Source organism: Flavobacterium sp. RSSB_23 (assembly GCF_051547145.1).
Lineage (GTDB): Bacteria > Bacteroidota > Bacteroidia > Flavobacteriales > Flavobacteriaceae > Flavobacterium.
Genome location: NZ_JBPTTO010000001.1, coordinates 749608 through 796859 on the forward strand (window position 1 = coordinate 749608; position 47252 = coordinate 796859).

General features: G+C 34.5%; 36 protein-coding genes (1 of these 36 running past the window's edge). 19 read left to right on the forward strand and 17 right to left on the reverse strand.

Annotated elements, in window-relative coordinates:
* Nucleotides 1-400, forward strand: partial view of a magnesium chelatase gene (locus tag ACSVH9_RS03410; RefSeq protein ID WP_438062484.1) — the 3' portion only. It extends 1058 nt beyond the left edge of the window; 400 of the gene's 1458 nt are visible here — the last part of the coding sequence; the start codon falls outside the window, past its left edge; its stop codon occupies nucleotides 398-400.
* Between the two features lie 36 nt (nucleotides 401-436).
* Here the strand turns inward: ACSVH9_RS03410 and ACSVH9_RS03415 are convergent, their stop codons facing one another.
* Nucleotides 437-2860 carry a hypothetical protein gene (locus ACSVH9_RS03415; RefSeq protein ID WP_438062485.1) on the reverse strand — a complete coding sequence of 808 codons (2424 nt, stop codon included), beginning with the start codon at nucleotides 2858-2860 and terminating at the stop codon, nucleotides 437-439.
* Nucleotides 2861-3009: 149 nt separating this feature from the next.
* On the opposite strand from ACSVH9_RS03415, the gene ACSVH9_RS03420 reads away from it, so the two are divergent.
* On the forward strand, nucleotides 3010-3864 hold the full coding sequence (locus ACSVH9_RS03420) for an EamA family transporter (RefSeq protein ID WP_438062486.1): 855 nt from the start codon (nucleotides 3010-3012) through the stop codon (nucleotides 3862-3864).
* A 352-nt stretch (nucleotides 3865-4216) separates the two neighbouring features.
* Here the strand turns inward: ACSVH9_RS03420 and ACSVH9_RS03425 are convergent, their stop codons facing one another.
* The 6 genes from ACSVH9_RS03425 to mnmE form a co-directional block, all read right to left on the reverse strand.
* On the reverse strand, nucleotides 4217-6103 hold the full coding sequence (locus ACSVH9_RS03425; RefSeq protein WP_438062487.1) for an SIR2 family NAD-dependent protein deacylase: 1887 nt from the start codon (nucleotides 6101-6103) through the stop codon (nucleotides 4217-4219).
* A gap of 297 nt (nucleotides 6104-6400) precedes the next feature.
* A complete protein-coding gene (locus ACSVH9_RS03430) occupies nucleotides 6401-6952 on the reverse strand; it encodes a cupin domain-containing protein (protein ID WP_438062488.1) in 552 nt (183 codons plus the stop codon).
* Between the two features lie 71 nt (nucleotides 6953-7023).
* A complete protein-coding gene (locus ACSVH9_RS03435) occupies nucleotides 7024-7857 on the reverse strand; it encodes a helix-turn-helix domain-containing protein (protein WP_438062489.1) in 834 nt (277 codons plus the stop codon).
* A gap of 334 nt (nucleotides 7858-8191) precedes the next feature.
* The gene (locus ACSVH9_RS03440; protein ID WP_438062490.1) at nucleotides 8192-8950 is read right to left on the reverse strand and encodes a S1/P1 nuclease; all 759 of its coding nucleotides are present in this window, start codon (nucleotides 8948-8950) and stop codon (nucleotides 8192-8194) included.
* 80 nt (nucleotides 8951-9030) lie between these two features.
* Nucleotides 9031-9390: a hypothetical protein gene (locus ACSVH9_RS03445; protein ID WP_438062491.1), complete on the reverse strand. Its 360-nt coding sequence runs from the start codon at nucleotides 9388-9390 to the stop codon at nucleotides 9031-9033.
* Nucleotides 9391-10791 carry a tRNA uridine-5-carboxymethylaminomethyl(34) synthesis GTPase MnmE gene (gene mnmE, locus ACSVH9_RS03450; RefSeq protein ID WP_438062492.1) on the reverse strand — a complete coding sequence of 467 codons (1401 nt, stop codon included), beginning with the start codon at nucleotides 10789-10791 and terminating at the stop codon, nucleotides 9391-9393.
* Between the two features lie 289 nt (nucleotides 10792-11080).
* Between mnmE and ACSVH9_RS03455 the strand changes: the two genes are divergently transcribed.
* Entirely contained in the window at nucleotides 11081-11926 is an 846-nt protein-coding gene (locus tag ACSVH9_RS03455; protein ID WP_438062493.1) for a universal stress protein, read from the forward strand.
* Between the two features lie 80 nt (nucleotides 11927-12006).
* On the opposite strand, the gene ACSVH9_RS03460 is transcribed toward ACSVH9_RS03455, so the two are convergent.
* Nucleotides 12007-12795, reverse strand: coding sequence for an anti-sigma factor (locus ACSVH9_RS03460; RefSeq protein ID WP_438062494.1), 789 nt, complete (start codon nucleotides 12793-12795; stop codon nucleotides 12007-12009).
* Nucleotides 12795-13325, reverse strand: coding sequence for an RNA polymerase sigma factor (locus ACSVH9_RS03465; protein ID WP_159691243.1), 531 nt, complete (start codon nucleotides 13323-13325; stop codon nucleotides 12795-12797). The genes ACSVH9_RS03460 and ACSVH9_RS03465 overlap by 1 nt, the downstream gene beginning before the upstream one ends.
* A 273-nt stretch (nucleotides 13326-13598) precedes the next feature.
* Between ACSVH9_RS03465 and ACSVH9_RS03470 the strand changes: the two genes are divergently transcribed.
* A complete protein-coding gene (locus tag ACSVH9_RS03470; RefSeq protein ID WP_159691240.1) occupies nucleotides 13599-14186 on the forward strand; it encodes a glutathione peroxidase in 588 nt (195 codons plus the stop codon).
* Between the two features lie 291 nt (nucleotides 14187-14477).
* Here the strand turns inward: ACSVH9_RS03470 and ACSVH9_RS03475 are convergent, their stop codons facing one another.
* Nucleotides 14478-15425: a tRNA dihydrouridine synthase gene (locus ACSVH9_RS03475; protein WP_438062495.1), complete on the reverse strand. Its 948-nt coding sequence runs from the start codon at nucleotides 15423-15425 to the stop codon at nucleotides 14478-14480.
* Between the two features lie 207 nt (nucleotides 15426-15632).
* Nucleotides 15633-16130 carry an N-acetyltransferase family protein gene (locus ACSVH9_RS03480; RefSeq protein ID WP_438062496.1) on the reverse strand — a complete coding sequence of 166 codons (498 nt, stop codon included), beginning with the start codon at nucleotides 16128-16130 and terminating at the stop codon, nucleotides 15633-15635.
* Nucleotides 16131-16268: 138 nt separating this feature from the next.
* On the opposite strand from ACSVH9_RS03480, the gene menD reads away from it, so the two are divergent.
* Both menD and ACSVH9_RS03490 read left to right on the forward strand, forming a co-directional pair.
* Entirely contained in the window at nucleotides 16269-17927 is a 1659-nt protein-coding gene (menD, locus tag ACSVH9_RS03485; protein WP_438062497.1) for a 2-succinyl-5-enolpyruvyl-6-hydroxy-3-cyclohexene-1-carboxylic-acid synthase, read from the forward strand.
* A gap of 402 nt (nucleotides 17928-18329) precedes the next feature.
* Nucleotides 18330-18758 (forward strand): hypothetical protein, encoded by a 429-nt coding sequence (locus ACSVH9_RS03490; RefSeq protein WP_438062498.1) that lies wholly within the window; start codon nucleotides 18330-18332, stop codon nucleotides 18756-18758.
* A gap of 815 nt (nucleotides 18759-19573) precedes the next feature.
* Here the strand turns inward: ACSVH9_RS03490 and ACSVH9_RS03495 are convergent.
* On the reverse strand, nucleotides 19574-20926 hold the full coding sequence (locus tag ACSVH9_RS03495) for a M28 family metallopeptidase (protein WP_438062499.1): 1353 nt from the start codon (nucleotides 20924-20926) through the stop codon (nucleotides 19574-19576).
* A gap of 175 nt (nucleotides 20927-21101) precedes the next feature.
* On the opposite strand from ACSVH9_RS03495, the gene ACSVH9_RS03500 reads away from it, so the two are divergent.
* The 10 genes from ACSVH9_RS03500 to ACSVH9_RS03545 all read left to right on the forward strand — a co-directional run bounded on the left by ACSVH9_RS03500 (nucleotide 21102) and on the right by ACSVH9_RS03545 (nucleotide 32960).
* Nucleotides 21102-21956 (forward strand): CvfB family protein, encoded by an 855-nt coding sequence (locus ACSVH9_RS03500; RefSeq protein WP_159684370.1) that lies wholly within the window; start codon nucleotides 21102-21104, stop codon nucleotides 21954-21956.
* Between the two features lie 724 nt (nucleotides 21957-22680).
* Entirely contained in the window at nucleotides 22681-23511 is an 831-nt protein-coding gene (locus ACSVH9_RS03505) for a 1,4-dihydroxy-2-naphthoyl-CoA synthase (protein WP_024982521.1), read from the forward strand.
* 126 nt (nucleotides 23512-23637) lie between these two features.
* Nucleotides 23638-24600 (forward strand): 1,4-dihydroxy-2-naphthoate octaprenyltransferase, encoded by a 963-nt coding sequence (gene menA, locus ACSVH9_RS03510; RefSeq protein ID WP_438062500.1) that lies wholly within the window; start codon nucleotides 23638-23640, stop codon nucleotides 24598-24600.
* Nucleotides 24601-24639: 39 nt separating this feature from the next.
* Nucleotides 24640-25317, forward strand: a complete 678-nt coding sequence (locus ACSVH9_RS03515; protein ID WP_438062501.1) for a metal-dependent hydrolase — start codon at nucleotides 24640-24642, stop codon at nucleotides 25315-25317.
* Nucleotides 25318-25458: 141 nt separating this feature from the next.
* Nucleotides 25459-26658, forward strand: coding sequence for a tetratricopeptide repeat protein (locus tag ACSVH9_RS03520; protein ID WP_438062502.1), 1200 nt, complete (start codon nucleotides 25459-25461; stop codon nucleotides 26656-26658).
* Between the two features lie 167 nt (nucleotides 26659-26825).
* Nucleotides 26826-27074, forward strand: coding sequence for a DUF6364 family protein (locus tag ACSVH9_RS03525; protein ID WP_438062503.1), 249 nt, complete (start codon nucleotides 26826-26828; stop codon nucleotides 27072-27074).
* Nucleotides 27071-27484: a type II toxin-antitoxin system VapC family toxin gene (locus ACSVH9_RS03530; protein WP_298300420.1), complete on the forward strand. Its 414-nt coding sequence runs from the start codon at nucleotides 27071-27073 to the stop codon at nucleotides 27482-27484. Before ACSVH9_RS03525 ends, ACSVH9_RS03530 begins: the two co-directional genes overlap by 4 nt.
* 188 nt (nucleotides 27485-27672) lie before the next feature.
* The gene (locus ACSVH9_RS03535) at nucleotides 27673-28719 is read left to right on the forward strand and encodes an o-succinylbenzoate synthase (protein WP_438062504.1); all 1047 of its coding nucleotides are present in this window, start codon (nucleotides 27673-27675) and stop codon (nucleotides 28717-28719) included.
* Nucleotides 28720-28733: 14 nt separating this feature from the next.
* Nucleotides 28734-29201 (forward strand): CYTH domain-containing protein, encoded by a 468-nt coding sequence (locus ACSVH9_RS03540; protein WP_438062505.1) that lies wholly within the window; start codon nucleotides 28734-28736, stop codon nucleotides 29199-29201.
* Between the two features lie 294 nt (nucleotides 29202-29495).
* On the forward strand, nucleotides 29496-32960 hold the full coding sequence (locus ACSVH9_RS03545; RefSeq protein WP_438062506.1) for a starch-binding protein: 3465 nt from the start codon (nucleotides 29496-29498) through the stop codon (nucleotides 32958-32960).
* Nucleotides 32961-33023: 63 nt separating this feature from the next.
* Here ACSVH9_RS03545 and ACSVH9_RS03550 read toward each other — a convergent pair whose 3' ends face one another.
* From ACSVH9_RS03550 to ACSVH9_RS03570, 5 genes are all read right to left on the reverse strand, one after another.
* Nucleotides 33024-34181, reverse strand: coding sequence for an L-lactate MFS transporter (locus ACSVH9_RS03550; RefSeq protein ID WP_438062507.1), 1158 nt, complete (start codon nucleotides 34179-34181; stop codon nucleotides 33024-33026).
* A 29-nt stretch (nucleotides 34182-34210) separates the two neighbouring features.
* Entirely contained in the window at nucleotides 34211-34993 is a 783-nt protein-coding gene (gene pflA, locus ACSVH9_RS03555) for a pyruvate formate-lyase-activating protein (protein WP_438062508.1), read from the reverse strand.
* Nucleotides 34994-35086: 93 nt separating this feature from the next.
* Nucleotides 35087-37321, reverse strand: coding sequence for a formate C-acetyltransferase (gene pflB / locus ACSVH9_RS03560; protein WP_438062509.1), 2235 nt, complete (start codon nucleotides 37319-37321; stop codon nucleotides 35087-35089).
* Between the two features lie 349 nt (nucleotides 37322-37670).
* Nucleotides 37671-39050: a 30S ribosomal protein S6--L-glutamate ligase gene (rimK, locus tag ACSVH9_RS03565; RefSeq protein ID WP_438062510.1), complete on the reverse strand. Its 1380-nt coding sequence runs from the start codon at nucleotides 39048-39050 to the stop codon at nucleotides 37671-37673.
* 128 nt (nucleotides 39051-39178) lie between these two features.
* A complete protein-coding gene (locus ACSVH9_RS03570; protein ID WP_159684405.1) occupies nucleotides 39179-41728 on the reverse strand; it encodes an ATP-dependent Clp protease ATP-binding subunit in 2550 nt (849 codons plus the stop codon).
* 258 nt (nucleotides 41729-41986) lie between these two features.
* Between ACSVH9_RS03570 and gyrA the strand changes: the two genes are divergently transcribed.
* From gyrA to ACSVH9_RS03585, 3 genes are all read left to right on the forward strand, one after another.
* Nucleotides 41987-44608, forward strand: coding sequence for a DNA gyrase subunit A (gene gyrA / locus ACSVH9_RS03575; protein WP_438062511.1), 2622 nt, complete (start codon nucleotides 41987-41989; stop codon nucleotides 44606-44608).
* 26 nt (nucleotides 44609-44634) lie between these two features.
* Nucleotides 44635-45906 carry a tetratricopeptide repeat protein gene (locus ACSVH9_RS03580; protein ID WP_438062512.1) on the forward strand — a complete coding sequence of 424 codons (1272 nt, stop codon included), beginning with the start codon at nucleotides 44635-44637 and terminating at the stop codon, nucleotides 45904-45906.
* A 265-nt stretch (nucleotides 45907-46171) separates the two neighbouring features.
* Nucleotides 46172-47236, forward strand: coding sequence for a tetratricopeptide repeat protein (locus ACSVH9_RS03585; RefSeq protein WP_438062513.1), 1065 nt, complete (start codon nucleotides 46172-46174; stop codon nucleotides 47234-47236).
* Nucleotides 47237-47252 lie beyond the last annotated feature (16 nt).

Sequence of the window (47252 nt, forward strand, 5' to 3'; positions counted from 1 at the left end):
TTACGAAGGCGAGCAAGAAGGGGCAGCTGTGGTAGCCCAACATTTAATCAATGATGCGATTCGTACATTTTTCCCGGGCTATTTCCCAAAGATTGAAAAATTGGAAAAACAAGGAGAAAAAACAGCCTATACCGATACTTTAGAATGGTTTTTTGCCGAAAGTGGTTTCGAATTATTGGATGATGCCACGAATTCAGAATATCAAAGTATTTTGGATAGTGTGACACCATTAGAAATCATTATCAAAAAATACCAACCTCAATTACCGAAGGAGGATTATTATTTTATGAAAGAATTCTTGTTGTGGGGCTTGGCTTCGTATAAAAAGTTGAGCAAAGATCGTTTTTCTGAAGGGTATCAGTTCAAGGATCCGTTTGGGAGTTACATCAGTAAATTATAATTTGGAAAGGGTTTAGTGTATAAGCTAAACCCTTTTTTATTGCAGTTTTTCGTTTTTGTAGCGCAGTTTGATTTTAAACGGGGCATTGCCTTCTTCAATGGCTTGAAGGTGCAGGGTGATGCCTTTCTTTCTGTTTTCTTGGACTACTTTTTTATTGGTTATCTCTTTATCCTTTGCAGGGTCTCGCAAATGAACATCGAGTTGCATATTAGAATTTCCATAAAAACCATAACTTCCTGCTAAATCAAAATTGAATACAGATGTGTTTATTGGTGTAGGAGCAATGTTGGCAAAACCATTTTTAAAAACAATGTTGATTGCAAGAGGATTAATAGTTACGCGATTAAAATTCCGAAACGGGAAGGTATATTTTCCAATTCTTTGCAAAGGTTCAAATTGGTTCAAAGCACCATTATTCAGGTTAAGTTTTAAATTTCCAGTTAGAGAACGCTTAACGATAGTAATGTTATTATCAAAGTAGCCATCCAAAACACCGGAAACAGAAATTAAACCCGAAACGGATTTTGGAGTGAGAGCTTTGGAACCAAAATTATCAAAAGCGCTCAGTAAGGCTGCACTGTTTACTTTACTTGCGTTAAGTTTTGCGTTGAAGTGGTTGTTTTTGTTTTGATACGAAACCATTCCGTTTACCATTAATGAACCGCCACCAAATTGTAGCGAAGCCTCTTTTAAGATGGTGCGGTCGGGAACTACATTAATTTGCGCTGTCGCATTTCGTGCTTTAAATTTTTTATAAACAATGTTTTCAGCTCTTAAATGAACTGTTGCGTTGGATTGATGTAAAATATTGATAAAGTCAGGAGTAATAGTAGTTGATTTTTTTAGACTCGTCGTTTTTTTACTTCCTAAACTGAAGTCTTGCAAATCAATTGTTCGAGCTTGAATGTCCCAATTTACCATAATTTTTTCTGGTGTATCATAGTAAAAATTTAAAAAATTAGCGGACTGACCTTTCATCAGTAAGGCACTATTTTGGGTGTTCAATACGATTTTATTGACTTTCAATTCTTTTGAAGTAAACGATAAATCAACACTGCTATTTTTGAATTTCTTCTTTGAACTTATATGCGTTCCACTCGCGTTTTGAATCACGACTGACCCAATTAGAAAAGGTTTTTGCATTTCTAAATTCACCACATCAGCTTTGAACGTAAGACGCAAATCTGCTTTTCCATTCCCAAAGGACAGTGTTTTGCCAATCACCGTTTGATTGAGTTGTGCCAAAACAAAACGGCTTACAAATGCACCCGAGGCGATGGGTTTTTTCAAATCCAAAATCATCATATTTTTGGTGGTAAACGGAATCGTATGGACTTTCCCTCGAAAATCATTGAGTAAGATTGCCGAATTTTCATCGCTTATGCCTTTGTTCTTTTGGTATTCGTTGGTAAAAATGCCTTTAAAAGTACAATCGGTTACTTGATGGTCGAAGTAGCTCAGTTCATTATTTTTGATATTAGCTTCCACTCGAATGTTGGGGTCGCCTTCTTTGTTCAAGTCGCCAACAATAGTGCATTGCACGCCAAAAGGGTCTTTAAAATCAAAAGGTTTGAGTTTGCTGCTAATGTTGTCGGACAACAATTTATAAGCCGCTTGCCAGCGAATTTCTGGATTGCTAATAGCAATAAAAAAGGAACTGTTGGTTTTACTAATCCCAAAATGCGACTGAATTTGAAAAACATCTTCTCCAATAGACAAAGCTGCGGTGTTAATGGCGATAGAGCCTTTACTTTCTGAATATTTTGCTTGTAAAGCTCCTTGAATGATTTTGTTTTTAGTAAAACTTCCGTGTTGTGTATTAAATGTCAAACTTTTCACTAAGGTGTTTAACGAAATATTAGCTTCCCAACCTTCTGAAGTTGTATGTTTTTCTATCCGAAGTTTTTCGATAACAAAATCAAATTTTTTATGCTTGAATTGGTTGTCAGAAACAAAGGAAACATTGTTGAATTTTAGGTGATTCAAATCCAATGACAGCGAACTTGAACTTGTAGTATCGGTTTTTGATGCACTAGAAAAAACGGAGGTATTGCTATAGCCTTTTGCGTCTAAATACAGTTGTACTTGGGCATCATTGATGGAGAGATGGTCTAATTTTATTTTCTTTAGAAATATCGCCCAAGGCTGAATTTCGGCATAAATGGAAGGGGCTTGCAACAACGTTCTTTTATGTTGTGCCCACAAACTGTCTTTGATACTTACTTCTTTTACAGCAATGGTTATGTTGGGAAATCCACGAAAAAAGAGTACTTCAAGGTCGCCAATTTTTACTTCGCCTTTGCAATTTTCATTGGCAATCCGACGCACCTCTTTTAGCAGTTCGTTATGATGAGCGCTTACATACCAACCCAAAGCACCATAGCCAATAAAAAGAAGCATCGTCAAGAATAGGATAATTTTACCCACTTTTTTGCCTATTGGCCACCATTTTTCTGTCATAGTAAAATGTTTTGGAATTGAAAAGGCTTCATTTTGAATCAAATATAATCAACTGAAGCCACTTACGGAAGTAAAACGCAAACTATGCCTTTCTTTACAGAAAGAAAACCACAATAGAATTTGTATTTTTGGTGGATAATCCAATTGTTATGCTCTTTTTAATTCTAAGTATCGTTTGCAGTGTTACCGTAGGCGTTCTTTTCAAGTGGTTCAGAAATCACGCCGCTTTCAACAGTAAAGCCATTATTGCGACCAATTATGCGATTGCCTTTTTGCTTTGTTATTTTTGTTTTCCACCACAATTCGATACGCTACTTGAACAAGCGCCTTGGCCGTTGTATCTAGCTCTCGGACTGCTGTTGCCGAGTGTTTTTTTACTGCTTTCCCAGTCCATTCGGTATATGGGTATTGTCAAGACTGATGCCGCACAGCGCTTGTCGTTGTTTATTCCGTTGCTTGCTTCTTGGTTGCTTTTTGGGGAGCAATTTAGTACCCTCAAAGTTTTGGCTTTTGGCCTAGGATTTCCAGCCTTGCTGCTTATTTTGTCTAAACCCACCGCCAATAGCAACTCCAATTGGGGCTATCCTGCTATGGTGTTGCTAGGTTTTGGAGTCATCGATATTTTGTTCAAACAAATCGCCTTGCAAACTCAACTGCCTTTTACCACCTCGCTTTTGGTCATATTTGCGTTGGCTTTGGTAATTATGAGTGGAGTAGTGGGCTACGAAATTTTTATCCAACGCCAAAAAATCTCGGGTATCAATGCCCTTTGGGGAATAGCAGTAGGCGTTTTCAATTTTGGAAACATCTATTTTTACCTCAAGGCGCACCAAGCCTTTTCCGAAAATCCGTCCACTGTTTTTGCAGGAATGAATATGGGTGTTATCGTTTTGGGGAGTCTCATTGGAGTGTTAATTTTTAAAGAAAAACTATCCCAAAAGAACTATTTGGGTATTTTCTTGGCCTTACTAGCTATTATTCTCCTCACGTATGCCCAATTATAAGCGTAATTTTTCTAGGAGCACCAAATCTTTGCGCACCACACGAGTCGTCCCGCTTTCCGCTACAATCTTTTTTTAGACCTAACAGGTTTCTAAAACCTGTCAGGTCTAAAAAAAGGATTTCCACTGCACCCGAGCGATAGCGAACTGGCGAAGCAATCGGGGCTAGGCGAGACGTTTTTGTTTTCATCAGAAGTAAATTGAAGCATTGTTTTAAGAGTTTTTTTGTTTTAATGTCACTCAACTTATTTTTTTTGGATTGTTGAGTACTGTTTTAGAACGTATTACATTGTCAGTTTACTTCGTTTGGTTGCAAATTCGTAATCTGGTAGACTAGTTCAGATGAATAAAAGATTTACGACTTTGTTGGCAGATTCGAAATAAGGTTAGTACTATCAGAATATTGATAATGTATAAGTTTGCTTTTACTTTTTAATTTTATTTCTAAAGATTTATTCAATTTTATATCTTCCCAATTTTCCACAAAAACATCATATATAATTGTATGTAAATAGCCTATATCAAATTTGTTCTCATAAAGTTCTATTACTGTTTTTTCATTTTCCGATATCATTAAAACTTTCTCTTTGTCACCTGTTTTAATAAAATTATCCAACTCATCTTTGTCTTCAATCTTAAATGAGTGACCATTAAAAGGCTCGGTGAATACTGTTTTATCAATGAAATAAATTATTTTTTTAATTGATTCTTCGTGTTTTTTATCTAGTCTGATTTTTCTAAATCTGATATCAAAAAATTTTTCTATTTTTTTCAGATTTTCAAAGTATTCTAATAATGTTTTTGCGCCTAATGCATCTTCATCAAAAGATATTTTTGGAGAATAATTAAATAAGAGTTTATGGTTTTCATAAATTTTAAATTTTTGATTAGAAACTATTTTGGATAAGATTCGGTAAAACTTTAATCCAGAGATGGTTGATTTTATTTCATCACTTGGGAAAATTTCTATATGATATTTTGTGTTATTTTTAATTTTTATAATGATTGTAAAATCTTCAACTTCTATTTTTAAATGATATTCGTTTTCATATGGTGAAATAACATATAATTTGAAGGGATAATTATCAATTTCATAGTCATCTTCAAAGACTATGTGAATTTTGAAATCGTATACTGGTAATCTTTTAACCATAAAATTTTTGATGTCATCTTGAGTGACAAAACGAAAATCTTTAAAAAACAGATTGAATGCAATTAAGGAATTCTTGTCAATATTGACATCTTCAAAGTTTTTGCCTTTTAATGAATCAATTATTTTTTCTGTTTCTTCATTTTTTGTCAATTCAAATTGTACCACTAAATGGTCATCAAGATTTTTATCTGACGATGTAATACTTTCTATTCCAATTTTTTCGTCTTTTTTGCTTAGTGTGACACTGATTTTATTTTCATTTGCAAAATTTAACGCTGTGTCAGCTATTCCTATTCCTTTTGATAGATTTGGAAAATAGTTCAACTTTAAATCTTCATAAATTTCATTAATTAAAATTTCTCCTTTCGACTCAATATATTCAATGCCTATTCTTTGAAAGTATTTTAGTTTAGCAGGATTTATAGATGGAGACACAAAAAAAATCTCTTTTCTTTTATCACCTAATTCATCAATAATTTTATCAAGTAGAACGTTGATATTAGAATCTTCCAATCCGTATCCAATAAACAATATATGATTAGAAGCTAGTCTGTCCTTTACTGCATTCCAAAAAACACTATGTTCTTTTGATTTAGAAAAATAATTATTGTAATCAGAAGTTGTCAAGATTATATTTTCTGTGTCTGATAAATCAGAATGTATTTTAAACAGTAATTGTTTTTTAGTGTCAGCTATTGAGTAATCAGTACTTTTTCGAATAACTTCAATATTATTATTAGTTGATTCTATTAATCTATCGTAATTAGTAGTTATGATATTTTTGAAATGAGGAATTTTAGCAAGTATTTGGTGGGTGTCTTTTGATATGGGCTCCTTTTGAAATTGTTTTTTTAGAGTAGAAAATAAGTAATTCTTATTTCCGCCTTTAACATTATAGATTTCTTCAGCTAATTTAGGTAAGTCGTAATTTAGCGCTATATCTTTTTTTAATTCTTCTGTGAGACCACTATGCAAAATTTCTGCAAGTTTTGCGCCCGATGGATAACCTGCATAAACTGACATTCCTGCACCTACAATTAACACAACTTCTTCATTTCTGATAAGTTCAAAAATTCTTTCTTTTGCCATAATATATTTAACATTTTAATTGTTTCAACTTACCCTCGCTCGGCGAAGTCTCCCTACTTCGACTTTTTCTTGAATGTTCTTGTAATACGTAAATCTAATAAAAGTCTTCTGTTTTTTTCGTAAATGTCTTATAAATTCAAATGGTTAAGTGATAAATTGTAATATTCCATTTGAAATATAAATAGAAAAACTACAAAATAACCGTTTGGGTTACTTTGTAGTTTCTTATAGCTTATGAAAAGCAAAAAGTAAAATTAGTTTATGTTTATAAAACCTTATAATTTGCTTATTTTCCAATCAATAAACCAATGGTGGCCCCACAATCTTCATGTCATGCTCCTCAAAGATTTTAGCGGCTATTTCTGGTTTTGGAGGCGTTGTGAGGTTGCCAATTGTTCTAAAGAAATCTTCCATTTTTCCTGAAGGTTGAAAAAGAAAAAACATTTTCCCTGTGGCCGATACTTGGGCAAAAGTATGAGGAACATTTCTCGGCAAGAAAATAGTGTCTCCTGTTTGTAGTTTATAGCGTTCCGAACCTACTTGAAAGAGATAATCACCACTTACAATAAAGAAAATCTCATCTTGATTAGGATGAATATGCAAGGGAGGTCCTCCTTTTTCATTTCCAATGTACTCAAATACACTAAGCGCACCATCGGTATCTTTGGAGGCAATTTTGATATTATTGGAACTACTGCCGTTGATGAGGGTTTTTTCCTCAAACCTACTTTGGTTGGCTTTTACAACAAAGCCTTTTGTGGTTCTTGTGGAAGGAGTAGGCAACTCGTGTCCTAAAGCCAATAATGGAAGGGTAGCGGCTGATGCGGTAATAAAATTTCTTCTTTTCATAGTCTTTTGTTGTTGGTTACAGTACAAATTTGCTATGAAATTTCAGCAACAAATGGTAAAAAAACGACATTTTAATAGGTATCCGCTTCACCAAATTTCCGCTCAGGAGAATTCAAATCCAATAAATGAAATGCAGCAGGGGTGAGGTGGGTCAATTCTCTGTAATCTTTGGCTAAATGTTGGTAATCATAGTATCCACATTGTATCGCAATGGTAAGCCAATCATAGTGTGGATATTTGTTTTTCATTCGGAAAGTGCTTTCAAATCGAAGGATTTTGCTAAAATATTTTGGAGAAACTCCCATACGTTCTACAAACTTTCGCTCAAATTGACGCGGACTCAAACAAGCAGCTTGCGCTTGTGAATCGATACTGAAATTTTGAGTAGCGCTCAATAAGGTATTACAAACCCTATCCAACCGATGCGCCTCTTTTTTTTGATGTTGGACTTGACGCCATAAAAAAGATTCGATAACAGTTTTCATCTGAATGTAATCTTTTGCTTGATGCAATTGTTCGTTGATGTTCTTTATTTCTTTTGGAAAGATGGTCTCTGCATCAATATACGAATTGGTTAACTCATAAGAAGGAATGCCTGTGATTCTGAATAAAGCTCCCGGACGAAAAACGATTTGGAACACCAAAAAGTCATTCCCCACGTAACGATTGGTAATTTCACTTTGTTGCCCCATAAGGACGCTTTTTAAATTACTGATTTTTGTAGCGCTCTTGGTATAAGAAACAGTTTCGGTGTCATTGGGATAAAAGCTCAAACAGTGTTCGGCTCTTGGCGGATAAGCCTTAAAAGGAAGCGTTGCCCGAGAATCAAATACAAAATGTACAATTCGATAAACCCGAATGAATTCTTGCAAGGCAACGGAAGGTTGTAATTCAAATAAGGGCATACATTACTTTTTTAGAAAAGTAAAGGTACAAAATCATTGCTTTGAATTGCTAAGTTATTGTAGATGAGGTTTTTTAGTGAGTATTTTGAATGTTGTTTAAATTAAAAAACCTTCAGAATGGTAAGTTCTGAAGGCTTTATTATTGTTATTGGGTTTCGACTGTTTTTTACTTATGAAAACCAAACGTTCTAGTCTAGCCCCGATGGGAGCGGCATCCTTGCTGTGCGGGGTTCGCACAGCAAGATATAGCGTACAGCGGGACGACTCGTGTGGTGCGTAAAAAACGAGCTGCTCCTAAAAAACAGCAAGCATGTTGTATGAAAGCGAAAATGAATTAACCAAAAATAGAGGTAAGTACTGAGGCTAGTCTAAGCCCAGCATGTAACAATTGTTTTTTGATGATTGGGGCTTGGGTGTCTACATAGGTTTCGGGAATGATATTGCTTTTGTAATCGTAAATGGTAGGCAAGTAGCTTCGAGATTCTTTGGCCCATTTTACGGTATTGATTTTGCCCAAGCGTTTGATTTGGTGTTTAGAATAAGTGTTGAGTGCCAAGCAATCGCTTAGTGAAATGTTTCTGGCGTTGATGATGCCGCTATCGAAAAAAGAATGCAGGTTGGTGCCTTTTCCGTTGTAGTTTATTTGTTGGGTATTACCGCCTTTGTCTGTACCAAAACCCACGTGCAGCGGTTGGTGCAAATCGCCCACTAAGTGAAAAATAATGCAGATTTTCATTTTTACGTCTTCGTCGGAGAGGTTTTTGTAGTTTTTTAGTTCCTGAATGGTTTGTGTCAATCGGAAAATGATATTGTCTCCTTCGTGGTTCACTACTTTTGCGCCTTTATCAAAGTTTACATAATGATACGGTTTTAGATAGTCGTAGGAGTGGTCGTCGCGAAGTTCGTCCATCCAGTTGGCGGCATCCTGAATAGAGCGCCCATTAAGGTATTTTGTCACTATGGCTTGTACGGAAGGGTCTAAATAGGTAAAGGCAATTTCGGCCACTAAGGCGTGTCCTTTTTTGCCCCAAGCAAAGCTCGATTGCGTGATGAATAAAGCGGCTAAAACTAGGAATGTAATTTGTTTTTTCATTTTTTAATATAATTTGGAAGACAAAAGTAAGGTATTGCATCAAGTTTTGGCAAGATTCCAATGGTTACAAACGCTAAGATTTAGTTAAGAAATTCGGAACTTTTGATTCGTAAAGCGTATTCTGTTCCCAAATAGCGTGGGTCGCCGTGTTTTTCGGACCAAAAACCGTCCAGAACATCTTTGGTAATGCATTGATATACTGCAACGCCTTTGTAGGTGATTTTGTCTTCTCCCTTGTACTTGAAGTTGATGACTAAAATATTGTTTTTGAAAAATCCAGAACCGGTTTGAACTTGCTCATCGTTAATCAACCAATGGGCTTGGATTCGACTGTGTTCGTCAAGCGAAAGAGTTAAAACACCTTTATAAGTAATGGCATTGTTTGCTTCCTGATTGCTTCCTGAAATGGAGTAGGTTCCGATGATATCTTGTGGGGTCATTTATTTGCCGATACAAAAATTAGCAAATATATTCCCCAATAATTCGTCATTCGTAACTTGACCTGTAATCAATCCGAATTGGTACAAGGCTTCACGAATATCCAAAGCCATAAGGTCACTCGACAGATTCGTTTCTAGCCCAAATTTTACTTTTTGTATTTCTTCTAGGGCTTTAAGTAACGAATCATAATGTCTTGTATTTGTGACTATTGTTTCGTTATTACGAAGTGCTCCAGTGTTGACGAAGGAAAGCAATTGATTCTTTAAATCCTCGATGCCTTCTTTGTTCTTGGCTGAAATTTTTAAAAGTTTAAGGTTTAAAGTTTCAAGTTGGTTGTTGATACTTAAGATTTCATTTTCAGCTAACAAATCAATTTTATTTATAACAACTAGAATTGGTTTTAAAGGGTATTTGTTTTTTACTTTTTCAATTTCGGTGATATAGTCAAAACCTGAAACTTTGAACTTTAAACCATCAAACAAAAAGATTACGACCTGCGCTTGCTCAATTTTTTCAAACGTCTTTTGGATACCAATGCTTTCTACATAATCTTTGGTCTCGCGAATACCGGCTGTGTCAATAAATCGGAAACCTATACCGCCAATTACCAATTCATCTTCGATAGTATCACGAGTGGTACCAGCAATTTCCGAAACGATAGCGCGTTCTTCGTTGAGTAAAGCATTCAATAAGGTCGATTTTCCAACATTGGGTTCACCCACAATGGCTACTGGAATTCCGTTTTTGATTACATTTCCAACTGCAAAAGAATCAATCAAACGTTTCAATACAAATTCGATTCGGTTGACCAATTCGTGAAATTGAGTTCTGTCTGCAAATTCAACATCTTCTTCGGCAAAATCCAATTCGAGTTCGATAAGGGAAGCAAAATTCAATAGTTCTTCACGAAGTTTGGCAATTTCGTTTGAGAAACCACCTCGCATTTGCTGCATAGCAATTTGGTGACTCGCTTCGTTGTCTGACGAAATCAAATCGGCCACGGCTTCGGCTTGGGATAAATCCAATTTTCCATTCAAAAAGGCTCTTAGCGTAAATTCACCAGCATCGGCCATTCTACAGCCTTTGCGCAATAACAATTGAATAATTTGTTGCTGAATATACGTAGAACCGTGACAGGAAATCTCAATTGTATTTTCTCCAGTATAAGAATTTGGACCTTTAAAAATCGAAACCAATACCTGGTCCAAGGTTTTCTCACCATCAATGATATGTCCCAAATGCAAAGTATGCGTTTTTTGGGCAGTCAAGTCTTTGTTTTTGATAGAACGAAAAACAGAATGGCCAATTTGAATGGCATCTTGACCTGAAATACGAATGATGGCAATGGCTCCAGCTCCTGATGGCGTAGCTAAAGCAACTATAGAATCGTTTGGAATCATAGGAGGTGTCAATTTGTATGCAAAAGTAAGCAAAACTATTGGCTTTGCAATTTCCTTTCAAGACACCAAGCTCGTTAGTGGAGTATTATCTTAAAGTTAAATATATGGTAAACTGACAAATATCAGTCGACTTCGCCTAAACATTTCTTAAATTTAAACAACATTTAAAAGGTAACTCTTAGAACTATATTTGCTATGCAATCGCCACTCATAACTAATTTGTGTAAACAAATACTAATAAATTAAGATGATAGCATAAAAGACCAATAACAAATAAATTTTACACATTATGAAAAAGATATTATTTCCAACAGATTTCTCAGAAGTGGCTACGAATGCATTTGTTCACGCCCTACATTTGGCCGATGTAGTCGAAGGAGAATTAGTATTATTGCACACCTTTCAGCTGCCTATAGTAGACAGTCAGTTTACGCCAGACAACTATTATATGATATATGAATCGTTGCAATTGGCAGAATTTGATGCCTTTAAAGACGAAATTCCAAAGCTGAGAGCCATAGCGGAAAAAGAAGGTTTGGCGAATGTCAAAATCACCCATCGTTTGATGGATGGCGATTTGGTTACCACCATCCAAAATGCGATAAAAGAGGAAAATATCAATTTTGTGGTGATGGGAACAGCTGGAGCTACTGGTTGGGAAACTTTTTTTGTGGGAACAAATACAGGGTCTGTGTTATCAGCAGTTTCTGTTCCAGTGCTGAGCGTACCCATTACGGCAACGTATCACAAAATAAAAAATATTGGTTTTACCACTAAGTTTAGAGAGAAAGATAAAAAAGCCTTAGAATTAGTCTGTAGCATTGCCAAAAAAACAAAAGCGCAAGTAAAATGTTTGTACGTAAAAACCAATCAATCCGATGTGAAACCAGAAACTATCAAAGAATGGGAAACTCATTTCGCCAATGAGCCTGTGCAGTTTACGATTCTTCCGCTAGATGATGTACAAGGCACCATTATAGATTTTGTGTCTCAAAAAAGCATTGATGTTCTGGCTATGGTGACTTATAAACGCAACTTTTTTGTCGAATTGTTTAGTCCAAGTCTCACTCGAAAATTTTCAGATTATTCAGAAATTCCAATATTGGCACTACAAAGCGACTCAATTGTGAATTAGTTGTTTTTGATTTTTTTGAAATAAATTGTGTTGTAATCTTTGCTATTTGTTATCAGATTTCCTTGTATAACGTGTTGGTTTTATACTTTTCCTAAGGTGTACAATTGCTCCATAGTTGGAGTTGCACTTCCGCCTTCTGGTTCAAGGGTAATTCCAAATGCTTCTGCATAATCGGTATTGTCAACTTCGAATAATTTTTGTTCGTTATTTTCAAAATCACCTAACAAACCAATACTTTTTGGAGTAAGTGTTGGACTCAATTTAATAGCCCAAACTTGGTAAACCATACCTTTTGGGGGTTTAGGCAAACCCGAAGCATCTACATAAGTGGTTTGGGTTTGTTTATTCCAATATACTTTGGCGTAAGATGTTGGCGAAACCGTTTGTCCACTCAAGGCAACTAGCGTGTTTTTTACATCTCTAACAATGGCTAAACTGTTTTCGATGGCCTTGTTTTTTTTATCTAAAACAGAGAATTCTTGTTCGATTTTTTTCTTTTCATTAGCAACAACAACAATTGTTTTTTGGGTTTCATTCAATTTAAAATACTGAAATCCTATACCCACAAATAGTACTGCTGCGGCAGCCCAACCCAAATAAGGTGTCCATTTTTTCTGAGGCTGCATTTCAATCACTTTGCCGTGCTTGAGTGCCAATTGGTTTTTAATTTTCTCGTAATTCGCAACAGATTGAAAAGGAGAAAAACTAGAAGAAAGCGCCACAATACTTTTTTCGATAGCTATAATTTCTTGTTCAATTTCAGGATATTGCTTTGCTTTTTCTGCAACTTCTAGGTTTTCGGTTTCACTGAGCAAACCATACACATAAAGTTCCAAAATACCTGATGCTATATATTCTTTTGTTTCCATTATAGTTTCAAATAAAGTCTTAAATCATTGATGCAATTTCTATTGTTGGTCTTTACAGTACCTAGTGGTATGTTCAGCTCTTCCGAAGCTTCTTGCTGGGTGTATCCTTTAAAAAAGAGCAAGTCTATTATTTGAATACACTTTGGCTTTAGCTTTTTTACAAACTCCTGAATTCCAATAGCGTCAATTTTGTTTGTGAGTTTATTGCTGTCGTCTAATAGATGTACGAAATTATCAGAAGAAAGGTTTTTTTGACTATCATTAAAGTTTTTAGAGCGTAGCTTATCAATAGAAGTATTTCTAGCAATATTGAGAATCCACGTATAGAAACGGCCTTTGCTTTCGTTATACGAGTCTATATTTTTCCAAATCTTGACAAATACTTCTTGTAAGACATCTTCGGCCTCTTCTCTGTTTTTCACCAATACGTTGATAACGGAGAATAGACTTTTTGAATACATATCGTAAAGATAGGTAAATGCTTTTTCGTCTTTTTTGTGAATTAAAACCAACAACTCATCTTGGGTCATACGCTATTTTTTTAGTAACTACAAACATATACATTTCAAGTTATATAAAGTAGATTATATTGACAAGCTCGAGAATATTATGATTTGTTGAATTGTTTTGTAATTCTGTTTTGTCTTTGTTTTACTGCTGTAAAGCCAAGATTTATTCGCTATTCAGATTTTTTTTTTGATGAAGAGTAAAAATGAAGAGATAGGTTTTTAATTAACTTCCGTTTAACATTTTTTTGTTTTAAATAGACAATTAAATGGTTATTTTTATCAAAAAATTACCATATGAAAAAATTAGTTTCAATAGTAAGCGTAGCATTACTATTTTTTAGTTGTCAAAATCAAGCGCAAACCTCAAAAGTTAATTCTACAGTTATGACTACCAATCTTGCCAAAGAAACAATCTATCAATTTAAAGTAACTGATTTGTCGGGAGATACCTTTGATTTCGCTACTTTGAAAGGGAAAAAAATTATGATTGTCAACACCGCTTCTAAATGTGGTTTGACGCCTCAATACAAAGACTTAGAAGCCTTGTATAAAGAATACAGCAGTAAGGGATTTGTAATTGTAGGTTTTCCAGCGAATAATTTTGCTTCTCAAGAACCTGGAACTAAAGAGGAAATTGCTACGTTCTGTCAACAAAATTACGGTGTAACTTTCCCGATGATGGATAAAGTTTCGGTAAAAGGAAGCGATATGTGTGCTGTGTACCAGTTTTTGACTCAAAAAGCTAAAAACGGACTAAAAGATTCTGAAGTTGAATGGAATTTTCAAAAATACTTGTTGAATGAAAAAGGGGAATTAGTTGATGTTATTTCACCTAGAACCTTACCAACCGACCCAAAAATTGTGAATTGGATAAAAAGTTAGTTTGTTTTGTATATTTAGTTTTAGAAATTTAATTTGAAAAAGAGTTTGCTTAGCAGGCTCTTTTTTTTGGAGTATATTCAATTTTTTACATTGAATGGATACCGCAAATTCGCAAATTTTATTTTTTTATGCGAGAAAAATAATCAAATGTTATTAAAATACAGCTGTAGGTTTGTCCTTTTGACAGTTCATTATAGTTTCTCTTGGTTTTATTTACTCTAATCTGCGTCATTTGTGTTCCATTTTAAAACGACTCATACATAATAAAAATTTGCGAATTTGCGGTAAATTTTATGACTCTTTAGCAATAATTTCTTTTACAGTAGCCTCATAGTTTTTGATGCTCTTGGCCTTTTTGATATTCTTATGCACTTTATGAGGATTGGAAAAAAGCACTGAGAAGTACTCCCACAAATGATGCATTTTCAGTAGAATATGAGTAGCACCAGATAAGGATTCGCTATAGCCTTCGTAAAGCGTATCATGAAACTGGCTAAACACTTCCATTTTATTTTTGGGGTATTCGAAAGTATTGTTTTTAATCATACTTGGAAGAAAGGGGTCTGCAATCAATCCGCGCCCAATCATCCAGTGGTCGATACTGGGGAAACATTGTTGCATCTTTTGAAATTGCACCACCGAAGTGATATCCCCGTTGTAATACAACTTGTGTTTGGTAGTGTCAATGCAGTTTTGAAACCCTTCCAAATCGACACCTCCTTTGTACAATTGTTTTCCTAAACGAGCGTGAATGGCGATGTTTTTTATGGGATATTGGTCCAAAATAGGAAGGACGTCAAGTATTTCTTGTGGCGATTCATAGCCCAAACGCATTTTCATCGAAACAATGATGTCGGTTTCGGTATGCGCTCTGTCGAGTATGTGATTGATTTTTTCGGTATTGCTTATGAGACCCGAACCCATTCCAGATTTGGTAACCATCGGGTAGGGGCAACCTAGATTCCAGTTGAGTTCTTTGTATCCTAATTCCTTTACATAGCGGGCAACAAATAAAAATTCTTCGGCATCGTTTGTGATTACTTGCGGAATTACTTCAAGCGTTTCATTGTTTTCTGGGAGTAAATCTCTGTGATAGGAATTTTTGATGACCAATTTTCCGTTCAGCCGAATATAAGGCGAATAAAAAGTGTCGATACCGCCAAAATATTTTTGTTGTGCATTTCGAAAGCGGTAATCGGTGAATCCTTGCAAGGGTGAAGAAAGCAATGTAAAACTCATAGTCGTAATAAAGCTGCAAAGATAAGTCATTCAAGCGGAAGGCGACTCATTAATTGTTTTCTGTTTTTTAGCCACAAATTCACGAATTTGTATTATAAAAAAAAGCCGACAGATTACTCTAATTCAAGAAAACTTAAAAATTTATGTTGCCTTTTTAGCAATACATTTAAAATTTAATTCGTGAATTCGTGGCAAAATAATACTACTTTATTCTAAAATCAATTGCATGAATACCGAATGCAACCAACGATTAAATTTATAGCCTGATTCTTTGATGATGCCCACAGTTTTGAATCCGAATTTTTCATGAAACAAAACGCTACCTTGATTTTCGGCATCGATAACTGCAATCATCGTGTGGAGTTTTTGGGCTTTGGCCAAAGCAATTAGTTCTGCTAATAATACGTTTCCAATTCCTTTTCCGTGGTAATCATTCGCTACATATACAGAATGTTCGACAGTAAATTTATAGGCTTCTCTAAAACGAAACTCGCTGTACATTCCAAAACCAACCACTTGCCCATCTGCTTCGGCTACGATTACAGGGAAATTTTTGGCCAATTTATCATCCAAAATGGCTTTTTGTTGTTCATAGGTTCTGATGTTGTAATCATACAAAGCAGTTGAATGCAAAATGTTATAGTTGATGATGTCCAATATGGCTTGTGTATCTTCGGTTTGGTAGGTGCGTACTTCTATTTTCATTTTAAAAATATTTCTATCCAAAAATAGTAAAAAATGATGCTATTTGAAGGAATTGGGCGGTCAAGTTTGTAACTTTGTACTCCAAGTTGAAGTGGTATAACTTCTAACTTTTTTAACATCTAATTTCCAACTTCAAAAATGGTTTATCCCAAAATACCTTTAGCACAAAGTATACTTCAGATTTTTTTAGCCAAAGGAATTCAAACAATAGTTATCTCTCCAGGTTCTCGAAATGCCCCTTTAACGATTGGTTTTGCGAGTCATCCTGATTTTACTTGTTATAGCATTGCCGATGAGCGTTGCGCTGCATTTTTTGCGATGGGAATTGCCCAACAAACGCAAAAGCCAGTGGCCGTGGTGTGTACTTCTGGTTCGGCATTACTGAATTATTATCCTGCATTTGCAGAGGCTTTTTATAGTCAGATTCCGTTGATTGTACTTTCTGCAGACCGTCCACAAAGCAAGATAGACATTGGTGACGGACAAACGATTCGTCAAGAGAATGTTTTCCTGAATCATTCGTTATACAATGCTAATTTAACCGAAGACGCTTCTTTTGAGAATGATGTAAAAATTAACGAAGCAATTACTACTTCGATTGCCCAAAAAGGCCCTGTTCATATCAATGCGCCATTCGAAGAACCATTGTATGAAACTGTTGAAGCTTTTACGGTAAATGCTCATATTGATGCAACGATTCCCGCTACCGTTGATAGGCCATTAGGTGATTTAACACCTTTTGCGGAGATTTGGAATGCTTCCAAAAAGAAAATGATTTTGGTAGGTGTGAGTGGTTTGGATGCCAATGCGAAGTCGATTAACGTGATTGCGAATGACGATTCGATTATAGTGATGACTGAAACGACTTCGAATATTCACCATCCGAGTTTTGTCAACAATATCGATACCATTATTACGCCGTTTACAAAAGAAGATTTTGAGGAGTTTCAACCCGATATTTTGGTGACTTTTGGAGGAATGGTGGTGTCCAAACGCATCAAAGCTTTTTTAAGAAAGTATAAGCCCAAACACCATTGGCATATTGACCCTTTGAGAGCTTACGATACTTTTGGTGCATTAACGCATCATTTTGAAGTACATCCGAATACCTTTTTTACCGCATTTTATCCTTTAGCACAAAAAGTTAAGAGCAATTATTCTTCCCAATTAGCGCATGTGAAATATTTGCGCAAGCAAAAACACGATTGGTATGTGTCTAAAATGCCGTTTTGTGATTTTATGGTTTTTGATAAAGTAATTTCGAATTTGCCTAAAAATTCGCAATTGCAAATCAGTAACAGTTCGGCCATTCGATACGCTCAGTTAATTGATATTGACCCTTCGATTGAGGTGTTTTGCAACCGCGGAACCAGCGGCATCGATGGAAGTACGTCTACTGCCATTGGAGCGGCTGTAGCCAACGGAAAACCAACGGTTTTTATGGGCGGCGATATTGGTTTTTTCTACGATAGTAACTCCCTTTGGAACAATTATATTCCGAAAGATTTCAAAATCATCCTTATCAATAATGGAGGCGGAGGAATCTTTAGAATCTTACCAGGACATAATGAAACTCCAGTTTTTAATACTTTTTTCGAAACCTCACATCACTTAACCGCGGAACATTTGGCTAAAATGTATGGTTTAGCATACAGCAAAGCGACAGATGCTACAAGTTTAGATGAGGCTATTGCTATCTTGTTCCAAGAGAATGAAAAGCCTCAACTATTAGAAATCTTCACCCCAACGGTTGAAAACGATAAGATTTTATTGCAATATTTTAGAGAGTTGATTTAGATTTTATAATGTTTAGCTGTTGATAATTAAACAAGTTCAAATTTTCGCTAAAATTAAGATATTACTACCACACCTGACAGGTTTTTGAAACCTGTCAGGTGTAAGTAAGACTTAGTATTTCAAAGTTTAATTAAAAAGAAGTATGGTAAAACGCTATGCTTCTTTTTTGTTTATGAATGTCCAACGTTCTATTCTAGCTTCATCTCTTCCATGAATGAATAGCTTGCTTTGCTTAGTTAATTTTGGTTTTGTTTTGGATGCTATCTATTAAAAAAATCAGTAGCTTAAGGAATTCTTAGAGGTTGACCAATCTACTCTAGAAATTGTTAATTTTAAAAAAATATATGTATTTTTCTAAACACAAATAGTTATATCCTTGCCTGTAATAGTAGCACAAGCCAAATGCTTGCACTAGCAGGGGAAATAAATGAAGATATTTCAGAACCTAAAAAAAATAACACTGATTTTATGTCTAAGACAACCCTACAAAACATTTTATTTATAATCATTTGTGTAATGATATTGTATTATGTAAATAAAAGTTATAAGGCTGACCAATATTTAAAAAGTAATTATGACTTTACTATTGGTAAAACTTTGAAATTTACTGGAGCAGGTGGAAACAAAGGATTTATATCTTATTGTTATTTTGTTAGTGGTAAAAAATATAAAGGAGATGTGAGGAGGAATAGAAAAATTGATTCATCTATAGGTAATTTTTTTAAAGTAAAATATTCTAAAGTAAATCCAGAAATAAGTGAAATGTATTTAACTGAAGAAATAACCGATTCTAGTGAAATTGTTAAAGCGGGTTTTAAGTATAAAAAATGATAAACTATGAGAAATTTTATTGCTATTCTAATTACTATTGTTCCTGTATTCCTTTTAAATGCATATTTCATATTTACAAAAGAGCCTAATAGCGGGGTGAATTGGACTCATTCCTTAGTTAGTGCTATAGTACTTATGTTTAGTTATTCGTTTGCTAATCATTATAGGAAAAATGATAAGATAAAATAGTATAACAAAAAAAAGCTCTTTGAAGAGTGAATAAGATATTTTTAATGTTGTTCAAATTAATGCTGTAAGCATTTTAGAATTGCCTACCATACCTGACAGGTTTTTAAAACATGCCATGTGTAAGTAAGCCTTAGTATTTAAAAGTTTAATTAAAAAGAAGCATTGTAAAACGATGCTTCTTTTTTTTTTTTGTTTATGAAAGTCAAACGTTCTTATCTAGCCCCGATGGGAGCGGCATCCTTGCTGTGCGGGGTTCGCACAGCAAGATATAGCGTACAGCGGGACGACTCGTGTGGTGCGCAGAAAAGTGTTGCTCCTAAATAGTAAAAAACTAAGTTTTCAACTAGTGTATTTTATTTGAGAAGCAATTGTATAGAGAACTCAATTGTTTCTTTCAAAAAAACTTTGGTTTCTTGCGGTTTTGATTCGCATAAAAAAAAGCGCTAATTGCGCTTTCTTTGTTTTGAATGGTAGTGTTTACTTGCTTATACAACGCTAGCTACAAGAAACAGTACGACTAAAATGATTACTACTACTTTTAAGTATTTTGAATTTCTCATGATTGTTTTTTTTGTTGTTTTCAAAAATATCAAAACTTTTTGATTTTGAGCTATGCGAGACGTATTTTAACGAATCGGAATTGGAAATACTGGCAAACTGGCATGTCCTAAAGCATCTACAGATTGTACGGCAAAGAAGTAATTGTCTTTTGAATAGGGGATTTCTATTTTGTTTTCTTTTGTGAAAACTGCTTTTTGCCAATGGGACGCACTCGTTTCTCTTATTAAAATGGTGTATCCAAAAACGGGTTTTCCTTGTGGAGCTTGCCAAACTAGTACGGATGAATTGGTTAGTTCTTTAACTTCAATTCCGACGTTTTCTGGTGCTTTGGGTGACCAAGCTAAATTGCTGAAAGTAGATAAATTAGAGCAGGTTACTTTACGCATGTATTCAAAGTCCATGAACTCGGGTAAATCGCCATATTGAATGTTGTTTTCTTTGCGAACGTTTTGATGTTGATGGTCATAGTTCTCATTCATTTCACAAAAACGAATCGCTGTAAATCCGTTTTGACTAAAAGGAGTGTGGTCACCACCTCTTAAAAAGCGGTCATTTCTATACACCAATTGGATGTCTAATTGAGGCACATATTGTTGGGTGACTGTTTTGATATAACGCGCCAATTGTCGGGACGGACTATCATTGTCGCGATTGGTAGCTTTTCTCATTTTGGCTTCTGCCTCCGTTTCGGTATAAGGAATCGTTTCGCTAAATACGCGAACTTGAGTGTTATCGCGCAGTTGGGTACCGCTAGATAAACTATTGCCAATCATGTCATTATTGAGCATTGCGATTAGGTTCCATTTTTGTTCTTTGGCTATATCAGCTAAATGTTTTGCTCCATATAATCCTTGTTCTTCTCCGACTACAGCAACGAATATAAGGGTAAACGGAAATTCTCTTTGACTCATGATTCTGGCTAGTTCCATTACACAAGCCACTCCCGAACCATCATCATTAGCACCTGGCGCATCGGATTTGGCATCCATTACATCAGAAGCACGAGAATCCAAGTGCCCACTAATTATTAATACACGATTATCGGTTGGGTCAGTTCCTTTTAGGGTTGCCATTACATTGCCTAATTCGCTATCAACAGCGATTCGTTTGCCATCGGCCTTGATGGTGAAATAGTCAATTTTAGAAGTCAGTCTTCCATTGGAAGCTAATGCGTATTTGTCAAATTCTGATTTTACCCAACGCTGAGCAGCACCTATTCCGCGGGTGTTACTTTTAGTATCACTTAAAGTATGTCGCGTACCAAAAGAAACTAATTTCTTTACAATGACTTCTAGGTTTTCGGTTTTAACTTCATTCACCATTTTGAAGATTTCTGGGTCAGAAGTTGTGGTTTGAGAGTGTAAATTTGGAACTACAAAGAGTAGTAAAAAGAGTTGAAAAAGTACAGTTGGTTTCATTGGAGTTAGTTTGATTTTTTCAAATTTAAACAATTAAAATAGTTTTAGGTATTTTGATTTGGAGATTAACACTTGTACAATGACGAGCTTCACAAGATACATCGAAGAATCTCAACGCTTAGCTCTAGAATAAAGCAAAGTCTTTGTACCTTTGCGCCATAGAAAATAGAAGAAAATGATTCAAATAGGAAAATACAATACCCTAACCATTTTAAGAGATACCAAAGTAGGTTTGTTTTTGGGCAACCCTGAGCAAGACCCAGAAGGAATACACGATATTCTTTTGCCTAACAAATATGTTCCAAACGAATTTGAAATTGGAGAGGAATTGATAGTTTTTGTGTATTTAGACCACGAACAACGACCAGTTGCTACCACTTTAGAGCCTTATATTTTATTGAATGAATTTGCTTTACTAAGAGTAAATTACATCAACCAAGTAGGTGCTTTTATGGATTGGGGAATGGAAAAAGATATTTTGGTTCCCTTCAAAGAGCAAGCGCGTCCTATGGAAAAAGGAAAGCGTTATTTGGTGTATTTATATATGGATGAAAAAACCAATCGATTGGTAGCATCTAGTAAAACCAATCAGTTTTTGAGTAATGATGTGCTTACTGTTGAAAAAGGAGAAGAAGTAGATTTAATTGTTTCGCATATTACCGAGATTGGGATTAACGTAATCATCAACGAAAAACATAAAGGCTTGCTTTACAAAGATGAAGTGTATGATGATGCCATTCGTACTGGGGACAGAATGAGAGGCTACATCAAAAATATTCGTCCTGATAATAAGATTGATGTTTCGTTGCAAATTCAAGGCTATCAAAACATTGAGCCTAATGCTGAAAAGATTTTGAATGAATTAAGAGCAAGTCGCGGTTTCTTGCGATTGAATGATAATTCGCATCCTGAAGACATCAAAACGGTTTTGAAGATGAGTAAAAAAACATTCAAAAAAGCCATTGGTGCATTGTACAGAGATAAAGTAATTGAGATTAAAGAAGACGGAATTTATTTGATTCAAGAGTAATTCTAACAGCATAAAATAAAAAAAAGGCTAATCGATATACGGTTAGCCTTTTCTCTTTTGATGACATATTGTCTTCAAAAAGGATGCATTCGTAAGGTCTTTGTATCACCTGAAAAACAACAGTTTTTAAAGTAAAGTAACTGCTTATAATAGATTAACTTAAGTGTAAAATACCTATTGAATGTTTTGTCTTTAAATGGAATTTTCGATTGGTTCAAAATAATAGAATTAACCTTGCAATAAAACCATTAGTTCTTATATAAATTGTAAGGATTCGATTGTGGTTAAACTCCCTTATTTCTTTTAGGTAACCAAATTGAAACACTTATTGTTAACTGTAGGTGCTACTATTATGTTCTAGTATTTTTTGCAAACGAATCAACCATTTGCTCAATTGTTTTTGAAGTAGATTTTATCATTCTTTCCGAAAAAAATTGAGCGACATTTTTTTTAAATAATTTCAAAAGCTTTCATTTTTTAAGGTTAATAATTCAGTGAAAAAATCCGCGCTAATCTTAGCTCAAAAAAAAGAAGTACAACGCTGATTAGCAATGATTAAAAGTACTTATTTTTTTGATTGCTCTTTGTTAAAAATCTGATTTTCTGACCAATTTTAACACTTCAAAAAGATTCGTCAGATTAGGATTATCAAAGCTTATTCAATAAGAATAGTATAAAATAGAAAAATGCTTTATTTTTACACTAAAATTTAAAATTGTAACGAATGGAATGGATTACCGCTAGAGAATTTGAAGATATAACCTATAAGAAATGCAATGGTGTAGCTAGAATTGCATTCAACAGACCCAATGTTCGTAACGCTTTCAGGCCCAAAACGACTTCCGAATTATACCAAGCTTTTTATGATGCTCAAGAAGATACTTCTATTGGAGTAGTCTTATTGTCTGCCGAAGGTCCTTCTACCAAAGATGGAGTGTATTCATTTTGCAGTGGTGGTGACCAAAATGCCAGAGGTCATCAAGGCTATGTAGGAGATGATGGACAACATCGTTTGAACATTCTAGAAGTACAACGTCTAATCCGTTTTATGCCAAAAGTTGTTATTGCAGTAGTACCAGGATGGGCTGTTGGTGGTGGACATAGTTTGCACGTGGTTTGCGATATGACTTTAGCTAGTAAAGAACACGCTATTTTTAAACAAACTGATGCCGATGTAACCAGTTTTGATGGCGGTTATGGTTCAGCGTACTTGGCCAAAATGGTAGGACAGAAAAAAGCCCGTGAGATATTCTTTCTAGGTCGTAATTATTCTGCCCAAGAAGCTTTTGAAATGGGAATGGTTAATGCTGTGATTCCACACGATGAATTAGAAGAAACTGCTTATCAATGGGCGCAAGAGGTATTGGCAAAATCACCTATGGCAATCAAAATGCTAAAATTTGCCATGAATCTAACCGATGATGGTATGGTTGGACAGCAAGTCTTTGCCGGTGAAGCCACTCGTTTAGCCTATATGACCGAAGAAGCAAAAGAAGGTAGAAATGCATTCCTAGAAAAACGTAAACCTAACTTTGAAAAGAAATGGTTGCCTTAATTTAAATGTAGAGGATAGAAGTTAGAGGTCAGAAAAATTAAACACATTGTTTCTAACTTCTAATTTCTAACTTTTAACTTCTAATTTCTAACTTCTAATCTCTAATTTCTAACTTCCAACTTTAAAATGAAACACTGGATTCAAGCCGCACGATTAAGAACTTTACCATTATCCGTATCGGGAATAATTGTGGGGAGTATGTATGCCTTAGCGCATCCAACAGAAGCTATTTTAACTCCAACCGAAGTATTCAATTGGTCTATTTTAGGCTTTGCTTTGCTTACCACTTTGGGGCTGCAAGTATTGTCAAACTTTGCCAATGATTATGGAGATGGCGTAAAAGGTACCGATAACGAAGATAGAGTAGGACCTAAACGTGCTATTCAAAGCGGAGTGATTTCTGCTCCAGCTATGAAGCGTGCCATAATCATCACTTCTATACTTACACTTTTATCAGCCATTACATTAATTTATATTGCTTTTGGAGATACCAATTTTGTGTATTCGTTGTTCTATTTAGTACTTGGGGTTTTGGCTATCGCCTCAGCCATCAAATATACAGTGGGAACATCTGCTTATGGATACCGCGGATACGGTGACGTTTTTGTATTTATATTCTTTGGCTTGGTAAGCACGCTAGGAGTTAACTTTTTGTATTCTAAACAATTGGATTTCGATTTGTTTTTACCTGCCATTGGTATCGGATTATTGAGTGTCGCTGTGCTTAACTTAAATAATATGCGTGACGAAGCCTCGGATAGAAAATCTGGAAAGAATACAATCGTGGTGCAAATGGGCGGAGAGAAAGCCAAAAAATACCATTATTTTCTTATTGTTAGCGCAATGGTGGTATTTGTTGTCTTTGCCTTACTCAATAATTTTAATATTGACCAATACTTGTTTTTATTAGCCTATTACCCTTTGGTAAAACATTTGGATACGGTGAAAAAAAATGCCAACCCTAAAGAATTAGATCCTGAATTGAAAAAAGTAGCCTTGAGTACTTTCTTTTTGTCAGTTCTTTTTTCATTGTGCATGATTTATTTCTTCTCAGACGTTATTGTGAATACTTTTATGGGTGGTCGATAAAAGGCTTCTTTCAATCTTTCAATTTTTAATTATTAAATTATGAAAATTACATTCTACGGACACGCTTGTATCGGAATTGAAGTGGCAGGAAAACATATTTTGGTAGATCCATTTATCACCGGAAACCCAAAAGCTAGCCATGTCAATGTGAATGAACTAAAAGCAGATTACATTTTGATTACCCATGCTCATTTTGACCATGTGCAAGATGTCGAGGCTATTGCTAAACGCACCGATGCTGTGATTGTTTCCAATTGGGAAATAGCCAATTATTTCGGTGCCAAAGAACTAAAATTTCATCCTATGAATCACGGCGGAAGCTGGACTTTCGATTTCGGAAAAGTAAAGTACGTGTCTGCGGTTCACTCAAGCGCCTTCCCAGACGGAACTTACGGTGGGAATCCTGGTGGATTTGTAATCGAAGGGGAACACAAAAACATCTACATCTCTGGCGATACAGCACTAACAATGGATATGAAATTAATCCCAATGCGCACCAAACTAGATTTGGCGATTTTCCCAATTGGCGATTGCTTCACGATGGACATTGAAGACGCGATTATTGCTTCAGATTTTGTAGAATGTGACAAAGTGCTAGGCTGTCATTTTGATACTTTTGGTTTCATCGAAATCAATCACGAACAAGCCATCAAGAAGTTTTTCGACAAAGGAAAAGACCTAATGCTTTTATCCATTGGCGAGTCGATAGAATTATAGTCATTTGATATAGTAAGAGTTAGGAGCTGTTTCCTGCTGTCCACTATATCTTTGCTGCCGAACCCCGGCAGTAAAGGATGCCGTTCCCATCAGGGCTAGGGTCGAGTGCATTCATCACGCTTTTTTTTTTTTATTTTAATTATGATTAAAAAAACATTCCTTTTACTTTTTATAGTATTTTGTTGTTCTCCATCACTTCTAGCCCAAAAAACGGGCTATTGGGACAAAGAAAGAGCTACTTCCAAAGAAATTATCGTTTCCGCAAGAGACCGAATCATCATCAAAACAGAAGATTTACCTGTCGGAACCACCGAAGTCGTGTACCGCATTACGTTACTAGACGAAAACCAACAAATGGCAGGAAGTTTGGTTTCGGTACTAAAATCCATTCCAGACCCTACTGGAATTAGTCAAGGTTCTGCGGGTGCGGTGTTTATCTTGTCTAAAATCTCTGGCGATGATAAATGCCAATACGCAATTTTTTCTTCAAATGCTGCTGCAACAACCTATCAAAAAACGGGTAGTACCACAGAGGCTTGTTTTTTGCAAGAAACCCCTTTGAGTAAAGACGCCAAACGCTTATCGACAGACAAATCCACTTGCTTGCAATCCAATGCCATTTGGTTTGGCTTCGAAAGCAAAAATTGGATTATGAAGCAAAAAATTGTGTTAGAAGTTGTGCCTTGGGTTGACTACAAATTAAGCCGTGGCTGGAGCGCAAGCAATCGAAAAAACATTATTGAGCAATGTAAAACCTCAACAATGGCGCAAAAAATGACCAATTCGGATGATTTTTGTGTTTGTGTTTTAGACAAAATCCAAAACAAATACACCCACTCCGAATTTCAAAAGTTATTAAAAGAAGAGCGTAACAAAGCTTTTAAAGATTTTGGTAACAGCTGTTTTGGTGAATCTAGCGTGTCCAATACAACCTATGCAGACGCAAGAAAGCAGGCAAGCCAATTAGCTAAACAAGGGAAACACGGCGAAGCCATTACCAAACTAAAGATGATTATCAATGATGGCAAAGGCAAAGTGCAAGATTATAATGCTATTGGAGCCAGTTATTTGTTGACCAAGCAATACGGTAAAGCCATTAAATTTTTGCAAGACGGCGAACGCTTAGATGATACGGAGTTGTTGATTAAGTTGAATTTAGCCCACGCTTATTTGTTAAATGACAACTACAAGTCTGCCAAAGCGATTTACAAAAAGTACCAAAATCAAAATGTCACCGATAGTTTGAGTTGGGTTGAAAAGACAAAAGTGGATTTCGAAACCTTTCAAAAACTAGGAATTAAATCTGATGATTTTGAGCGTGTTTTAAGTCTTTTTAAGTAGAGTAGACTTAGTAGAGTTAAAATTGTAATTTAATTCATAAAATTATAAAAGAATAATTAGACGATTCTATATCGTATATATAGATTTAAGCAGCAATCGAAAAAAATAGAAACTCATATTTTTTCCGTCTTAAATTTATATATTTGTACGTATAAATTTTTTCTGCTATGGATACTAAACTCACATTAAAGCTTGACCAAGAAATAATTGAAAAAGCTAAACATTATGCCTCTGAAAAAAAAATAAGCTTATCTCGAATTGTTGAAAATTACCTTAATTCTTTGACTTCGGATAAAGAAAATAATGACATACAAATTTCACCTTTTGTAAAAAGTCTTTCTTCGGGAATTAAAATTCCAGCTGATTATGATTATAAAAAAGATCGTGCTGATTATTTAGAACAAAAATACAAATGAGCAGAATTTTTTTAGATACTAACGTAATATTAGATTTGTTGGGAGAAAGAGTTCCTTTTTTTGATGCTATTGCTAAAGTTGCTACTTTGGCAGATCAAAAAAAATTGGCTATAATTGTCTCGCCTCTTTCTTTCACGACAATAGATTATGTTTTGAATAAATACGAAAGTTCCGAATCTGTTCTGAATAAACTTCGAAAGTTTAAAATAATCTGTGAGGTCTGTGAAGTTACTGAAGAAATAATTGAGAAAGCGTTGAATTCGAATTTTAAAGATTTTGAGGATGCTGTTCAATATTTTACCGCTTTACAATCTAACTGCTCAATAATTATAACTAGAAACGGAAAAGATTTTAAGAATGCTACAATTCCAATTATGACAGCTGAAGAATATTTAAGTAGTCTTATATAATACAGCTGTTGCTAACCGCTAGTAAGCAATAGTTTGGAATTAGCCTTATTAGAAAGTTTCTTTAGTCTTTGATTTATTGTGATAATTTGAAATACAAATGATGATTCAGTCTTGTTAGTACCAAAAGGGGAAGCAAGAAAAAGTAGAGTATAAATAAAATACGCAGAACAGTTTAGAAAGACACAATTTTGAAAGCAACCTATCATAAATACTTACTTGATTTTAAACGTCCATCAGGAACGTCACGTGGCGTTATGACCACTAAGGAAACGTGGTTTCTGTTGTTGGAGGAAGATGGAAAATGGGGAATAGGAGAGTGCGGGATTCTTAGAGGTTTAAGTGCCGATGACCGTCCCGATTATGAAACGAAATTGAATTGGGTTTGTGAAAATATTCACTTAGGAGAGCAGGCTTTGTGGGAAGCTTTAATGGAATTTCCTTCTATTCAATTTGGTGTCGAAATGGCTTTTTTGTCACTCAAAAGCGAAAATCCATTTTTACTTTTCCCTTCTGATTTTACTTCAGGCACACAATCTATAGTGATTAATGGACTTGTTTGGATGGGCGAACCTTCGTTTATGAAAGCCCAAATCGAAGAAAAAATTGCTCAAGGTTTTAGTTGTATAAAACTTAAAATAGGAGCCATTGATTTTGATAAAGAGTTGGCATTATTGAGGTATATTCGCACTCATTTTTCCGAAAATCAGATAGAAATTAGAGTGGATGCAAATGGCGCTTTTGATTCAAATGAAGCTTTATATAAATTAAATCAATTAGCTGATTTTAAACTACATAGTATTGAGCAACCGATAGCTAAAAACAATGCTGTCACTATGGCAGAACTATGTAAAAACACTCCATTTCCTATTGCTTTAGACGAAGAATTAATTGGTGTGTTTTCTCTTGCTGATAAAGAACAATTACTAAAAGATATTCAACCGCAGTATATCATTTTGAAACCTAGTTTTGTGGGTGGTTTTAGAGGAACTCAAGAATGGATTAGTCTAGCTGATAAATATAATATTGGTTGGTGGATTACATCAGCTTTAGAAAGCAATATTGGTTTGAATGCTATTGCGCAATGGACGTATCTTCAAAATTCAAAAATGCCTCAGGGTTTAGGAACTGGAGCTTTGTATACCAATAATTTTGATTGTCCTTTGGAAGTCGAAAAGGGGCAGCTTTGGTATAGGAAAAATTCAGATTGGCGTTTTGATAAAGCCATTTTTTCATAAATAAAATAGTATAGATGATAGAAATAGAAAGAAAATTTTTGGTCACTTCAAACGATTTTATTTCACAAGCTTTTGCTCATAATCGAATAGCTCAGGGATATATTAGCAAAAAGCCAGAGCGAACCGTTCGAGTGAGAATAAAAGGAGATAAAGGTTTTTTGACCATCAAAGGAAAAGGTAATGAAAGTGGTTTGTCTCGTTTTGAATGGGAGAAAGAAATTCCGGTTGAAGAAGCACAGCAATTGATGTATTTGTGCGAGAAAGGAACCATCTATAAAACGCGCTATGAAATACAATCCGGAAATCACGTCATTGAAGTGGATGTTTTTTATGGTGAAAATGAAGGCTTGGTAATGGCAGAAATAGAACTATCATCTGAAACAGAAACCTTTCTCAAACCTGAATGGTTAGGAGTAGAGGTAACCAATGACAAACGTTATTACAACGGCTTTTTGAGCGAGCATCCGTTTAAAAGTTGGTAATTTAATTTTTAATTAAATCCATATAGAAGCTACCTCTATTAGGGGTAGTTTTTTTATGCTTTGTAATGAGTACTTCTTCTTTTTTTTTTTGGGTTAAAATATAAAAATGTAGTTCGTGAATTTATTGTTTTTTAGGTACTTAAAAATTTATCAACAATTTAAGTAACTACAACGTTTAAGTTGAGTATAACATAAAAATATCACTTTATTAAAAGTATTAGTGTAAAAAAAATCAACAATAATTAGTAATTTCATAAAAAATTCACACTCATTAACCAAAATTTAACCTACAAAATGAAAACAAAAATTACGTTACTTTTAGTACTGTTTTCTTGTTTTATTTCCAGTCTTTTTGCGCAGAACGTCGCAAATGGAAGAGAAGTAATGATACAAGGATTTCATTGGACAACCGATGCGTCGACCACCAAATGGTATGATGTAGTAAAAAACAATGCAGCCAATTTGCAAAACGCAGGTTTTGATGCCATTTGGCTTCCTCCACCAAGTAAATCAACAGGCGGTATGGGATATATTCCAACCGTTTGGTATGATTTGAATAATGCTCAGGGTACACAAGCACAATTGGTTGCTTTAATCACTGAACTACACAATAAGAATATAAAAGTTCTTGCTGATATTGTTGTCAATCATAGAGGCGGAACTTTAGGATGGTATGATTTTTCTACACCTTCTTGGAATACACCTACCGAAACGTGGTCTATTTGTAACAATTCTAATATTAGCGCTTCTGGTCAAAAAGGAACTGGAAATCCAGATTATGACCCTGCACAAGCGGGTCTAAAGTCTCCAGGTACAACAGGTTTGTTTACTGCAGCAAGAGATTTGGACCATTCTAATGTTGAAGTTAGAAACGGAATCAAAACTTGGATGCTTTGGTTGAAAAATCAAATCGGTTTTGATGGTTGGAGATATGACTTCGTTCACGGATTTGATGGAAAGTATATTAAAGAATATAACGATGCAACTTCACCTTATTTTTCAGTTGGAGAATTGTTAGAAGGTGACAGAAATAGAATCGTAAAATGGTTAGATTACACTAAGGGTGGAACCAATACTGCTTCTTCTACCGCATTTGATTTTGCAACCAAAAGTGCATTACAAAACGCATTTAATGATAATAATTTAAGTTATTTAAAAGATGGTTCTGGAAAAGCTTCTGGATTAATTGGTGTTTGGCCTGATAAAGCCGTAACAATGTTAGATAACCACGATACAGGACCAGTACCTTATGGTCAAGATTTGTGGATTTTCCCTGGGTCTAAAGTGTTGAATGGATATGCTTATATTTTAACGCATCCTGGAACTCCAATGGTTTGGTGGCCTCATTACTTCGATTGGGGAATCAGAACCGAAATCGACAAAATGATTAAATTGAGAAAAGATAACTTGTTGAGCAGTACTTCAACTTTGAATATTGTTGCTGCAACCAATAATCTTTATGCTGCTATTATTGACGATAAAGTAGCAATGAAATTAGGTTCTGATAATTGGTCACCTTCGGGAACAGGTTGGACCTTAAAGATTTCTGGTAATAATTTTGCTATTTGGGATAAATTGGGAGCTGTTGATGTACCAAGCCTAACAGTAAGTCAAGTAGGTGGTTTTTTTACAACTGGAACTACAGTTAGCACCACTCTAACAGCTAATAATCCAACCTCTACTATATACTACACACTCGATGGTACAACACCAACTATTGCATCGCCATCAGCTGTTGGTTCTATAACACTTTCAATAAATGCTACTAAAACACTTAATGCTTTTGTTAGAAATACTTCGGGAGTAAACTCTACTATAAGAACAGAAACTTATACTTTTGGTACGTTACCAACATTTACAGTATATTTCAAAAAGCCTGCAAATTGGAATGCTGCTGTAAAAGTATACTATTGGTCTCCAACAGGAACAGCACCAGTTGTAGCTTGGCCTGGAGTTTCGATGACCAAAGATTGTGGAGATTGGTACAGTTATACTTTTCCATCAACAGTTAGTGCATCTAATTTGTTGTTCAATGATGGAACACTGAAAACAGGTGATTTAACTGCTACAGCGGGGATAAGATATTATGATGGTGCTTGGTTAGCTGGAGAACCTGCGAACCGTTGTCCAAGTATTGCTCCTGAAGTTACTATTTCGCCAGTAGGAGGAACTTTTACTTCAGGTACTTCTGTAAATGTTGAAGTTAAAGCCAATGAAACCACATCTACAGTATATTATACTTTAGATGGAACTACACCAACTACCGCATCTCCATCGGCTATCGGGACAAAATCTTTAGCAATTACTACTAATACAACTTTAAAAGCCATAGCGGTTAATACTACTGGAGTTAGTTCAGCGGTAAAAACGGAAACCTATACTTTTGTTACTCCAACTACGTTTACTGTATATTTCAAAAAGCCTGCAAGTTGGAATGCAGCTGTAAAAGTATACTATTGGGGTACAACAGGAACAGCACCAACAGTTGCTTGGCCAGGAGTTTCTATGACCAAAGATTGTGGCGATTGGTACAGTTATACTTTCCCATCAACAGTAACTGCTTCTAATTTGTTGTTCAATGATGGAACGCTAAAAACAGCTGATTTAACTTCAACTGCAGGAATTAGATATTATGATGGTGCTTGGTTAGCAGGTGAGCCAGCAAATCGTTGCCCAAGTATTGCACCTGAGGTTGCTATTACGCCAGTAGGAGGAACTTTTGCTACAGGTACGTCTGTAAATGTTGAAGTGAAAGCTAACGAAACAACTTCTACAGTGTATTATACTTTAGATGGAACTACACCAACTACAGCATCTGCATCGGCTATTGGAACAAAGAGTCTTGCTATTTCAAGTAATACTACTTTAAGAGCGTTCGCAGTTAATACAACTGGAGTTAGTTCTGCTATCAAAACAGAGACCTATACTTTTGTTACTCCAACAACGTTTACTGTATATTTCAAAAAGCCTGCAAATTGGAATGCTGCTGTAAGAGTATACTATTGGGGAACAACAGGAACAGCACCAACAGTTGCTTGGCCTGGAGTTTCTATGACCAAAGATTGTGGTGATTGGTACAGTTATACTTTCCCATCAACAGTTAGTGCTTCTAATTTATTGTTCAATGATGGAACGCTTAAAACAGCTGATTTAACTTCAACAGCAGGAATTAGATATTATGATGGTGCTTGGTTGGCTGGAGAGCCAGCGAATCGTTGTCCTGTTCAAACAACTATGACAGTTTATTTTAAACCTCCAACAAATTGGACAACAACACCAAAAATTCATTATTGGAATGCTGTACCTGCTGGAAGTGCGACAAATACAACTTGGCCTGGACTTAATATGACTTTGGATGCTAATGGTTTCTATAAATATACCATTGTAGGACCTACATCAGTAAACATTATTTTTAATAATGGCTCAAGTGGAACAGCAAATCAAACACCTGATTTGTTAAACAAGACTAATGGATTTAGTTATATATGGGGTTCAACATTAAAAGTACAAGATGCAAAAATGCCTTCTGTAAACAATGAAATTATAGTTTATCCTAATCCAGTTCAAGAATCATTGCAAGTGTCTTCTGCTTCAAGTGTCTTAAGATATAGTGTAATTTCTTCGCAAGGTGCTGTGGTTTTAGAGGGTAATTTAAAAGATAGCACTATAGATATGACTAGTTTAAGTGCTGGAATGTATTTTGTGAAATTGCAACTAGAAAATGGTGAAGAGGTATTTCATAAAATTGTAAAAAAATAGTTTGCCTTATTTTTTTATTCAAAGAGCTCATCGTCTTTTGACTTTGAGCTCTTTTTTATATTTCTAAAGCATTTTTTTTAGCCAAAATCCAACCAATAAAGCGATTCCGATTAGAAGCGAGAATAAATAGAAAATCGTGATTTCATGAGTCAACCCCAGGAGTATTGGGCCAACAAAAGCTGCAGCAGACCAAGCGGTTAAAATGTATCCAAAAACTTGCCCATAATTATCTGCACCATAAATTGATTTTACAAACGATGGCATAGTCGAAAAACCTGCACCATAGCCAGCAATGATAATATAAGTAACTATTTGAAATGAAGTACTATTTGTAGCTGCGATAGGAATTATAGCAAAACAAATCATGTTTACAGTTAAAAAAATCATGAAGGTTGACCAACAACCAATTTTATCTGATATACTGGACCAAAACAGACGTCCTAAACCATTGAATAGCCCTATAATGGCCACAAATAAAGTTGCTTGAGTAGCACTCATTCCTACTACTTCCTCTCCTAATATTGCTGCCTTTGAGATAATTGCAATACCCCCACAAACATTTAAAAACAGTAATAACCATAATGCAATAAAACGTTTGTCTTTAATGATTTCTTTTGCTGTCAATACGGTAGGATGTTCTTTTGAAGTATTTTCGGCTACTGGATTTGCTAAATAAAAAGCGCTTAATAACATACAGATTCCATATACAATGCCTAAAATTAAAAAAGCATTCGATAAACCAACTGAAGTGTACAATGGATTAATTATAAAAGAGGCCAACAAAGACCCCAAAGCAAAAGACATGATAATTATACCTGAGGCTAGACCTGGTCGGTCAGGAAACCATTTTACAACGGTATAGACTGGAACAACATAACCAAATCCTAAACCTATACCTTGTAGAACACCAAAAGTTAGGTAGAACAATTCAATAGAACTCCATTTTACAGCAAAACTACTTCCAATTAAACCGATTACGATAAAGATAGCGCCAATACTACCAGCTTTGGTTGGTCCAATTTTCTGAGCAAATTTGCTCATAAATGCTGCCGTAAGTCCAAGGAAACAAATAGCTAGACTAAAAGCGGTTTTGGTGTCGTGGGCATCCCAATTCAATTCTTTGGATAAAGGTTCTATCCATTTACTGTAGGCATAGATAGAGCCTATTGACAGTTGCATAATCATTCCTGCAACTACCATTAAATATTTATTTTTTGACATTTTGTATAATTATTTTGAAAAATTTTAGTTTATTTCACTACAACATTTTTGAAATATTGTTGAAAAATAGCGGTTGTTTTTTGGATAATTTCTTCTGTTGGTGATGTTACATCTGCAAAAGCATATTCGAAATTTAATAAATCCCATTTGTGTTTTCCCATCTGATGAAAAGGAATGATTTCTACTCTTTCGACTGTTTTAAAATCAGTAAAGTACTGTCCCCATTCATGCAAATATTCTTCTTGATCAGTCCAACCAGGTACCAAAACATAGCGTAACCACATTGCTTTTCCAGTTTGCTCACGGTATTTGGCAACTTTTAATGTAGTTTTATTTTTTAACCCAGTGAGTTTTTTATGCCAATCATTATTGATATGCTTAACATCTAGTAGTAGAATATCGGTTTTATCTAGTAATTCTTTTGTTTGTTCGTCTAATACACGGCCATTAGAATCTAGGCAAGTTGAAATTCCATTAAGATGAAGTTTTTCAAAAAAAGGAATCAATTTAGCTCTTTGAAGTAAAGGTTCTCCTCCAGAAACGGTTACACCTCCAGTTTCTGCAAAAAAGAGTTTTTGATTGATTGCTTTTTGAACCAATTCATCAATAGGAATAAAAGAACCTCCATGAACATCTAATGTATCGGGATTTTGACAATACAAACATCTAAATTGGCAACCTTGAACAAAAATCACCATTCGAATTCCAGGACCATCATGAGTACCAAAAGTTTCTAAAGAATGTATGCGGAGCAAATCAATATCTGCATTATTTAAGGCTTCATCATGTTGGGATTGTTCAGGAAAATACATAGGCAAAAAGAAATTTATTAAAAAAAACCTGTTTAGAGTATACGTTCTAAACAGGTTTTAAAGTTAATCATTCACATTGAATTTAATGCTTAATTACATTCTATCGTGGAAAGTTCTGCTTATTACTTCTAATTGATGTGCTTTAGACAAACGAACGAAGTTTACAGCATATCCAGATACACGAATTGTTAATTGAGGATAATTTTCTGGGTGTTCATAGGCATCCATCAAAGTTTCTCTATTTAAAACATTGACATTCAAATGATGTGCATCTCTTCCAAAGTAAGCGTCAAGAGTAGTTTTTAAGTTCAAGATTTGATCTTCTTTTGTAGATCCTAATGACTTAGGAATCATTGAAAAGGTATAAGAAATACCATCTTGAGCATCATTGTATTTCAGTTTACTTACAGAGTTTAAAGAAGCGATAGCCCCATTTACATCTCTTCCGTGCATTGGGTTAGCTCCAGGAGCAAATGATTCACCACCTTTTCTTCCATCAGGAGTAGCTCCAGTGTTTGTGCCATACATCACGTTAGATGTGATTGTTAGTAAAGAAAGGGTTGGAGTAGCATTTTTATATGTTTTATGTTTTCTTAATTCCTCAATGAATAAGCTTGTGATTTCTATAGCAATATCATCTACACGGTTATCATCATTACCAAATTTAGGGAAGTCACCTTCTATGCTAAAATCTACGGTTAATCCTTGCTCATTTCTGATAGGTTTTACTTTTGCGTATTTGATAGCAGATAAAGAGTCGGCAATGATTGAAATACCAGCAGCACCGTAAGCAATATCAATAGAAGGATCACTATCAATTAAAGCCATTTGAGCTCTTTCATAATAGTATTTATCATGCATATAATGAATAATAAACATTGATTTAGCATACACACGAGCTACTTCAGCTAGAGTTGCTTTGAAAGCAGTTATTACTTTATCATAATCCAGCACTTCATCATTCATTTCTGGAATGTTATTGATAACTAAAGCACCTTTGTCTTCTTCTCGTCCACCATTTAAAGCCATTAATAAAGCTTTAGGTAGGTTGGCACGTGCTCCAAAATGTTGAATTGATTTACCAATTTTTTGATAAGAAACACAACAAGCAATTCCGTAGTCGTCAGAACCTCTGTTGGCTTTCATTAAATCATCATTCTCATATTGTAGAGAAGAGGTGTCGATAGAAACTTGAGCACAGAAATCTTTGAATCCTTTTGGAAGGTTTTGTGACCAAAGAATAGTTAAGTTAGGTTCTGGTGAAGCACCTAAATTATAAAGTGTTTGTAAAAAACGGAATGAAGTTTTAGTAACTTTTGTTCTACCATCGTGGAATTGTCCTCCAATAGCTTCAGTTACCCATGTTGGATCTCCACCAAATATTTCGTCATAAGCGCCTGGACGTAAATGGCGAACAACTCTGAGTTTCATTACGAATTGATCAATAAATTCTTGAGCTTCTTCTTCAGTAATTAAACCACTTTTTAAATCTTGTTCAATATAAATGTCCAAGAAAGACGAAACGTTACCAAGTGACATTGCAGCACCATCTTGTTCTTTAACGGCACTTAAATAAGCTAAATAAGTGAATTGAACCGCTTCATAAGCAGTAGTAGCAGGTTTAGAAACATCGACACCATAGGATAGTGCCATAGTTTTCATATCTTGTAATGCTTTGATTTGGCTGGTAATTTCTTCACGTAAGCGCACTTTGTGTTCGCTCATTTCTCCAACAACATTTGCAAAATCAGCTTTTTTTGCTTCAATTAATGCATCAGCTCCATATAAAGGTAAACGTCTAAAGTCACCAATAATTCTTCCTCTAGCATAATTATCTGGTAAGCCAGTTAAAACGTGTTTAGAGCGGTACATTTTGATTTCTGCATCATAAGCATCAAAAACAGCTTGATTGTGGTCTTTAGCATAATTAAAGATGTCTGAAACTCTTTCTGATACTTGCAGGCCTTTTTCTTTAACCGCTGACTCTACTAATTTGATGCCACCAAAAGGTTTCATCGCTCTTTTGAGTAAAACATCAGTTTGAAGACCAACTATCACTTCATTTTCTTTATCTATATAACCAGGACCAAAAGCTGTAATATTAGAGATGGTCTCGGTATCGATGGCTAAACAACCGTTATTTTGTCTTTCTTTTAATAATTGTTGTTTACATGCCTCCCATAGTTTTGTGGTTTTGTTTGAAGGTCCAACTAAAAAATCTGCAGTTCCTTCATACGGAGTTATGTTTTTTACTACAAAATCATAAACATCAATCGTTGTAGTCCAATTTCCTTTTTTAAACGTTGCTGTATTTGTTACAATTTCCATTTCATTAATTTTTTTCAATGTTCTTAAAATACTTGTATTCACTTACTTAGCTAAATGAATACATTCAAATTTACGAAAAAAAAGCCTTGAAAAACAAGGCGAAATTAAAAGTGTCAAATGTTTTTGTTTTCATTAAAAAGACCTCAGAATTGGTAGAAATTCAAGTCTTTTTTTTTGCTTTATTTATTTTTACAAAACATCTATCTCATAATATTCGATGGTTATATTGTAATTCTTAGAAAAAAACATTGTTTTTTGATTAAATTTTAGCTAGTGTACCCTAAAAAAATGAGTCTACTAGAAATTTTTCATAAGAAATTTACAGTAGACCCTTTATTTTTAGTTTCTTTTACAAAACTGCTTTACTTTTAAAGTTTTTTTCGATGGCTTTTATCATTTCACCAGCAATATCTTTGTTGGTTGCTCCTTCAATTCCTTCCAATCCGGGAGACGAATTTACTTCGAGCAATAAAGGCCCTTTAGAAGAGCGAATAATGTCTACACCTGCTACTTTTAAATCCATAGCTTTAGCTGCTTTAATAGCAATCTTTTTTTCTTCGCTAGTGACCTTAATTATTGATGCAGTACCCCCAAGATGAATATTGGCTCTAAATTCACCGGGCATTGCCTCACGCTGAATGGCAGCAACAACTTTCCCATCAATTACGAAACAGCGAATGTCTTTTCCATTTGCCTCTTTAATGAATTCTTGCACTAAAATATTAGCATTTAAGCTTTTGAATGCATTAATCACACTCTCTGCCGCTTTTTTAGTTTCTGCCAAAACTACACCTTTGCCTTGTGTACCTTCGAGGAGTTTTACAATTAAAGGTGGACCACCAACCATTTTTATTAAATCATTGGTGTCTAAAGGAGAATTCGCAAATCCAGTGGTTGGAATGTCAACGCCATTGTTAAGTAATAATTGTAAAGAAAAGAGCTTGTCTCTAGATTGTGTTATCGCCGTTGATGAATTAAGACAAAATACTTTTAAGGCCTCAAATTGACGGGTCAAAGCACAACCATAAAAAGTAATACTTGGGCGGATTCTTGGAATGATAGCATCAAATTGGTTAAGAATTTTTCCACCTCTATAATGAATTTCTGGTGTTTTGGCATCCAATTTCATATAGCATTCTTTGATATTCAAAAAATGCATTTCATGTCCTCGCATTTCACCAGCTTCCATAATTCGTTTATTACTGTACAATTCGGGGTTGCTAGCCAAAACGCCAATACGTAAGCCAGAACTTGCTTTTTCTGCATTCTTGTATAATTCTTTTAGATTGTCTACTGTAGGCTGTCCTAATAAGTATTTTTGCTCAGGGTCTACCAAAACACGTCCACTCATCGCTTCACGACCTAAAAGCATTCGAAATCCCATTGAATCTCTGTTGGTCAATGTCATTTCTATGTTCCAGCTGTCATCTCCAATTTTTAATAAGGTCTGAATAACATAGCGTTGTTCTCTATATCCACTGGAACTTTTTACAATTCGTTTGTCTACTAATGGCGCTTCACAATGAATAACAGTTTTGTTGTTATTTTGGATGGGATTAATATCGAATTTCACCCAATTACTATCGTTTTTGATAAAAGGGGCAATATTTATAGCGTGCAAAGCCGAAGTTTTGGCTCCAGAATCGACTCTAGCTTTGATAGTGGGAATATTTAGGTCAGGGAAAGAGCACCATTCTTCGCTTCCTAAGATGACTTTGTTTTGTAGCATACAGCAAGTTGTTTAATAAAACATCAAAAGTAACTTTTTGTTTTTTAAAAAAGTTAAATTAATATAAAGAATTAGCCCGTTACGTAGTAAAAACACATAACGGGCTAGATATGATTAACTGTTTTAATCTATTGATTTGTAGGTTCTTCTGCTTTGTTAACGTTCACTGTTAACTCAGTAGCACCTTCTTCAATGTCCATAAAGATTTCATCACCAGCATTGATTTTTGAAGTGATAATCTCTTCGGCTAGAGCATCTTCAACATATTTTTGGATGGCTCTTTTTAGCGGTCGTGCTCCAAATTGTTTGTCAAAACCTTTGTCTGCAATAAATGCTTTTGCTTTATCAGAAAGATTCAAGGTGTATCCTAAATCTTTGATTCGAGCGTATAGTTTTTTTAATTCAATTTCGATAATCAAGTTGATGTCTTCTTTTTCTAATGAATTGAAAACAATAACATCGTCGATTCGGTTTAAAAATTCAGGAGCAAATGTTTTTTTCAATGCATTTTCAATGATACTTTTTGAATTATCCTCAGCTTGTGCAATTTTTGCTGCGGTACCAAATCCAACACCTTGACCAAAATCTTTTAGCTGTCTAGCGCCAACATTTGAGGTCATAATGATAATCGTATTTTTAAAATCGATTTTGCGACCTAAACTATCGGTTAAGAATCCATCGTCTAGTACTTGTAACATCATATTGAATACGTCTGGATGTGCTTTTTCTATTTCATCCAAAAGCACTACACAATATGGTTTTCTTCGTACTTTTTCGGTCAATTGACCGCCTTCTTCGTAACCAACATATCCCGGAGGCGCTCCAACTAATCTTGAAATAGCGAATTTTTCCATATACTCACTCATATCGATTCTGATTAAAGCTTCTTCAGAATCAAATAATTCTTTGGCAAGAACTTTGGCTAATTGTGTTTTTCCAACACCTGTTTGACCTAAAAAAATGAAGGAACCAATTGGTTTGTTTGGGTCTTTTAAACCTGCTCTATTTCTTTGGATTGAGCGAGCAATTTTCAAAACTGCTTCATTTTGTCCAATTACTTTATTTTGAATGAGTTCTGGTAATTTAGCTAATTTATTACTTTCGGTCTGTGCAATTCGGTTAACAGGAATGCCAGTCATCATAGAAACTACATCAGCAACATTGTCTTCAGTAACGTTGATTCTGTTGTTTTTAGAATCTTCTTCCCATTGCTCTTGTGCAATAGCTAAATCTTTTTCTATTCGTTTTTCATCATCACGTAATTTAGCTGCTTCTTCATATTTTTGTTTTTTGACAACCAAATTCTTTAATTCACGTACGTCTTCTAATTGACGCTCCAAATCTAAAATTTGCTTTGGAACATCTATATTAGTGATATGAACTCTTGAACCAGCTTCATCCAAAGCGTCAATAGCTTTGTCTGGTAAAAAGCGTTCCGACATATATCTGTCTGTTAGTTTTACACAAGCTTCAATAGCTTCTGGAGAATAAGTTACATTGTGATGCGATTCGTATTTGTCTTTGATATTGTTCAAAATAGTAATGGTTTCTTCAACAGAAGTTGGTTCAACAATTACTTTTTGGAAACGTCTTTCTAAAGCGCCATCTTTTTCTATGTATTGGCGATATTCATCTAATGTGGTTGCGCCTATACATTGAATTTCACCTCTTGCCAAAGCAGGTTTAAACATATTAGATGCGTCTAATGAACCTGTTGCTCCGCCAGCACCAACAATGGTGTGAATTTCGTCTATGAACAAGATAATATCATCGTTTTTTTCCAATTCATTCATAACGGCTTTCATACGTTCTTCGAATTGTCCTCTATATTTTGTGCCTGCAACAAGACTGGCTAAATCAAGAGTAACTACTCGCTTATTGAATAAGATTCTTGAAACCTTTTTTTGAATGATTCTTAAAGCTAGTCCTTCTGCAATAGCAGATTTTCCTACTCCAGGCTCACCAATTAAAAGCGGGTTGTTCTTTTTGCGACGGCTTAAAATTTGGGAAACACGCTCAATTTCTTTTTCACGACCTACTACAGGGTCTAATTTTCCTTCTTCCGCCATTTCTGTTAAATCTCTCCCAAAATTATCTAAAACAGGAGTTTTAGATTTTTTGTTGGATTTATTCACAGGATTATTGAAGGTGCCTTCTTTAAGACTGTCATCTTGTCCTGAATCATCATTGTATGATTCGTTTTTTGGTAAGTTGTCCATGTATTCTTGGTCATTTGGAGTCATATTCAAATATTGTTCTTTAGCTATGTCATAATCTATTTTTAGTTTATTCAATAGCTTGGTTGTAGGGTCATTTTCATTTCTCAAAATACATAAAAGCAAATGTGCTGTACTTATCGAAGTACTTTGAAATACTTTAGCTTCAAGAAATGTTGTCTTTAAAGCTCTTTCGGCTTGTCGAGTTAGATGTAGGTTCTTTTTTTCTAGGTTAACTTCTAGGCTGGTCGGGCTAGCTGGGCTAAGAATCTCAACCTTTCTTCGTAGATGTTCTAAGTCTACATCCAAATTGTTTAAAATATGGATAGCCTTTCCATTTCCATCTCTCAAAATGCCTAACATCAAATGTTCTGTTCCAATAAAGTCGTGGCCTAGACGTAAGGCTTCTTCTTTACTGAAAGTAATAACATCTTTTACTCTAGGGGAAAAATTGTCATCCATGTGGTATCTTTTTATATATGTAAATTTAATGATTTAGTATTTATAAACAAAAATCATTCCTACTAATATCCGCTGTCAGCTAAGTGACAAAAAAAATAGAAGAAACAAAGTTAAAATTATCGGAATTTATTAACTATTACAGGTTTTTTTATTGTTAATAAATTAGAAAAATTAGACTGTTAAAATGCCAAAAAAAAGTTCAGAAAGCCGTATATTGGCACGTTTTGAAATTAATATAATTATTTAATATAACAACTTATGTCTGAAGGAGAAAAGTTAATTCCTATTAACATAGAAGATGAAATGAAATCAGCTTACATCGATTATTCGATGTCTGTAATTGTATCCAGAGCGCTTCCTGATGTTAGAGATGGTTTAAAACCCGTACATCGTAGAGTGCTATACGGAATGTATGATTTAGGAGTTTTTTCAAATAAAGCCCATAAAAAATCGGCGAGAATTGTCGGTGAAGTATTAGGAAAGTATCACCCACACGGAGATACTTCTGTTTATGATGCAATGGTTCGTATGGCTCAAGAATGGAGTATGCGTTATTTGTTGGTAGACGGACAAGGTAATTTTGGTTCTGTTGATGGTGATAGTCCAGCAGCAATGCGTTATACAGAGGCGAGAATGCGTAAAATTTCAGAAGAAATTATGGCAGATATCGAAAAAGAAACAGTTGATTTTCAATTGAACTTTGACGATACTTTATACGAGCCTAAAGTAATGCCTACTCGTGTGCCTACATTATTAATTAATGGAGCTACTGGAATTGCGGTGGGTATGGCTACGAATATGCCTCCTCACAATCTAACTGAAGTTGTCAATGGAACTTTAGCTTATATAGATAATAATGATATTGAAATTGACGAATTAATTACACATATAAAAGCACCTGATTTCCCAACAGGTGGTATAATCTATGGTTACGAAGGAGTTCGTGAAGCATTTAAAACTGGTCGTGGACGTATTGTAATGCGCGCCAAAGTTGGTTTTGAAGAGGTTGATGGTAGAGAATCTATCATTGTTACCGAAATTCCTTATCAAGTTAATAAAGCTGATATGATTAAACGTACAGCTGACTTGGTAAATGAAAAGAAAATTGATGGCATTGCCAATATACGTGACGAATCGGATAGAAACGGTATGCGTATCGTATATATTTTGAAACGTGATGCTACTCCAAATGTGGTTCTAAACACCTTGTATAAGTATACGCAATTGCAGTCTTCTTTTAGTGTGAATAACATTGCCTTGGTGAATGGTCGCCCACAAATGTTGAATCTTAAAGATTTGATTCATTATTTTGTTGAACATCGTCATGATGTTGTAATTAGAAGAACGCAATTCGAGTTAAGAAAAGCTGAAGAGAGAGCACATATTTTAGAAGGATTAATCATTGCTTCTGATAATATAGACGAAGTAATTGCACTGATTAAAGCTTCTAAAAATACTGAAGAAGCAAGAGAAAAATTGATTGAAAGATTTAAACTTTCAGATATTCAGGCTCGTGCAATTGTTGAAATGCGATTGAGACAGTTAACAGGTCTTGAGCAAGATAAATTGAGAGCGGAGTACGAAGAAATCATGAAATTGATTGACCATTTACGTGCTTTATTGGCTGATGTTAATTTACGTATCGCTTTGATAAAAGAAGAATTGATTGAAATTAGAGATAAATACGGTGATAATCGTCGTTCTTTAATTGAGTATTCTGGTGGAGATGTAAGTATCGAAGATTTAATTGCAGATGAGAGCGTGGTAGTGACCATTTCTCACGCAGGTTATATCAAACGTACTAATCTTAGTGAGTATAAAACACAAAATAGAGGAGGAGTTGGACAAAAAAGTGCTGGTACAAGAGATCAAGATTTCTTGGAACATATGTTTGTGGCAACAAATCATCAATATATGATGTTCTTTACTCAAAAAGGGAAATGTTTCTGGATGAGAGTGTATGAAATTCCTGAAGGAACTAAGACTGCTAAAGGAAGAGCAATACAAAATTTAGTCAATATCGAAAGTGATGACAAAGTTAAAGCGTATATTTGCACTCAAGATTTAAAGGACAAAGACTACATAAATAGCCATAATTTAATAATGGTTACTAAACAAGGTCAAGTAAAGAAAACTTCTTTAGAGAAATATTCAAAACCTCGTGTTAATGGAGTAGCTGCTATTACAATTAAAGAAGGTGATGAATTATTAGAAGCAAAATTGACTAATGGTGAAAGTCAGATTATTTTAGCCGTTAAGTCTGGTAAACTTGTTCGTTTCGAAGAAACAAAAACAAGACCAATGGGTAGAACTGCTTCTGGTGTTCGAGGAATTACACTAAAAGATGATACTGATGAAGTTATCGGTATGGTTACTGTGGATAAAGAAAATATAAATGATTCTCAGATTTTAGTTGTAACAGAAAACGGTTATGGTAAGCGTACAAAATTAGTTGATGAGGACGGAGAGGATGTGTATAGAATTACAAATCGTGGAGGTAAAGGAGTAAAAACGCTTAATATTACTGAGAAAACCGGAAAATTAATATCCATAAATGCAGTTACAGATGCTGATGATTTGATGATTATTAACAAATCAGGTTTAACCATAAGAATGGCTATTGAAGATTTGCGTGTTATGGGACGTGCTACTCAAGGAGTTAAACTGATTAATTTAAAAGGAAACGACTCGATTGCTGCGGTAACAAAAGTAATGAAAGATGAAGCAGAAGATGAAAATTCTGAAAATTCAGCTGTTGAACGTGTGAAACCAGTTCTTGAAGTGCTTGAAGATGATAGTGTTGAAGAAGAGGAGGACGAAGATGATGAAGTAATTGAGGATGACAACGAAGAGGAAGATGAAGTAAATGATGAAGATTAATAAATAATAAATAAAAATAGAATACCATGAAAAGTAAATATGTATTACTTGCATCAACAATGTTGATATCAGTAGCCACTTTTGCACAAAAAGATCAAATTAAAGCTGCTGAAAAAGCATTAAAAGCAGGTAAATCGGATGAAGCGAAAACAATTTTGTTAGATGCTGAATCAGTAATTACAAATGCTACTGAGGCTGAAAAAGCACAGTACTACTTTGTTAAAGGAAATGTAATGTTGGATTTAGCTAACAAAAGCGTAGATAAAGATGCTAATTTATCATTAGCAGCTGGTGCTTTCCAAGAGTTGATTGAAGTTGAGAAAGCTTCGGGGAAATCAAAATATACAGCACAAGCAACTAAATCTGTAATGGATATTAAATACAAATTGATTAATGAAGCCATTGCTGATTCAAAATCGGATAAGCATGAAGTAGCTGCTAAAAAATTGTATGATGCCTATTTGTTAGATAAAAAAGACACAATAAATTTATATTACGCAGCTTCAACGTATGTGAATTCTAGGAATTATGATGCTGCTCTTAAAAATTATGATGAGTTAAAGAAATTAAACTATTCTGGTAAAGGAACTAATTATTTCGCAGTAAACAAATTAACGTCTCAAGAGGATATGTATTTAACTGCTGCAGAAAGAGATCGTATGATTAAATTAGGAACACATGAAAAGCCAAGAACAGAAGTAATTCCTTCTAAAAGAGGTGAGATTTATAAAAACGTAGCCTTAATTTTGGTACAGCAAGGTAAATCAAAAGAAGCACAACAAGCTATTGCCGATGCGAGAACAGCTAATCCAGAAGATACTTCTTTAGCTTTGACGGAAGCAAATTTGTATTTAGAAGCAAAAGATTATGATACATATAAAAAACTAGTTGCTGATATTTTGGTTAAAAATCCAAATGATGCGGATTTAGTTTTTAATTTAGGTGTAATTAGTGCAAATGCAAAAAATAGTGTAGATGCTGAAAAGTATTATAGTAGAGTAATTGAAATTAATCCTGCTTACACAAATGCATATATAAACATTGCTGCTTTGAAATTAGAAAATGAAAAACCTATTATTGATGAAATGAATAAATTAGGTACTTCTACTAATGATATGAAGCGTTATGATGTGTTAAAGAAAAAACGTGAAGAATTGTTTAAAAGTACTATTCCTTTTCTTAAAAAGGCAGTAGAATTAGATCCAAAAAATGTTGATGTTGCAAAAACGCTTATGAATGTTTACAGCGCATTAGAAATGACTGCTGAATACAAAGAGTTAAAAGCGAAAATTCAATAGATTTTTAAAAATTGTTAAATAAAAACCATTTATTAATTTAAATGGTTTTTTTTTTGTACTATAATTAGATGAAATTGATTTGTACGTTAAATAATTGATGAATTCACTAATTTTTAATTATTTGAGTATAATATGCTTTTTTTATGTGCTAAGTATTTGTAAAATCAAAATATTATTCTATTTTGGCAGTGTTAATGTATTATTAATTTAGTTAAAAAATCCAAAAAAAATTATCAAACCTAATCCTACCAAAAAAATACCTGCTATGAAGAAATTGTACTTTTTTGCGCTAATTATGTTTAGCGTTACCTTTTCAAGTATGGCTCAAAAAGAGCAAATTAAGACTGCTCAAGCAGAATTAGCCAAGGGGAATGTTCAGGCTTCTTTGACTATTTTGAATGAAATTGAGTATTTGATTACTAATGCGAAAGACGATGATAAATCAGATTATTATTTTACAAAAGCAAAAACTTATACGGCTTTAGCAGATAAAAAAGTTGAAGGTCCAAAAAACATGTCGCTTGCAGTTGCTTGCTACAATGAATTAATTTTAAATGAAGTTGAATCTGGTAATCTAAAGTATGCAGTTCAAGCAAGGGAATCTGTAAGAGAATTAAAAAATGTTTTAGATAAAAGTGCTATTGATGATAACAATGCACAACGCTTTGGTGATGCTGCAAATAAAATGTTTTATTTGTATGAAATGGATAAAAAAGACACGTTGAACTTGTATAATGCTGCTTCAAATTATTTTAATGCAAAACAGTATGATTTAGCCTTGAAAAATTTTGAACTTTTAAAGAATATGAAGTTTTCTGGTAATGGAATGGAGTATTATGCTACAAATAAGTCAACAAATCAGGAGGAACTTTTTGTTTCTGCAATTAATAGAGATTTGGGTGTAAAGCAAGGTTCGCATATTAAACCTAGAAATGTTAAGGCTAAATCAAAAAAATCTGATATTTTAAAGAGAATAGCTTATATCTATACTGAAAAAGGGGATGTCGCTAGTGCGGAAAGTAATTATAAAGCAATTATAGCAATTAATCCTAATGATGTTGAGACATATATGGATTTGGCGTATGTAAAACTTGATAAGAAAAAAGAAATAGCAGATAAAATGGCTTTGCTAGGAACATCTGCTGAGGATATGAAAAAGTATGATGAATTGAAAATTAAGAAAGATGAGGAAGTTAAAGTTGCTGTTGCTTATCTTGAAAAAGCATTGACTTTGGAGCCTAGTAATAAAGATATATCAAAATTATTACTCAATTTATACCGTTCCTTAGATATGACAGATAAATATGAGGCTTTAAAAGCTAAAGGATAATAAATTATAACAAAAA

Bases quoted from the DNA above. Each gene is read 5' to 3' on its own strand.
- ACSVH9_RS03420 (WP_438062486.1), top strand. From the start codon at position 3,010: ATGCTCTTTTTAATTCTAAGTATCGTTTGCAGTGTTACCGTAGGCGTT.
- ACSVH9_RS03585 (WP_438062513.1), top strand. From the start codon at position 46,172: ATGAAGAAATTGTACTTTTTTGCGCTAATTATGTTTAGCGTTACCTTT.
- mnmE (WP_438062492.1), bottom strand. From the start codon at position 10,791: ATGATTCCAAACGATTCTATAGTTGCTTTAGCTACGCCATCAGGAGCT.
- ACSVH9_RS03530 (WP_298300420.1), top strand. From the start codon at position 27,071: ATGAGCAGAATTTTTTTAGATACTAACGTAATATTAGATTTGTTGGGA.
- ACSVH9_RS03415 (WP_438062485.1), bottom strand. From the start codon at position 2,860: ATGACAGAAAAATGGTGGCCAATAGGCAAAAAAGTGGGTAAAATTATC.
- ACSVH9_RS03550 (WP_438062507.1), bottom strand. From the start codon at position 34,181: ATGTCAAAAAATAAATATTTAATGGTAGTTGCAGGAATGATTATGCAA.
- ACSVH9_RS03460 (WP_438062494.1), bottom strand. From the start codon at position 12,795: ATGGAAACAAAAGAATATATAGCATCAGGTATTTTGGAACTTTATGTG.
- gyrA (WP_438062511.1), top strand. From the start codon at position 41,987: ATGTCTGAAGGAGAAAAGTTAATTCCTATTAACATAGAAGATGAAATG.
- ACSVH9_RS03520 (WP_438062502.1), top strand. From the start codon at position 25,459: ATGATTAAAAAAACATTCCTTTTACTTTTTATAGTATTTTGTTGTTCT.
- ACSVH9_RS03475 (WP_438062495.1), bottom strand. From the start codon at position 15,425: ATGAGTTTTACATTGCTTTCTTCACCCTTGCAAGGATTCACCGATTAC.
- ACSVH9_RS03455 (WP_438062493.1), top strand. From the start codon at position 11,081: ATGAAAAAGATATTATTTCCAACAGATTTCTCAGAAGTGGCTACGAAT.
- ACSVH9_RS03430 (WP_438062488.1), bottom strand. From the start codon at position 6,952: ATGAAAAGAAGAAATTTTATTACCGCATCAGCCGCTACCCTTCCATTA.
- ACSVH9_RS03500 (WP_159684370.1), top strand. From the start codon at position 21,102: ATGATTCAAATAGGAAAATACAATACCCTAACCATTTTAAGAGATACC.
- ACSVH9_RS03490 (WP_438062498.1), top strand. From the start codon at position 18,330: ATGCTTGCACTAGCAGGGGAAATAAATGAAGATATTTCAGAACCTAAA.
- ACSVH9_RS03580 (WP_438062512.1), top strand. From the start codon at position 44,635: ATGAAAAGTAAATATGTATTACTTGCATCAACAATGTTGATATCAGTA.
- ACSVH9_RS03425 (WP_438062487.1), bottom strand. From the start codon at position 6,103: ATGGCAAAAGAAAGAATTTTTGAACTTATCAGAAATGAAGAAGTTGTG.
- menD (WP_438062497.1), top strand. From the start codon at position 16,269: ATGGTTTATCCCAAAATACCTTTAGCACAAAGTATACTTCAGATTTTT.
- ACSVH9_RS03515 (WP_438062501.1), top strand. From the start codon at position 24,640: ATGAAAATTACATTCTACGGACACGCTTGTATCGGAATTGAAGTGGCA.
- ACSVH9_RS03445 (WP_438062491.1), bottom strand. From the start codon at position 9,390: ATGACCCCACAAGATATCATCGGAACCTACTCCATTTCAGGAAGCAAT.
- pflB (WP_438062509.1), bottom strand. From the start codon at position 37,321: ATGGAAATTGTAACAAATACAGCAACGTTTAAAAAAGGAAATTGGACT.
- ACSVH9_RS03525 (WP_438062503.1), top strand. From the start codon at position 26,826: ATGGATACTAAACTCACATTAAAGCTTGACCAAGAAATAATTGAAAAA.
- ACSVH9_RS03570 (WP_159684405.1), bottom strand. From the start codon at position 41,728: ATGGATGACAATTTTTCCCCTAGAGTAAAAGATGTTATTACTTTCAGT.
- ACSVH9_RS03495 (WP_438062499.1), bottom strand. From the start codon at position 20,926: ATGAAACCAACTGTACTTTTTCAACTCTTTTTACTACTCTTTGTAGTT.
- rimK (WP_438062510.1), bottom strand. From the start codon at position 39,050: ATGCTACAAAACAAAGTCATCTTAGGAAGCGAAGAATGGTGCTCTTTC.
- ACSVH9_RS03505 (WP_024982521.1), top strand. From the start codon at position 22,681: ATGGAATGGATTACCGCTAGAGAATTTGAAGATATAACCTATAAGAAA.
- pflA (WP_438062508.1), bottom strand. From the start codon at position 34,993: ATGTATTTTCCTGAACAATCCCAACATGATGAAGCCTTAAATAATGCA.
- ACSVH9_RS03480 (WP_438062496.1), bottom strand. From the start codon at position 16,130: ATGAAAATAGAAGTACGCACCTACCAAACCGAAGATACACAAGCCATA.
- ACSVH9_RS03465 (WP_159691243.1), bottom strand. From the start codon at position 13,325: ATGACCCAAGATGAGTTGTTGGTTTTAATTCACAAAAAAGACGAAAAA.
- ACSVH9_RS03540 (WP_438062505.1), top strand. From the start codon at position 28,734: ATGATAGAAATAGAAAGAAAATTTTTGGTCACTTCAAACGATTTTATT.
- ACSVH9_RS03435 (WP_438062489.1), bottom strand. From the start codon at position 7,857: ATGCCCTTATTTGAATTACAACCTTCCGTTGCCTTGCAAGAATTCATT.
- ACSVH9_RS03470 (WP_159691240.1), top strand. From the start codon at position 13,599: ATGAAAAAATTAGTTTCAATAGTAAGCGTAGCATTACTATTTTTTAGT.
- ACSVH9_RS03440 (WP_438062490.1), bottom strand. From the start codon at position 8,950: ATGAAAAAACAAATTACATTCCTAGTTTTAGCCGCTTTATTCATCACG.
- ACSVH9_RS03545 (WP_438062506.1), top strand. From the start codon at position 29,496: ATGAAAACAAAAATTACGTTACTTTTAGTACTGTTTTCTTGTTTTATT.
- menA (WP_438062500.1), top strand. From the start codon at position 23,638: ATGAAACACTGGATTCAAGCCGCACGATTAAGAACTTTACCATTATCC.